The sequence below is a fragment of the Pseudomonas sp. GM84 genome (assembly GCF_000282535.1).
Taxonomy (GTDB): domain Bacteria; phylum Pseudomonadota; class Gammaproteobacteria; order Pseudomonadales; family Pseudomonadaceae; genus Aquipseudomonas.
The window spans coordinates 56978-107668 of sequence record NZ_AKJC01000070.1 but is presented as its reverse complement, the minus strand read 5'-3'; the positions used below and the strand labels follow the sequence as shown (position 1 = coordinate 107668).

Sequence of the window (50691 nt, the reverse complement as noted above, 5' to 3'; positions counted from 1 at the left end):
GCCCGCTCCCACAGACCCTGCGCTGTATTCAGTTCAGCAGGGGACCTGTGGGAGCGGGCTTGTCCCGCGAATGGGCTGCGAAGCAGCCCCAACGATCTCAATCCCTGACCTGATCCTTGACCCAGTCCAGCATCCCGCCCGGCACGATCAGTTCATGCCGCGCCCGCGAACACGCGGTATACAACCCCGCCAACATCCGCGCCCGTTCATTGCGGTTGCCCGCCGTAGTCGGCGCAACCATCAATTCCGGCGACACCATCACCCGCGCGAACTCCATGTTCTTCACATCCCGAACCCGCCCTAGGAACAGCTTCGGCGCCTTGTCCCAGCGATAACGGCTCTTGGCCTTGGCAAAGTGCTCAGGGGTATAGCCCTTGCGCAGCATGCCGGCCACGGCAGCAAAGGCCTTGTCGTCGCCCTTGTCCTGCTCCAGCGCCTGCCAGCTGGGATAGCGGAACAACATCGGGTGGCGCGCCCGGGTGCCGTAGCGGTACAGCTCGATGCAGTCCTCGACGAACAGCTCGAAGTCCTTGCGCGCGCTTTTCAGCAGCACGAACGGCACACCCTGGTGAGTCAGGCGCTGGAACCAGCCGAACAGCCCCCATTCGTCGTCGACGATCAGCGCCGTCGGCTGCTCGGGCACCGTCACCGCGTCGAAGAAGCTGACCCGCGTGTAATGCTCGGCACTGCCGCTGAACGCGGCCTGGATGGCGGCCGGGTGAGCCTGGATCAGCGGGTTGAGCACGTTGTCCATGGCCGGCCCTGCGCGCAACGAGTGGTCGATGTAGCGCTGGCGGATGAAGCTGCCGTGGTGCGGGCTCAGGCCATTGAGGTTCTGCAGCTCATCGCCCAGGGCGATGACTGACTGCGGGCTGCGGTCGAGCACGGCGAGCATCGGTGCGGACAGCTCGTGGGCTTCGTCGACGATGACGTGGGTGTAGCGGCTGTCGATCACCTCGGCGGTCAGCGACAACAGCTTGACCCGGTGGTAATCGCGTACCGGCAGCTGGATCTCGCGGGTCGAGGGGCGAATCAACTCTTGCCAGTACAGCCGGGCTTTTTCCAGCAGCACTTCCTGATCCAGCGGCGAGGTCCCCGGGCCGGCCCAGGGCAGGTGATGCAACTGCAGCTGGCTGTCGCCGCTGCGGCAGAAACTGCGCACGGCCTTGATGCACAAGGCCACCACGTCACGCGCGGCCAGCGGCCCGATGTCGGGAATGGCCAGCCATCTCACCACCTGCGCCTCCTGCGGGCGCCATGACAGCTTGGTACGGTACGGGTCGCGCAGGCGCCAGCCGTTGCTGGTGAGGTCACGGTTGAGGATCTCGTCGGCCAGCTGGCCGAAGGTCATCGCCGTGTAGGCGGCGGCGTCCTTGACCCGTGCCTGCAATGCCCGCAGCTGGCCTTCGGTGAGGGCCAGCAGCAAGGTACGCTGCGGATCGAGCAGGCGTGCGAACTGCTCGATCAGGAAGGTCTTGCCGGTGCCGGCGAAGCCCTGCACCGCCACCGACTCGTCAACGCCGGAAAGGAACTCGCGCAGCAGGCGGTTCTGCTGGTCACTGAGCAGCAGGTCGCTGGCCAGCGACGGCAGGTAGACCGGGTGCAGCGGCGTCACGCGCTGGCGGTAGCTGTCGGCGAACTGGAAGCTCCACTGGCCCTCGTCGTCCTGAAACTCGTCGACCGGGTATTCGACCTCTGGCGAAACCAGGCCGACGCCATTCTCGCCCAGCATGCCAAGCCCCATGGCGAAGGCTTCGCGGTCGAAATGCTGCGCCACCTGGCCCTGGAAACGGCCCGGCGCGGCCGCTTCGACTTCGTTGGCAATGCGCACGATTTCGGCGAATCGCCGCTCCTGCGCATCGGCCGACACACTGGCAGGCTGGCGCGGCAGGTTCTGCACGAACAGCACGGCGGCAGCCTCGAACAGGCTGGCGGTGTGGAAGAAATCGGTGGGCTCGCTGGCGAGGCGGTCGGCCTGGTCGCTGGGCAAAGGCAGGTAGAACATCGAAACCTCGGGTGATAACTGCCGCGCACCATAGCAACTTTCGCCTTGGGTCGACAGTCCAGGTGCCTGGCAGGACATTGGGCGGCTTACAGCAACCTCGAACGGTTCTCCCCGCCTCATCTCCCCTGCCCTACATCAGTAACTCCACCCGGGCGATAGCTTGGCCTCTCCAACCATCAGCAACGAGGCCTGTATGAGCGACTCAAGAAAGACAGCCGAGCACATGGGGCAAATAGCAGAATACCCACCCACAAAAACCGGCATGCGCGGCAACCATGAGGGCACCTTCAGCGTCGCCCACCCCATGGGCCGTGGCAAAAAAGAGTTCTTTACCGACAACCTGCGCATTGAAGAGCGCTACGACCTGATTGTCGTCGGTGCCGGTATCAGCGGGCTGTCGGCAGCCTGGTTCCACCTCCAGGCACAACCCGACGCGCAGATCTTGATCCTGGATCTGCATGATGACTTTGGCGGTCATGCCAAACGCAATGAGTTCGAGCATGATGGCCGGACACTGATCACGTATGGCGGTACCGAGTCCTTCCAGTCCCCCACGCATCTGTTCAGCGACGTAGCCAATGGCATGCTGAAGAAGCTGGGCGTCGTTCTTGATCGCTTCCACAGCGCATTCAACCGAGCGCTCTACCCTGCAATGGGATTGTCACGGGGCGTCTTCTTCGACCAGGCGACGTTTGGTGAAAACAGGCTGGTGGCAGGAGACCCCTCGACCCTGGTGGCCGACGATCTTGCCCCGGATCAGTTGAATGCCCGTGATTGGCAAGCGTTCATTGCCGACTTTCCGCTCCCGGAGGAAGACCGAAGCGCGCTGCTCAGGCTTCACCGGGAACCTGAGGACTATCTGGCCGGCAAAAGCCCCGAAGAAAAACAGGCTCACCTGGAAAAGATCAGCTACCTGGCCTTCCTGCGCGACCTAGTCGGCGTGAGCGAACTCGCCAGCCGCTATTTCCTGGCACGCAGCAACGATTTCATGGCATTGAGCATCGATGCAATTTCGGCCTATAGCGCTTACGAATTCGGTTTTCCCGGCTTTGCGGGCATGGCACTGCCAGCCCCGAGCGATGAGGCGAAGGCGGAAATGGAGGAGCCCTACATCTATCACTTCCCGGACGGTGTCGCGTCGCTGGCGCGTTTGCTCGTGCGCGACATGATCCCAGGCATTGCCCAGGGCGGCGGGATGGACGACATCGTAGGTGCCCGGTTCGACTACTCACAACTCGACAGCCCCACCGAGCAAGCGGTCAGGCTGCGCTTGAGCAGCACCGTGGTGAGCGTGACCAATCGCGACGAGGGGGTAGACGTCGGTTACAGCCGCAATGGCAAGCTGCATTGCGTGAACGCCAAACGCTGTGTACTGGCCTGCGACAACGTGATCATCCCTCGGATCCTGCGAGGTCTGGGGCGTGCCCAGTCAGCCGCCCTGCTCAGCAACGTGCGCTTTCCTTTGGTCTACGCCAAGGTCCTCGTTCGTAACTGGCAAAGTTTCGTGAACCTTGGCGTACACGAGATCTACGCCCCCAGCCTGCCCTACAGCCGTGTGAAACTCGCCTATCCCGTAGACCTCGGCGCCCATGAGCATGCGCGCGACCCGCAACAACCGATGGTCCTGCACATGGTTCACGTGCCCTGCAGCCCAGGCAGCGGGCTCGATGGCCGGGCGCAGGCGAAGGCAGGCCGGATGAAGTTGCAGGGCATGCGGCTAGCCATGATGGAGCAGCAGATACGCAGCCAGTTGCAGTGCATGCTGGCGCCCGGAGGTTTCGATCATGAGTCGGACATCATCGACATCACCATCAACCGATGGGCCCATGGCTATGCCTACACGTTCAACAGCCTGTTCGACAATGCCGAGGAAAGTCAGGCGACCCTGACGCTGGCGCGACGAAAGCTAGGCAATGTGGCCATCGCAGGCTCGGACTCGGCGTGGGAACCCTATGCGCATGCGGCAATCGACCAGGCCTGGCGAGCCATCAACGAGCTGCGATGATGCCGCTTTACTCACCGGCTGCGCCTGAGTGTCTCGCTCGGAAACTCCTTGAACAATTGCCTGTAACTCTCTGAAAACCTGCCCAAATGCCAGAACGACCAGCGCATGGCGACTTCCGCCACGGTCATCTCGCCGCCTCGTAGCAGGTCGCGCCGCGCACCGTTCAGCCGGCGCAATCGCAACCATTGCGCCGGTGGCATGCCGGTAAAGGCCTTGAAAGCTTCCTGTAGCTGGCGCAGGGAAACGCCGGCAACCGCCGCCAGTTCCACCAGGTTGAGGGTTTCCTCCGGGCAGTCCGCTGCCCATTCGCTGACCCGCTGCATGATCCCCCGCTCCACCCCGCGCCGTCCCAGGGCTCCGCCCTGTAGCCGCTGGCACGCGTTGTCGAGAATGAACAGGCAGTCTTCCAGCAGTTGCTCGGCCAGCGCCTGGCCCTCCAGCGGGCAATCCGCATCCCCCAGGCGCGTCAGGGTGGCACTGAGCCAACTGCCGAACAGCGCGTTCTGACCGCTGCCCAACGGCACCATGAACAACCCTTCGAGGCGCTGCGGGTCAAGCCCGTGGCGGGCCAGGAAGGCCTGATCGAACACCACCGCCACTTCCTGGTAGTTCTCCGGCGTGATCCAGATATTGCGGCTCTGCTCGTTGAGCAGGTAAAGGCTGTTCTCGCTGCGGTCGAAGCAGAACGCCAGGGCGCCGCTCGGGGCGCGGAAGAACTGCTCGACGCGGGTGTTCAGGCGCTCTTCGTACACCTCCACGCCATCGAGCCCCAGGCAGCGCAACTGGCCGCTGAAGTGGCCCGGCGACATCTGCCGGTACTGTTGCTGCCAACCAGGCGTAGCCCGCACCAGCTCGGTGACATCGGTGGTGTGAAAAGCCTGGACTTGCAAGGCATTGGGCGTATTCACGCTTGGTCCTAGTTGCACTCTTTTGGTGCATTCATTGCCGAATAAAGTGGATAGATCGCCTGTGGGGGCTGCGACCAAGATAGTCGCCAGCACGCCGTGTGGGAAGGTTCCTACACGCAAGTGCCATAAAAACCCAACCAAGAGGTCTGTATGAACGCCCCCTTCGATCAGCTGTCCACCTGGCTGAAAGAGCACCGCATCACCGAAGTCGAATGCGTGATCAGCGACCTGACCGGCATCGCCCGCGGCAAGATCGCGCCGACCGCCAAATTCCTCCACGAGCGCGGAATGCGCCTGCCCGAAAGCGTGCTGCTGCAAACCGTTACCGGCGACTATGTCGACGATGACATCTACTACAGCCTGCTCGACGCCGCCGACATCGACATGGTCTGCCGCCCCGACCCGACGGCGGTGTACCAGATTCCGTGGGCGATCGAGCCGACTGCCATCGTGATCCACGACACCTTCGACAAGCACGGCAACCCCATCGAACTGTCGCCGCGCAACGTGTTGAAGAAAGTCCTCAAGCTGTATGCCGACAAGGGCTGGCAGCCGATAGTCGCGCCCGAGATGGAGTTCTACCTGACCCAGCGTTGCGAAGACCCGGACCTGCCCCTGCAAGTACCGCTGGGCCGCTCGGGCCGCGCCGAAAGCGGGCGCCAGTCGTTCTCCATCGATGCGGCCAACGAATTCGACCCGCTGTTCGAGGACGTCTACGACTGGTGCGAACTGCAAGGCCTGGACCTGGACACGCTGATCCACGAAGACGGCCCGGCGCAGATGGAGATCAACTTCCGCCACGGCGACGCGCTGGACCTGGCCGACCAGATCACGGTGTTCAAGCGCACCATGCGCGAGGCCGCGCTCAAGCACAACGTGGCCGCCACCTTCATGGCCAAGCCGATCACCGACGAGCCCGGCAGTGCCATGCACCTGCACCAGAGCGTGGTCGACATCGCCACTGGCAAGCCGGTGTTCGCCAATGACGATGGCAGCATGAGCGAGTTGTTCCTGCACCACATTGGCGGCCTGCAGAAGTACATCCCCAAGCTGCTGCCGATGTTCGCGCCGAACGTCAACTCGTTCCGCCGCTTCCTGCCGGACACCTCGGCGCCGGTCAACGTCGAATGGGGCGAAGAGAACCGCACCGCCGGGCTGCGTGTGCCCACCTCCAGCCCCGACGCGATGCGGGTGGAGAACCGCCTTCCGGGCGCCGACGCCAACCCGTACCTGGCGATCGCCGCGAGCCTGTTGTGCGGCTACCTGGGCATGGTCGAGAAGCTGGAGCCGAGCGCACCGGTGCAAGGGCGCGCCTATGAGCGACGCAACCTGCGGCTGCCGATCACCATCGAGGATGCCCTGCAGCACATGGAGGACTGCGAGACCGTGCAGCGGTATCTGGGCAAGCAGTTCGTCCAGGGCTATGTGGCGGTCAAGCGTGCCGAGCATGAAAACTTCAAGCGCGTGATCAGTTCCTGGGAGCGTGAGTTCCTGCTGCTCAGCGTGTGATCCATGGGGGGCGCTGTGGGAGCGGGCTTGTCCCGCGAATGGGCCGGCCCAGACTACAGAGGAGTATGGCCAGGGCGTCGCCCTGGTTCGCGGGACAAGCCCGCTCCCACAAGCCCTTTCTAAATCAATCAGCTAAACGCTTTACCTGTGGGAGCCGGCTTGCCGGCGATTGGGCTGCAACGCAGCCCCAAAACACCGAATTCAAATAACAAGACCAACGAGGTGTCGACATGCGTCATCTGCAATCCCTGATACCCGCAGCATTCACCCTGCTGTTCGGCGCCGCCGCGCAGGCCACGCCCACCGTCAGCGTATGTGGTTTTCTAGACACCCAAATTTCTAGTCAAAGGAATTCCTTTATTTTCAATGCATAAGAGCCATTTCTGACTCAACAATTTGACACCTTGACATTGTCTACTATTCTGTGTTGGTCGCAAGCATGAGTGATCAATGCCATGCTAAAACATCGTTTTATAAGCCCTTCGGTAGTTCACTTCGAGTCCCCTGACCGAGACACGATCTGCGGATGGCGTTACGCGGCAGGCCGTATCCCCCAAGGAACCCCGCAACCATTTGTTCGATCGATTATCGCGGCTGTAGAGAAGCTTGGCTCACGGCTAAATAGCAATTCCATTCCTAAGTTAGTAATAGGGATGAATGCCATCCTTGACTCTCTCTCGTTGCACGAAGTGTTTTTGTCAGAAAACATAAACTGGAACGAAGTCCTCTTTATTCATTACTGCGAAACACTAAACGACAAGTCAACTCAGCAAAGAACGAGGCTCCAAGAGTGGGCTGCTTCCGAAAAAATTTATAAAGAGTTGGTGAGAGCTGGGGCTATACCCTCCGACACCTCAATCCCCTCTGGCACTGTTAGAGGCGGATGCTCAGAAGATGCTTTAGCGCCGATCGGATTTGAGAGAAAAATCCTAGAAACGCCAATGACTTTAAGTGATCTGCTGCCCAAAAAATCACTGATTGCAGAAGGTTTAGAGCTTGACGATGAGGAATTTATCGAAAAGCTGAAAAATAGACTTGAGTCAGGAACTCTTACTATTTTCGAACTTTTGAACGACTATTGGGATTCGATGTGCCGCTGCCATCAAACCGGCCAGGATTTAATGCAGAGAGTTCCTGTAGAAGAATTGACTCAGCGAATCAGCAGCGGAGATTTTTTTTATAAGGACATGCACCTTGCCCACCCTGACTCACCTGACGGGATCAGCTGGTTTCTACGCGCCACCCATTACTATGCTTTTGTAACATATAAGCTTGACCTCTTAAACTTCAATTCAATAAGCGGGCTTCCATTCTTCACTAAACTATTTGAGATCCCAGGAATTACCGACCGCATTTTTGAAAAGCTTGTTGATGTTTGCGGCGTAGATGCCCCGCCATTTAAAGCACGAAACAAGCAGCCAACTGAAATGATCTCGCGGCTACTGGGCTTGCTGTCAAAGCGTGACTGCGGAGTTGCCTGTTGCATATTAACCATTGAGAACCCTTCATTCACAGCGGATTCGATCACGAATGCTGACCTTTATAGCCAAAATGGTAAATTTTATGTAAAAGCTCGGACGCTACACCGTCGACTTGTATTTAGTGTCAGTAAGCCAAGAGCACGAAAGCGTAAAATATCACTGCTTTCCTCGGTGAGTGCTAAAGTAATAACGGATATTATAAGGAGCACCTCCGAAATCAGGGCGCGCCAAAAACACTATAACAAGGCTAACTGGAGAAAGCTTTTTTTATTGTCATCTCGAAAAAAGCTCGGCTCTATATCTCGCCTTTCCACCGCCATCGGAGCTGGAAGCGGCATAACTTTGTACAACCTCTTCAAAGACAAGCTTAAGTCTGAAAAAATTGACAAAGGGAGCTTTAACCTGAGCTCCCTTAGAACCACGCAAGCAATAATTTGCTTCTTGACGCACGGTAGTCTCAAAAGAGTTGCAGACCTGTTAAATAACACGATTCAAACCGTCAAGAAAGATTACATACCGATTTGGTTAATTATCTACTGGGGGAATAGAATTCTCCGCAGCCTTCAACAAAAATTCATAGTTGTAGCAACCGAAGGAAGCCCATGGCAGTTGGAGGCCAGTGACTTTCTAGACGCTGCGTCGCTCAGAAAATTTATTGACAAAACTCTCCGCGAATTAAAACACGGCGATGCGTTCAGTGAAATGATACGTGATCGGCTAGGCAAGTACTCCGACAACCCCAAAATGACAGAGCCCTTTATTAACTCCGAGCTTATTATCCCCATGAACAGCCAAGCACTGACCGTGCTCTACGCATACTCAGACGTAGTAAGTGAGAATAAATCCGAAAGCTCTGGGGTAGCATATCAAGATCGGGAAACTATATCTGACCCTCAGATTCGCTCCATTGCGAATCTTATTCGGCAATGTAATTACCTGGCAGATTCAGAGTTGAGCGAGGCTGAATACGCAATCCTGTCCAAGATCTCAGGAGACTCACTCATGCAATTTCAACGCATGCATCTTTTGGCAACAGAAAACGCCAAGGAGCTAAGTCTGATTTTTCGTAAAAGACTTCCAAAAATTGAACAGCGCGAAGGTTGCTAGTCGTGGCCAGTCGCCGAGGGTCGAGAAAGTCTTATCATCCAGAGGAAGCGCTGGAGATACTGCAGCAGCAAGCTAAAGTTCTGAGAGATCGTCGACTCGGAACTCAAGACATCTACTACTCTCCATGGCTTTTGGAAGGCAGTATCGGCAGTGAGACATGGGTCACTTCACTTCCAGGAAGCTCAGAGTCTTATACCCATAGTTTCGATCGTTCGTTGGCTGACAGCTCCAACTTACTGGACAAACACAATGAAATACTACTAACCTCGATCCAGAAATTTGCCATACTCCTGCGAAACGGCGACATAACAAATTCGCACATGACACATAAGAGATGGAACGCAATCTTGCTTTCCGATATCAATCTTGCAAGCTGGGTTACTCTGGAGCGAGAGCGCTTTCAACCAGAGCTTTATGGATTTAAACTAGTAACTGAAGACGACATTCAAGTTTTCTTTAAAGATTTTTCGCAAGGAGGATGGACTGAAGTACTGCAATGCAAGGAACGCATTATCGCCCACTTTTATGACAAAGTAGGCTGCAATATACCGCTGGAAACTCTACTTGCAAGTCGTGACGACTTACCTCACGCATTCGTTGACGATGTGTGCCACTGGCTATCAGATAACAATCTTTACTCATTATATGGCTACAAGCCGACATGTATTTCGAGAACATATCTAAACAGAGAAATAGGCTTACCAGGCACTGCAGGCAACCCACATCTTACAGCCTTCCTGCGTCAATTTGAGCCTTCTCTCGCCGGCTTGCACTTGACTCCATCAGTACATAACGGCATCCCATCTCACAGGGCAAAAAAGTTTTCAAGCAATATTTCTGAAAGCGATAAAAGGCCCAGCGAGAGAACATTCACTGAAACAGTCTGCGCCATATCAGAGCTATTTAAAGCTCATAGCTATCTGCCAGAGACCATCCCAGAAATATATTTAGATCGCAATAAGATCAAAAAGGAGTTTGCTCCTTCCTTCGCTCGAGGAAAGCACACTCCTCTTATCCCGCTGACCATCGGCATGCACGCTCTCAATCAAGCGTGTCGTTGGGTGATAGAATTTGGCCCTGCCATCGTCGAAGCAACCAATTTTTACACCCAGGCTTTCTTAGAAATCCCCAGCAGCGCCACCTCCCGTAGAGACACCATATTCAAGAACACAATTGACTCTTGGGAGTACTACGATACAGGCCTGGCACAACGTTGCCCGCTTACTTCTGCCCTTAACATCACCAGACTCTCACACCAGAGCAAATATATTTCCACCCCACAGGGCACTGACATGATACGCACACTGCAGGCATTTATTGGGGCCTGTATTGTTGTAATAGCAATTCTCAAGCCTATGAGAGACCGCGAGATAACAAAGCTACCTAGGAATTGTCTCGGGCTTTCATCTGCGGGTAGTGAATTGACCCATGAACAGCTAAAAAATGGTGTTTTCGGGATCAATCGCGAAATTACTCGTGCAATCCCTAGTATTGCTGCACGTGCAATACAACTACTCCAAGTTCTGGGCACTCAAACGAAGAAAATTTTTAACGATACTTCACCACATAGTGATGAGCTATTCTATTTTCCGCTCAGAGGTTTCACCAAACCTAATCAAGGTATTCGACACCGCATAGCAGATTGCCTTGACGAATTTTGCAACATGATTGAAATCCCTTTAGATAAAGAAGGGCGGCGATGGTATATCCGCATTCATGAAATGCGCAAATTTTTCATTTTGATTTCTCACAGACATGGAGGAGATCCCCTTAATCAACTACTCCGCCACCAGGCCGGTCACGCAGATCCGAGCTATCTTGAAAGCTACACTGCACCAGACGTTTATGATGACGACTATGTGCGGTACGAATCTGAGTGCATTGACGACAAGATTATTGATCTTGAGTGCGGAAACCTCGAAGGTAGCGAAAACCAAGGTTTGGTCGCTCTCTATCATGCCGCGTGCAAGAGCCTAGGAGTAACAAGCATCTCGTCTGTTCCACTTGATCAAGCTGTTAGGGTACTATCAGAAATGCGCCGGGATGGTAGGTACACCGTTATAACTTATTCCGTCCGTCTCGACACGTTTGATGGTACAATCGAGACAATGGACTTCGCGATCAAATATGGCGAAATCAAAGATGCGAAATTCTACGAAGAATAACGTACAGCATAGGATCCACTGGCTTAACTGCCTGATCTCAAACACGATCAAAGCATCAAAAGCCGAGCTTCCCTTCCTCAGCAGCATAAAAGAATTCTGCAAGCTTTCGATTGAACACCAGTTTTCGCCGATCTCATATAATACGCTGAAAGAAGCTGCTTCAAACCTACCATCAAACAGCAATTTTGTCGCTGGGAATGATGGATGGGAATACCTCAGGAAGTTATTTGAACAGGCCAAGCGCAATTCATTGCCAGCTCAAACCCCAGAAATTAAAAAACAACTACCCCCTTCAGACGAGATACTAGACAGAACCTTGCTAGACTCGCACATTTGCTCAATGGCTTACTTGGAACTTTATAATTTTCTCATCCAACTAGCCAAGCAAGACATACCTGAAAGCGCTCGCAGCCTTATAAATCATCAAATTAAGATTAGCGCCGCTAAATTCAAGGAAATAATATCCCACTCAGATAAATTCTCTTCGCCCAACAAAAAACTTCGAATCGTACAATCCGGAGATCAAAATGAAAATTGAACTCTACAGCGAGTACGATGAGGCCACCCTACCCTCAGCAGTCTCATTTAAAGGAAAGAAAGACTATAGCAGATCCTCTCGCACCATAAAAAATCTAGTACTAATCCGTTGGCCTGATGGCCGACCATGCCATCTAGTTAATCATTGGCTAATGGAAAAAGCTCTCGGAACCCTAGCAACAGAAACCACAAAGGTATATGCCAGCCAGATCACGCATCTAATTAGGTATTGTCATGCCTATAAAGTTGAATTTTTCGATTTCACAGATGACGATTTTTATGCGTTTAGCAATCACCTGGAAACATTAAAGAAGTCGAACAGCAAACACAGCGCGGAGTATATCGGCGGAAACCATGTGCGCGCCGTACAACAAAGAGCACTGCACTTCTTCCTTTGGATTGACAAAAACTACTCCTCACTATCCTCCACCTCATTAATTGGCGAATCCGAAAACTGCCAAATCATCATTGAAAGCCGAGTCAACCCTTACAATGGACGAAAAGAAGTCTGGCATCGGTATTTAAAACCACCAGAACCCCCAAAGGATGACAAAAACGTAATCACAGAAAAAATGATACAAGCGCTGTTCAATGCTATATTTATAGCGCACGATATCGACAACCTTCCTACTAGAGCTAAAACAAAGCAGGTGGCAGATCCAGTACTATTTATGATGCGAAACACTTTCTTATACGAGAGAAGAATCTTCACAATCAAAATCATGAAGCTGACAGGGCTTCGCCCTGAAGAACTAATAGACATCCCACTTGATTTAAACCAGGCAGTCACTACTACACGAATAATTTCGCTACCTACAAAAAAACAAGGAGTGCCCGCACCTATCCGTAAGTTTGAGATATCGACGATGGCTGCTCTTGACTTTCAGCGTTATTTAGATAGCAGAAAAACATTCGTTGATTTCTTGCTCGACAGAAGCTTAATAACGGTCGCTCCAAAATCCATACTGATAGGAGATAATGGTAGAAGCATAAAAAAATCCAGCATCACCAAAGAATTCAGCCGATTATGCATTACAGCAGGATTTTCTGACGTGAGATGCTGCTTGTCGATGTTTAGACATAGATTCATAACGAGAGCAATGCACTTATTATTACTAGAACGATTCACGAAAAATCCAGATCTCCGCACGCACTGGACTCATGGGCTTCGTGAAGACATCTGTAATATCGTAAAAAGGATGACTGGACACCGACAAACGAAGTCTCTTTATGAGTACTTTCACGAAGAGTACAGGTTGCTGATTAGCAATGAGCATTGGGGAGAGCATATGGATACGCTAAACCGGCTCTCTGAAGCACAAGACACCGCGACCGAACTCAAGCACCTTGCTCGACTCAAGGATGATCCGGAAGCATATGCTGAAGCGGAAAAAATCGATACTTTAGTTACCTCATTATACAATAGGCTATTGGGAGGCAAGCCAATCGAGGAAGATGACACATGAATTATCAAGTTTATCAAGCTCGACCAGCACGAGCACAGATTCGTTTCATATCATTTGAGTACTTTTGCTTACCCATGCCCCTCTACGTGCAGCGGCAATGGTGTATACATTGTCACAGTTCATCCTTTCAGCTCTGCTCAGATCAGACATCTGCGCCAACGACCTACTCAGTCTGGTTTTCGATGAAAGGTGTGAATCTCAGCGACATCATTAGGAGCAATGCTGAGATCTGCAGCCCAGGTGATGCCTCAAGAATATCTAACCCCATCTCCGTATACCGTCGATGGTGCAACTCGCATGCTCTCAACGCCGCACTATGCCCGTCAGCAGGCCGTACGCCGGGTTAGCTGCATAGTCCGCTGGATTAGTAGCTCTGAGGACAGTCAACTCGTCAAAATTTTCTTGGGCCTCGGCGGTGCGTCTGGCGATCATCGTCCGGATAATAACTGTGCGGTGCTAGGCCCGTTGTCCCAGTAGAGCTGCTTGGGATCTTCATAGGCCTGTAAATGAGGCCTATCGAAGCTGCCGAGATGCCGGTTCTCATCGAATGGGTATTTTCACTGTCATACTGGTGAAGTACGTTATCCCGGAGGAGGTACGCAGTACCATAATTACTGGTTAAGAGGATGTCTCGATGCTTTTCGTGTGGTGCATGGCCATGTAACTCAGACGTAGTATCGAACGAATGATGAGTGTAAACCATTTTCAGGGTCATGTTCGTGTGACGGCGAGAGCTACTCTGACTAGACAAAAAGGATGACTCCGACCATTCACCACGATTTTCCCAATCCGCCTGGACGACCTCAGAAACCGCTGCTAGTTTATTACTATGACGGTGTAGCCTGCATCGTGCGGTCGGCTCGCATAGGTACAACCTCCATCAGGCAGCATTACCCTCCTTCGTGCACGCATTTCGACAATAGTCAGCGGGCAGCCGACACCCTGACTCTATTGGAGACTTGCCATGCGCGTACCTGTCTTTCCAATTGACCTTGCTCCAAAATCCGGCCTACGGCGCCTTGCAAAGGCCTTGCAAAATAGATGGTGTGGCCCCAAACGGATCACACTGTCTTTTGCTCGAGAAGTCCTTTCCAAAGCCTTAGGTTACCGCAATTATCGCGATCTTCACGAAGCTTCGAAATCACCGCGGCCTGATGCGTCGCCCCTCCGAGTATCTGACGTCCGGCGGGAAATATTCTCAGCTATCGAAGCAACATTGAAACCCGAAGAGTGGCTTGCTACTGACCTTACTACATGGAGGAAACTCGTTACAGGGCTTCCCGTCAATGTTCTCACCGCGTTTCAGTCTTCACTCACGGTTCAGCCGCGTAAACGCCATGTAAGCCCCTCATGGTTCCTCATGGCTGCATTGGCTGAGCATGGCGCCTCCGGCGCCTTCCAGATGATCTCAAACCGACTAGCCGCCATCGCTCGCAGCGTCAGTAATTCGGGCAATCTGAGAGATGCGGCATTGCTATTATTCTTACTGTCTGGCATGCGGCCAGCTGAGATCTTATCTGTCAAAGCCGGTGATGTCATTACTTCAGATACCGGTGGTAGGTCAATCGAAATTAATGTCACTAAAGCTTCTAGCAACTCGACCCGAAGAGTCTCCATCCGATACCCTGATGCCATTCGCCGATATATCCGGACTTCCAGACTTTCACGAGACGATTTTCTTTTTCCTTCAAGCCACCATTCGAATGCTCCTATGACAGCGGACTCTCTCCGGAGAATATGCATGTCATGGGCGCATTATGCGGGCATCAAGCACGAAGATGTTTTACCATCAAAAATCAGAACATCCGTTATGCAAATGGAATTTTTTTACCTGCTCAATAACAGGCTTGACATAAGCGATAAATTAGGATGGCTCACCAAACATACCAGTAGTAACATCTTAAATTCTTACTTTAGATAACCTTCAATATCGATAAGTGGGGTGTCGTCTGCTCCACTTATCATTTTCGGTATTACTACACGGCATTTCCGAAGGCAAGCTAATCGGTTTATGAATTGACAGAGCAATAAAAATCGACCCTGACCTTCCATTTTACGCATCCGCGATCTACGCTTCTTTAGTATAAAGCCACCCACCAGCCAAGGCTAACGCACCGTCATCAAGTCTTCAGCACAATCTTGAGACAACATCATGCCTTCAGAACCACCTGTTTCTACAGAGCTGCGCACGATTTTTGTTATCAATATTTCACGCAGCCTTCCGGAACGGCAGAGACACTTTCATCCTGACGAAACGGAATGGTTTGTCAGCATCCACAGCGCTGAGGGTTTGACCACGCTTTTAGTTTCCTGCGGGATACAACATGCTCTGAAAATAGTTTACCCACATATAGAGCAACTTTCTCCTGCGCCTGATGTGGCGACAGAGAATGTCGGCGGCGTACTTTATTCTCAAGAAAGCCTAGGAGCAACCACTAAAGATAATATGCCAGAGCTAATAACTCACATATTTAATTTAGAGATTTCGAGAACATTAATTGCGAAAAATATAATCGCAGGGGAAGGTACTATTCAAGAATTAACTGAATACAGGCGCTGCGAAAAAGATTTGCAAAGTTTTTGCCAAGACCTCATTGAGGATATTGAATATGAACTCTATGTACGCTTCGAGCGAATGGTTAGCGCCTCCAATGACACTTGCTGAAGCATTGCTTTTTCTCAAGCAATGATAAACACAATCCAACGTAATACTGTTTAAATTGCATTTTGACGTGTAGCCCAGAGTAACGCCACCCACGCTCACTGCCTGCTCTGCCAACCCTGCTGGCACTCGCACATGTCGACCAATGGAATAACGGCTAGTCGATTCCAGTAGGCTTCCCTTTGCGAGTGATACCATTCATCGAAAAAATTTTTCTTATTATCTTGGCTTGTATAAGAAGCCCAACCGTAACAGTTCGAACACAACGTTCGTAACCTGTTGATTAACGATCGGTACAGTTGAAAAACCGGATGAATAAAATACATATATTGACAAACAACCCTGCAATTATTCTGAAGGAAGGATACAGGGTACCCGCCGCATCGCTTGCTTTTCAGGAAGCACCCTCTAGAATTTCTAAATTCCAAAACTCAAAGCCTGTCCTAACTAAATTGAGATCCGTCATTCGCGCCCTTGGCGTGCCCAATTAGCATACTCAGTCGAAGGACTATCGTGATGACTTTACTCGAACAAGCCGAGCCACGTAACTCATACCAGTACGTCGCTGAAGCAAATATTCTTCTTAATGAGCTGGGTGTTTTCAAAAGCACTACAGGCACCTGGGCGTTTACCGACATGAAAACGGCAAGCTCATGTTACATCCATCACTCCCGCGTGCCTGTGGCTGTGGCTGCCTATACAGCTATTGATCCTATCTTCGCCGCAGGTCGCATCCCAAACTACGCACTCGTAGATTTGATTATCAAAATTCCTTGCATGGACGCAGCTGAATGCACCGCGCTGGCTATTATCTGCGGTGCAGAGCCGCCGCTCTTTCCTTCGGCAGCCCAGCGAGGAGAGATTTTTGGAGACACCGCATGGAAAATTGTGAATGACTATGGCTTAGAGAGCTGTTTCACCCATGTCAGGCCCTATGGTGATGAAGGTCGTCACTACACAATGCGACCTCAGGGGTTCGACTATGACCACGATGAGCCTATTCCAGAACTATTGGAGGCCATGCGTAAGGCATACCGATCCATGCGGCCGGTACAGCAGATCATGGTTCTTACCCTGTTGCATCTTTACAGTGGAGAGCGCGACAAAACTTTTCTCATCGGCGGATGCCCCACTAAAATTTCTGCAATAAAGGCTCTTAAAACCCTTCGCCAGGATGGCGAGGCATTGAAGATTTGGGCACACCTTGTAAGTCATTACGCCGGGTGGTGATCTCTACGATCCAGAACGAACAGCTGACGCTGTTGATGAATTCGCGGCTCCCATGCTCTGCAAACTCAGCATAGAAGGCATGCCGACGATGCAGGCGGTCTCTTCGAGCCCGAATGAGCGACAAAGGCTCGGCCATGGAGCAGATACGACTCCACCAGACTCTCCCTGGACGACTTATAAGACCTCTGCTACGTTCTAATGACGGTGTAGCCTGCATCGTGCGGTCGGCTCGCATAGGTACAACCTCCATCAGGCAGCATTGCCCTCCTCCATGCACGCATTTCGACAATAGTCAGCGGGCAGCCGACACCCTGACGCTATTGGAGAGATGCCATGCGCGTTCCTATTTTTCCGACAGATCTTGCCCCAAAATCCGGTCTCAAGCGGCTTGCAAAGGCGTTGATGAGGAGATGGTGTGGCGCTAGTCCAATGTCTCTTTCGTTCGCTCGAGAACTGCTTTCAAAAGGCTTGGGATACCGGGATTATCACGAGCTTTACCAAGCCTCAAAAATGGCAAAGCGAGCAGAGAAGACCCCATCCGTCCTTGCAGTCCGCAAAGGTATTCTTTCAGCGATCCAAGCCACGTTGAACCCAAAGGAATGGCTTGCTCTCGACCATGAAAAGCTAGAGCTAGTCATCGCTACCTTGCCCGTCAACGTACTCACTGCCTTCAAGTCTCCGCTGGCCCCTCGCTCCCAACTGGGACGTGTGGAACAAGTTAAGAGAATATATGGGCATCTGAGCGGTTTCCGAGCGCCAAATACGCCGCTCCTGACTACCGAGCAGCTTTTCCAGATCGGTAGGAGCGTTATCGCTTCGGGCAACTTTAGGGATCAGGCGCTGCTAACATGCCTCATGTCCGGCTTGCGGCCAGCCGAGTTTCTCCCTACGAGAGTCAACCAGGTTCTCGTTTCTGGTTTCGGAGAAACGATGATCAAATTCCACCGGCACAAAACATCAGAGAAAAATCTGGCGAGCGTAGAAATCATCATTGAGCCGGATTCAATCCATCGGCATATCCGTGCGGCTAATCTTTTACAAGATGATTACCTATTTTCTCCTGACGGCAATCCGAAATCTCCAATGACTGCAGAAGATCTGCTGGAGATCTGTGCATCTTGGGCACGTATCGCAGGCATTGAGGCTAACGTGGTCATACCACCGCGTATTCGATCATCCGCTTTACGTTATCAATTCATTGCCCGAACCAAGAAGCAAACTGGTCATTGCACTGAGACATCGACTCTTGCTTATCTGAAATCACATTACATCAACCATCCACAAAACTAGCCCGATCATAAAGCAGTACAAAAGTACCCCTCTCATCTCGGGGTGGCGCTACTCATTGTCACTTAGCATGAGCGCAACAGCTTACCGCTGCTAACCCCTGCTGCATCCCTGTCGCCATCAGACAGCCAGACTGAAGCGAGCCCTGCATTTGCAGGGTTTCGCCTTTTCGGGTTGCGATGGCCATCACTGTTCCTGTTCCAGTCTTCTAAGCGCTCACACATTTCGATGACGATAGCTTCCAGGGGTTTCTTCGCGCTTCTGTTCTAGAAGAATCTCCCAATAACGCCAGTCTGGTATGGCCCATTAGCCAGGCAAACTCGCTTCATTGACCGCAAAGAAGCAAGGGCGCGACCCCGCAACCACCTCCTGGTTTGGGTGCCGTACAATTACCCTACGGCGCGATGACCAAATGTCTCAGTCTCGGACTGTTCGACGTCTGACAACCGTCCCTTTCAAAATTCTACTGTTGATTTTTCTTTTCCAAGAAATCTGGCCAGGTGATAGGTTCCGCTTTTTCATGGTGCTCTTCAAAAACGCGTACTCGTTCTCACCAAACAGGTAGCCATTATCCCAAGCGTACTCGATCAAATCCGCATTAGCATTTGCGCTCGGGTTGAGCGTGATCCGCTTCAAGCCATCAAACAGGTTGCCTGTGTCAATGCCTAGGAAGCGATCAATACACACGTTTCCTACGTAGGTCTTGTTGCCGTTCCTAGTATTCAGGATATAGCAGTGCTCCTTGATTTCTTTCCCGCACGGGCACTGATCAAATTCCTCACTAATCTCCACAGCATCGAGCTTCCACTCAAACCTAGCCTGGTCGAAACTCGAAGCGACTGAGAGATTCAGAATATGCGCCTTCAGACGCTCAAAGTTATGACCTTCCATCCTGACCTCCGAAGTCAAAAATCACAAAAACGCTGAATGTAGGATTACGACTTGGCGAGATGCTGACGTGCCGCGTCCAGCTTTTTGAGGTGATCTCTCAGCGGCTTCGAGTCCAGGTATGTACCCGTCATGATCGAACGGAGACGATCAACCGCCTCGAGAGTTTCGATCCGGTTTGGGTAACAAGGGATGTCGCTCCCGCCGTAGTAGGCATCCGTGTCAAATTCACGGGGCTTTTCCCCCCGATACTCGGCATCCATCCAGTTTTCCAACTCAGCCTGAAGCTCCGACAACTGTGTGCAAGCGGTGAAGGGCATCTTTGTTGCGTACAACCGCTTGAGTATCCAGCCCATTTCGTTATGGTCAGCGATGCTCATTTTTTGCGCCGGCCGCCAGATGGAGCCCCAACCCTCCATGCGGCGGTATTCGATTGCGTTCTTGCTGAAACCGTACGTGGTACCAGGGCGAGGTTTCCGCTTCTTCCCAGACTCAGCTCGCGCAGGACTTACAAACTGGCTGCTGAAGTTCGCTGATTGGAAATCCCAAGCAGTAGCCTCCTTTGCACCAAGGCGTTCGACCGTGACGATCACACGATTCAACAGCTCAGCATTGTGACCCAAGAAGTGCGGCACAGCGCTGCCCGGGTTGTACAAGCCCTCCCAGGCGGGGATTGCCAGCATGAATCCATGCGCGGTAGACCAGGCGTCACGCTTGGTTTGAAATTCCGGTTTGGCGACATGTCCATAGGGCTCGTCGAGCATCAGCCAGGCACCGGTGTCTGCACATATCCAGCGCGAGATGTGGTCTGCGGAAGGCAGCTGTTCTGCATTGTCCATCGCCGAGCGCTGGATCTTGGTGGTTGCCGGCTGGAGCCGCGCTGCTTCCATAAATTGCAGAGAAAGAGCTGCACGAGTCAGCAACTCCCTCGCTCTCTCCAAGCTTTCGGCGGTACTCCTCATTTCCACATGATCCATCGACTCAACGAAGAAACCCTGCAGGTTTTGAGCGTGGTGGCATTGATGCTTCGCCAGGAAATCAGCTATTGGCCTTGGGAGCTTAATCTCCAGAATCTCCAACCCAGCGGTACGCGGCTTGGTCGAAGTATCACGCCAGTAAGCAGAGAGATAAACGCTGTGGAGGACTGGAATTGTGAAGCCAGCATTCAGCGATTTACGTGCATGCTGATAGCCTTCAAAACCCGACTGCTTCGCAGACAGATCTAGAGCGACGTGGCGAGGGATGTCGGGGTTCTGGCTGGTGATACGAGTGGCCGTACGCTTGATACCCTTGAGGGTAGAAGGACGAACGCTTGGAATGGTGCTCATGTTGGTTTCTCCGCCCCTACTGCAACGCCACCCGCCTACGCCGCTACAGGGCCTCGAAATAACATGGCCTTGAGCATGAGAGAACCAACAGGTAGTGCCGTTTCCAGCTTTCAAAGACGGGTGTGATGCGCCTACCCTGCGCACCATAAATCTAGCAAATAGGGGAACGGAAGCGCAAGCCTCTCGGCCCAGCCGGCGTTTCACCGAGCAGTGATAGAGAAACTTGATGGCATGTTCAATCTCTGCACGTTGCCTGGCTTCGATGCCTCAGCCTGCTCAGCCATGTCAGCCGGTCATGAGGAATCCTCTGACTCGTTTTTTGCCTTCGCTCGGTTTACCTCCCAAGGCAAAGCAGGCTGACTGCGGATTTTTTTGAATTGACCCTTGGCAAACATGTAGGTCTGCAGTTCCTTGAAGCGTCGGCTCCTCCCGTACAGCTCATAGGTGATCAGAAATGCTATCAATGGTTTGTTGGCGGTCTGCCAGCGCTTGCGGATCTGTTCGATCGTGACCTTGAGATCGGTAACCCTGCTGTAGCCGATGAAGGTCTGAAACACCGCGGAATCAGTCTTTTTGAGCAGTTTGGTGAACTCATTGATTTCGGTGTGGGCCCGCGTCCACTCCCACTCCACGAACGAAAGCGTGTCCGTGTCGCTATACCGAATCACTGCGTCTGTAAGCCCCCTTGCTCAAACAGGGCTCGAGCTCCAAGCAGTGTGGCCCATTGCCTTACGACCAGGCCAAGATGGATTGTCCAGTCGGTGCGTCCCGCTAGAGCATGCGTCTCAGACACCGGAAAATCCCGGTATCACAGACAATTAAACAATGTGATGAAATCCCGTTCGACTTGCTTCATGTGTTCCCTGACTGACACGGACAACTCAGCATTTTTTCGGCTGATCTCATCCAAAATTGAGTGAATCGGCAGCCACCTAACACGGCGCGTAGTTTGAGCATGAGCCGATTAGAGCTATGGCCCAGATCCTGGTGAATGGCAGGGACGCTCCGCGCCTTGATTTCACCGGCACCAAAAACGACGAAGCCCGCACTAGGCGGGCTTTCGTTCGTCGATTTCAGTTGGGGTTATCAAGCCCCAATGTTAGCTGCAACTGATCCTTCAAATGGGCCACACGATACTCAAAAACGGGCTTCTTGTTGCGCCACTCCAGTAGCCCTCTTCCATGCTCGCTTGCCTCACGCCGACCTTCTTTCAACACCTTGCAAGCTGCGTCGAAACGCTCTTTGATCGATGAGTTATCACGCACAATCCTGTCGATGGTGATGTCGCACCAACGAGCCAGCTTACGATCGATCTCTCTGACAAATTCCACTGCCACCTTCGGATGCAACCAGGTGCCGTCAGCAGTGATCTGAGCAAGCTCCTGGGCATCCTCCACGCCGAGTGCCTGAGCAATATCTGCCAGGTACTCCTGCGTTTCAGGTGATCTCAACCAGCCATCTACGGAGGTCGAGTAAAGTTCCGCAATGTGACTAGCATTCAGCCACCCGCTCATGCTGAACACGATGGTTTTGTTTTGATAATCAATGTGGATCGAGTCTTTCATATCAGGGTTCCGCCATTTTCTATGGACGTGCCTATGCCTCACGAACGAGTGATCGCGATTGAGTAGGCATAGGTACGCTTAGGATCAAAAAATGCCGCAGGAACGCGGCGAGAGGGAAATCCAAGACACAAAAAACCGGCTAAAAAGCCGGCCTCTAAGTCTTGCTGATGCAGCTATTACATCATAGGGTTTATATTGATTTAAGCGCACCTTTTTGGCAAGCCCTTTTTGAGGCCGTTTCCACTCTTAGGTCTTGGTCATCCATCGTAGGCAGGAATGGCAGATGCGAAGGCTCGAACCCAACGAGTCCTTGGTAATCTCAGATTGGTCTTTGTTTGTGGGGCGGCGACAGGTTTTGCAGCTCATCGTTCGGCCACGGTTCGAGCGGATGACGAGATTGGCGGGCTCACAGTTCAGATAGTCGCCATCCTGCATGACCACTTTTTTTCCTAGAATGCGGCCTTTCTGAGCAATCACCTCAGCAAGGGTGAGGGGCTGTTCCTCTGATTCACCTGCATAGGTAATGCTGATTCTGGAGCGATGGCCACGCTCCATGAAGAGCCCTTCCACAATCTGCTCAAGCCAATGTTGATGAGATCCTTCCGCAGCAAATTCCCTTGCAAGGTTTTCCTTTTCGAATGGCTTCAAGCTGCTGAATAGCGCTGCAGGCGACTGCGAACGAATCAGGGACTTCCAACCCACACTGATTTCGATCGTGATACCAAGCCTGTCTTGAGGGGTCTCTCCTGGGGGTAGCGCTAGCCATTGCTTGGGACTTCGGAACCCATCGGAGCTCAGTTGCGATCTCCTATCTAAGTAGATCCAGGTGTTCCCGTAAGAAAAGTACCCGTACAGCATTAGCTCCAACAGACGCGTCGTGGGAGGCGCTAGGTACTCGACGCCGTGGTAAACGCCCTGCCTGCTGAAATGGTATGCATGGTGGGTTCGCCGCTTCGAATCGGTAGGAGTGAGGAACTGGCTCGCGGGCGGGTATTTGAAAATTTTGTCCAGGTGAGCGATGAACTGAGCCTCCGCCTCTACGGAGTCCAAGCGATGCCCCTCAAGCCCGAAGAGCTGCCACCAACGAACCGAAGCATCATGCTCCATGCGCTTCCGCAGCTCAATCGCGATCTGGCGATCTAAGTACTCCTCTTCTTCATTTGAGAGGGATCTGGCGTCCTTGGCCTTGGCACGCAGCCAAGCTCTGCTTTTTTCGTAGTCACTGTAAGACACTGGCACCTGACCTAGCGATGTCATGACGGGTAATGCTGCTGCATTTTGAACGGAGGAGATAGCTCCAGCTTGGCCGCTACGAGTAGCAGGCACGACTACACAGCGTTGCCCTGCCCTGCCAGCTCAGCATAGAAGGCCCAGCGACGGCACAGCCGGACTCATCGAGTCGGAAGCGTCGATGCCTATGACGAAGCGACACACAACCGCATGCCTCAGCTGATGACCGATCCATCGATAGCCATTATGGATCTGAACGCTACTCCGTAAGCCTCAAATCCCAGCCTCGGCCACTTAGACCTGTAGTCGAGAGAATCATGATGGTGCCCGTGAACAACCATTCGTGCCCCCATAGCCTGGGCGAGATCATCGATCTCTGAGTAGCCGTATGGGTGACAGCTGGGGGCCTCATGGCAGACCAAAATGTCCGCCTTCTCCATCGCGAGCGTGAAGTAGTCGTCCGGGTAGATAGCAGAAAGCGCGTGCTGCTTCTTCGTCGCGACGATATCTTCGTGCAAAGGTTTGAGCGCCAAGCGCTCGAGAAAGTCCCCATAATTTTGGATGCCGGTATCAGGGCTTCCAGGAAGCCAAATCTGGGATTCGAAAGTGCCACCGAGCCCTGCTATCCGATGCCCCGCTATCTCAACTACACGACCATGCAGGCTGCGGTCAGCGAAGCTGCTGCCATGCAGATTGTGCCAGTAGCTCCTTTGATCCGTGTCGTGATTGCCATGTATGTACCGGATCTCGGTAAGGCCAAGGATCGGACGCAGGATCGTGTCGAGTGGCAAGCTGCACTCAAGGTCGCCAAGGAAGACCACAGCCTCAGGACGATGAACCTTCACCAGCCTGATGACGTGATCGAAAAGTCCATGTACGTCGCCAAGAAACCAAATCACTCCTAGCCCCTGCTGTAACTCTGTGGTTGATTTGCGGTGAGCTGCCCTTTAAGCGCGTCCCGCCCTCCCCGTGCACCAATCCGTTCCTGGTGCCGACAATCCATCACTGCGCGGCTAGGCCAGCGCTGAGTATCATTTCCTCAGAGACTTCTCGTCGCGTCGGCTCACTCCGTAATAGGATTTGCCGTCCTTTGCCATGCGCCAAGGATCAGAAAATTCACGAGGATGAGGGAGCTCAGAGTCAGGGTCACTCGCAAGCTGCCGGCGTACAGCTGTACGATAACTACAGTGCCATGCTTGCTTGTCGGATCGCTCGCTTGTGGCTGAGGTAATGCCGCGTATCGGAGTTTTGCGTCGGCTTCTGCTCATATTGGGATCACGACTGGTGAAGCACGTTCGTACGTGCTTGCCCTGCTCTGCAGAACATTTGAGTCTAACAGGACTAGAGAGAATCGAATACGACAGTGCCCCTGGACTGGGATGTGAGGAGTCTTCGAGACTTCTTGAGGTGAAATCTGCTTCTCACGCGTCCTCAATCTTACGATGGATGGCGATTAGCTCTGGCATGAATTTCAGGCAATGGGCCGTGAAGAACTCCCGCGATTTGTTGATCCGATATCTGTCGAAAAGGCAATGCAGGGCCTGCTCGAGCTTCGAGTAGTTGGTGGTTTCCAGCTGACTGACGATCGTGAAGCGAAATGGCACTCCCGTCGTGTACAGCTGGGTAATTCGCTTGTCGACTGAACCAGTGGTAATCCCAATCTTGACTATCTCGACCTGGTCAGCCGTGTAGAGCCCTGTGGAGAGCACGTACAGGGTGCCGACATCGGCCTCGAGCTTGGCGAGGTCTTCCCCTTCGATGAAATCGTCCGCCTTAATCTCGACGTCGTTTGCGTCGGACAAAAGCGTCATCAGGTGAGGCTTCCTGCTCTTGTCTGCAGAAATGTCCGAAGCGCTTCTGCAAGCTAGGTAGATACGTGCCAGCACGGCATGATCCAGATCCTTGTAGTTGCCAGCTGCGACGTTTCTCAAATGGCTAGGTGTGCCAACGTGCTGGGGGTATTCCACTTTCACAATGTCTCGGATCTGCTGGGGTGTCAGCCCCTCAGGATTTTGGCGGAGAATCTGGCGAATAACATCTGTGAAGCTGAGTTCGTTCTGCATCATAACCTTAGCGATTTCGAGTGGTTCTTGTCTCACGGCAGCGCCTCGGTACCCTATTCGGAGATCTACTGCGGCTTTGTTTTGCATCCCTAGTGGCTAGGTTTTGTTGGCCCGCCAAGCGCGTGCAGTTGGTAGTCAGTGACTGCCTGAAAGCTGTGTTCAGCTAACAGCCGTAGGCGCTCAAGCTCAGCGCCACTGACACCGCCGGCTTGGGCTTGGTGATACCTCTCCATAGCCTCCACGGCATCCGAATACATCGGATGATCAGGAGGCAATACGCTGCTGAGATCCTTCTCCACCATGTTCACTCCGAGGGTCTGTGTAAGGGGCTTTCGGTGTCGATGACTACGCTCGATTCTTAAAACCGCGACCATCGAGGTGGGCTAGGTACCAGCTCAACGTGTTCGAATACCTACGTCTCAGTTTAATGTACCGACTCACCCAAGCCCCCGGCTTTATGAACCTGGTAGTCGATCACTGTGTGATAGAGATGGTCTGCCTCAACGCGCAGGCGTTCAATCTCAGCTGCAGGTCGCTTGTCCTCCACCGCATCGTTATAGGCTCGAATCGCTTCTAGAGCTTGCCTCAGTAGCGGCTCACCTGCTTCAGCCATACCTAAAAGGGTTCGCTTCAATCCAGACACCTCAGGAATTCTTCCGTTGCCTACAGTCCACGACTGCTGAGACTCGCCGCATCAGCAGCAGCCCCGACGCGAGCAATCGATGGATCAGTACCACAAGCATCACGGTGAAATTGATCTTACGAGTTCGGTGATTTGCCTCCAGTAGCGAAGCAGCAGGTACCCGCTGATTACAACGGCCTCAGGGAACGCGACGTAAGCCACAACGGGGTTCACGAATCTGTCATCGATGCCAAGCACGAGCAACACTCCGAGGCACAGGATGATGCACGGAAACATTACGACAGTGAACACTGTCATAGCCGCGCTCACCACGAATATCAATTCCATGACCGTCCTGAACACCAGGTGTCGCTCCTTAAATTTGTGCTATCGCTTGGAAGCAGATCTGGCCGTTACTGCCTCTACGGGATTTTACAGCGGCAGTAGCCCCTGCGGGGATTGGCGAGCTCGATTGAGCATCAGGGAGGATCGCGCAGAGAAGCGTATTCGAACCGATCCTATGAGCTAAGGATGTGTGCTGACGCGCCAGCCAACGCAGCGGGTGAGTGAGACAGAGCTTCTGCCGCATGGGTGGCGTTCAGCCTAGTCGTGCAAGACGGCTTGCCCGTATGCTTTCACCTAAACGGCCCGTTGTGCGATGCCGTCTGCCTAAGCCCCTTCTGCCTCGGCTTCGGCCTGGAACACCTCGATGAGCTTTTGGTTGTAGTCGTCGAGGTAAGTCTGAAGCCCTGCACGGTCAACCAGTCGCACGACCGCAGTAGCTGCAAGCTCCTTGGCTGACTTGGTGTAGTAGGAGTTGGTGACAACCATTGCCTCATCGCAGCCGTAGAAGGCTTTGGCTGAGATCGCCTGCTGCACTGCAGCATTGCCGACCGAACCGCTGTAGTTCTTGGCCTGGATCACCATCGTCTTACCAAATCGGGTCACGAACAGATCCGCGCCTTGATCAGCGGTCTTCTGAGTCTCTCGTACGTCGTATCCAATGGTCTGGAAAATTTCGACCAAGAACGCCTCGAACTGGAAGCCATCCATCGCGTCGACCAGATACATGGTGATGAAGCGATTCGGGTTGAAGTGCTCGAGCTGGCTCCCCAAACGCTCAACCAGGATGTCGAAGTAGATTTCTTCGCACAGACCTAACCCGGACTGAAATGTCTGAACAGGAAGCAGCGGAACGCCGGTTGTGGTGGCTGCCTGAGGGTTGAACTGCAGTCCCGGGGACGAAGCGTCGCTTTCCCACAGGTAGTAGTAGAAGAGCGCCAAGTCCGCACGGAAAGTCGTACCAGCTTCTTCGATCCATGACCTCAGCGAGCTTGCTAGGTCAGATTTGATATGGCGGCTAACCTCTCGGGAGAAGCCGGCATACACAGAGTTGAAAGCGGTCGTGAGCAGCAACTTGTCCAGTAAAGTGGGCAACTGCTCAAGCTCGTCAAAACCCCTGCGAATCAATACCTCTCTGAAAAGCTCACGCTCGGAATAGATGCCATTCATACGTGCGCCCGGCACTGCAGCCTCATCCCCGCCTGCGCCTACAGGATCGCGGGTGGTGTGAATGAAGTTGGTGAAATACGGCTGCTTCAGCTCTGAGTACTTTCTGAGAACGTTGTTGAGAAGGTCATTGAGCTGGGCCTGCTCCTTTTTCTTGCCCCAGATGTCTTTTAGGAAGCCCTTCGACTGATACTGGAAATCGGGGTAGAACGATGGATCAAGGGGCGTCAAACCTTGCTGAGCTTGCGGAGGTATTGAGGCAGCGTCAGCAGACCCGCATTGGGAGCAATAGGTCTCAAAGGTTGAGCGATGACAATGATTGCATTGATAGATCACGATTTACCGGCCCTATGTCATGTATGAAACATACCTAAGACTGACTAAGCCTGACGATCAGGATAGGCTTTGCGAAATCATAGATCACTTCACCGTAGTCCATAGCGCAGATCTCAAATCCTCAGCCAGATCATCGGAATACTTATACGGCACGGACTGAACTGTCACCACTCGCCAAAAAGAGGAGCCCGACTGAACAACTTGAACATTGAGACGCGCGCTATCACTGGAAACCATGCGACCCGATCCCTCCCACATTTGGCGCCCGTCCTTCTCAAAGAAGCGACCTCCATCTAGCACCATATCCTTAGTTGTATTATCTTTAAACCCAGAAATATAGTCACTCAAGCTATAGCCGGGAAAGTCCTGCACTGCAAAAACGATCAGGGCATACCCAGCCGCTTCAGAAAACAGGTACGTATGAGCTCCATCAATCGGTGTTTGCTTGGAAAGCTTCCACCTGGAATCTACGTTAATGCTAGCTAAAGTCCTCGGGTTCTCCCAAGAATAGGACTTCTGAGCATTGCGCATTACTGAATCTCGATCAGCATTCTTTTCGATCATATTAAGTGTTGCCACGACGCCGAAAAGACTCAAGAATGCCGCGCCAAAAACGACTTTCCTCAACCAGCCTGAAGGCTGAGATTGCACTGAGAAATCAGGTAACTCGTCATAGCTCGCCTGCCTGCCCTCGCCTAGTCGCTTTGACTGACTAGCCATTGTGAAAAGATTAACTAATGGTATACCTAGACCTAGCCCCTTCACCCACACCGAGAAGTTACGAAATAAATATTGAGTGAGGTTTAATTTTTTACCTTCAGATGTTTTAACCTTTATTCCCAGCAGGGCTTTGCCCGGTGTATTCCCAAGCAATCTATACAACAGGGCATCAAGAAAAAGTGCACCGGGCAAGCATAGAATTCCGAATATTTGGCTAGTACCCGGGCGATGAATCCATTCCACAAAATTAGCTGAGTATCGACTTAATAGATACGATGAGACTACAGCTACCAATAATGTCTCCCACCAGACATCAAATGTACGAGCAAAGAATCTCGACCAACGGTTGGCGCTCGGATAGTCTGCCTCGTTTGCTTTGTTTTTCGATGGAAGTGGTGGAGGTATAACCGCCATCAATGACCTTAGCTCTTCCACGTCACTCAGTGGCCGCCAGCTCTCCATACCTTCGCGCCACACGAAGGTTTTAGCTTCAATGCTACCGGCTTGGAGCAAGCGCTTCATTTCGGCTGTTTCTATCGGCCCATGCTTTTTATCCTTGATTGCATACCACCAGCCGCTCATTTTCTCCCCCATAAAAAATTTCCTAAGATAAATCAGAGGCTAGTATGGCTCAAAATTCACTGTTAGAGCGCTGACTGTTCTGACCGTAAACGGATGCTTCGCTCTCCTAGCAAACAAGCACATCCAATCGCGAGCTTAGCTTCGTGCGGCCATTCGCTCTGAATGCTGAATAGCTGGCTTAGGCAATTCCATACGAAGGCTTTCACGATATTGCTCCGCCGGCGCCTCATGGGTGACCTCGACGACAGCATCATAATTTTCTCTAATGACCTTCTCGATCTCAGCAATCTCAGCTCGGAAGAACTCTTTCCGCCCGTTGACCTTGTTGAGCCGGCCCGATGCGAAATGCTCGTGGAGCTTTGCTTCCAACGCAGGAGCGTTGTTCGAGAACACCATCGCATGCACGTCGAACCAGAACGGTACCGAGGCGTCGCCGAGCTCATCAACTCGATCCATAGGCTCAAGGCGACGGGTCATGCCGATCTTGTAAATCCCTTCTCCAAACGCGCCCAGGTTAGAGATCACATACACATATCCGGCTTTGGCGTTCTGCTCGCGATAGTCGATGAGCTTCTCTTCGCTCTCAAGCTCGGCGCGACCTGCCTCAACCTCGGCCAGCTTCACCAGCAGCGCTGAGCGCTCTTCCTCAGATTGCACTTGCTGCAGGCGAGCCTGAAGATCACGCATTGCGGTGGTGAAGTGTTTCCGCTCCTTCGCGATTTTCTCCCGGGCCGCGCGAATTTCCTGCTCAAGCTTTTGCTGCTCTCGAAGCTCCTCACGGGCGCGTTTGGCCTCCTCCTTCTCTTCTTGCTTTTTGATCTGAAATTCATGAGCGAGGTGCAGCTCATCGAGCTTCAGGTCGAGGTAGACCCCCGAAATCTCTACGCTCATGATCTTGCCTAGCCGATTGCAAGCCTCAAACGACTTGAGGATTCGCTTTTCGCCGAGCTCAACGTTGTCGAATTTCACGTTGGCCACGCAGGCATCAGCTTCGTTGTTGAACGAGCGAATCACCAGCTTGATCATGTCGTTCACAAGCTTGCGACCTTGGGCCTGGCTGTTGTTCACCGTCCAGTTCGTATTGCCGGTGGCTGCCTGCCCATTTTTGATCAGGACTTTTTGACGATCACGTACGTGATCCAGTCGAGCCTTGTACTCCAGGCTGGTTGTCAGCTTGAACTTAGGCTCATAGAGGGCGAAGCTTTCCAGGAGCACTGTCTCTTCCCAGACGAGTATCTGCTCCTGCAGATCAGTGGAACGCTGTGCGAGTGCAGCCAACTCTCTCTCTGAGCGTTGGGCTTGCTCGCGTACATCCGCTAGCCTCGCTTGCTCTTGCTCAATCAGCTTCTGGATATTCACTACGTCCATGGCGCCGATTTTCGTGACGAGCTCTTGCAGCTGAGAATGCTGCACTTGAAGTTCCGCAAGCTGGGCCTCAAGAGCTTCTGCACGCTGTCGGTGAGCTGGGCCTTTCAGATAGTCACTAAACGACATGGGTTCCTTCCTCGTTTTGAGTCGAATGCATAGACCGGAGAAGCACGAGGTAGGTATCTGAACGCTCTACAACGTTTAGCCGCGCACAGCCCAAACTGCACTAGGTCAATGCACCCCTTCCCTGCTGAGAATGAGCGTAACCGGAGTGAAGTCATAAAGCCATCATGAAGACAGCCAGGGTGTGGAGGTTTACGGGCGCGCTGTGCTGCTCACTCCAACCTGCTTTCTTGCCACTCGAATACGGTCGGCGCCACTGTTGAGGAATAGGAACGAAATGCAGGACAACAAAATTTCAGTACAGTCGGGGCAGTCCCCCGCTGGTAGCAGCACGACTTCAATCGAGCCCAGGCTTCGTTGGTGATGTGTGGGTCGTCCGAGGTTCATCACTGCTCCAAGTCTCTTCCAAGATGGTTCTGAACACTCCACTGAGCCCAGGGTACTTCCCCGCCCCTTGCAGCTCTTGGACGAGCGCAGATCCTCAGCCTCTTGAGCTGTCAGGATCAAGTCGCAGTAGTGCAGCCCTTCTGTAGCTCTTGTGAGCTGAAATTTTTGGTCGTGCCGCATGACAGCGCCTCCATGTGCGTTGGCGAATACTGTTCTGCCTAAAGGGGCCAGCCTGTTAGCCGCAGCCCTCGTGATCTCACAAAAAAAATTGGGGGCAGCTCTAAATTTGAGCACGAAAGCAAAGCTAGCCGGCCTGAAGGCCGAAGGAATCGACCTTTTTTACCAATGCTTGCACCAGAGTCAGGTAATCCGAACGTGAGGACAAGCATCCTGATCAAAAGATAGGCAGAATTTTCAGGAGTGGTAGAACGGCAACAGCGGTTGCGGTGGAGTAAAGCTTGATACGGCGGGTGAGCCCAGGGAGTGCTGCTTTTTGTTGATTACAATATATATACTCCGTCTCGCAAAAAAAATTTCAAGGGGTTGGTTTGAAATTTTTTTCATTCGCCGCCACAGCGCCACGCCCTTTCGCGCTCTGGAATGCCCATCTTGGCATATGATCCTGCTCAGCCGGCACACGAGGAAATCGCTCCCTCCCGCTCTGGCGGGCTGGTAAGACGCTGACGAGTGGGCAACCTAGAATGACGCCTCCCGCAGATCCATTCGCTTGAGCCCACGAATTTTGATGGCCACTCTTTCTCTCGATTCAAGGTTTGTTAGAAAAAGCGGAGCAGCCCGACATGGCCAATGTGTTTACGCCAGGATCACTTCAAGCAACGCAACAGAACGGCCGACCCAGCCCTAACCTCAGCACATAAAAAAACCTCCGCGAAGGGAGGTTTTTGAGCGATGGCGTCTTACTTAGAGACCCAGCTTTCTACTTCATCGGAACCATACTCAGCCTTCCACTCTTTCAATCCCTTATGGTTGCCACCCTTGGTCTCGATGACCTCACCTGAGTGTGGATTTTTATACTGCTTAACCTGGCGAGCACGACGCGGCGCTTTCTCGACGGCAGTGGGGGCTGCGCGGCGACCGGATTGTGGATCCAAGAGGTTGATGATGTCACGCAGGCTGAAGCCGTACTTGGCCAGCAAGTCGCGCAGTTTGGTCTCAAACTCGATTTCTCTCTTGAGCTCAGAAGACCCCTTCATTGCTTCCAGCTCAGCCAACTGAGCGGCCAATTTTTGTTCAAGCTGACGGAATTCTGCCAGACGCGACATTGATGTTTCCTCATTATTCGATGGAAGAGATTGTGTCACTTTAAAGCAATTGGTTGATGCCGACTAACAATTTTGAGGGCGGTTCTTAGCCATTTGTTCAAATTTTAAGAGGGCGGTAGGAACAGTCAGTGGGCTGGAGCCTTCGCTGCAGACACTGCGGCTGGAAACTTTATCGGAATACTGAGAAAACCAACCCAGCAGTACCCTACGTATGATTCAGGTTCGATCTCAGCTGCACTGCGGATACATGGACTGGTAGGAATGCCTCTTCCATGAAGAGATGGAACGCTTTCTACGAGTGCAAGGAAACACGAACGCCCTCCCCGTTTCTAAGTAGTGCGCTAGATCTCGTCAGAATACTACAGCTCCGGCATGCAATAGACCTGGGGTGCGAGTCAGATAATGAGACCTGGCAGCTCATTCAAGGTGGGTGCCAGGTCTTCTCAAAGTTGGGTACTTGAGGATGAGGAGTCTTCAGTGAGCCGCGCTGCCCACCTGAAGCTGATACCTCGCCTGAGTCAGCTCTGTCTCCGCCTTCTGCAGCTCAGCTATGACGCCCGTCCACATCAACACCAGCGTGGCAATCTTTTCGCGGGAGGCCGTCAATTCCTCGCCCATCACGGCCAGCTCGCTCTCCAGCAGCAGGCACTGCTGCTCGAGCAGCTCCTCGCGCGAGAAAAAAGCAAAGCGATCATCAAGGGTCTGGTCTGGCTTGTTCATAACGCTCATCACCGCGAGTAGTACAAATGTTCTCCTCACGAGCTTAGCGAGATATACTGGATGCATCAACAGTGTTTCGACGGAACGGTAGCTCCTCCTGAACGCAAGGCCAAGCCAGCCCACAGGCTTCGAGGCTGCGCGGAAATCCCACGTGGGCTTCACCGGAGACACGCTCAAGCGGAGAGATCGCATATGTCACTGAAATCGTCTTTCGCCATCGTCCTTCGGGCGCTACGGAGTCAGCGAAAAATCACGCAGCGGGACTTTGGTGACACGAGTCGGACATTCCTTTCAAAGCTCGAAGGCGGTAAGTCCAGCCTGACGCTAGATAAGCTCGAGCAGGTAAGTCAGCGGCTGGAGGTGAGCTCACTGACACTGCTGACACTGACCTTGAGCTTGGAATCTGGGAAATCCTCAGCGGAGCTTATCGATGATCTTCGCTTGGAAATTGAGAGCCTGGAGCTTGATGGTGGCTTACCACGCTTGGAAGAAGTCCCCCAACCTAGTGGCATCCGATTGGCATCGTAGATGCGACCCAGACGGTAGCTTCAGGCCTGCCTGAAACTGCTTGATGCAATCATGCCCCTGGGCGTGCCCCCTAATCGGGGACGGCTGTCGTGAACCGATCCCTGGCGTCGCCAGGGGTCGGCCCTAACGGGCTTCCATCCTCACGCCTCTGGCCCATCGGGCCGGCGCGCTCCGCTTGCTTCGTTGTTCACAAATGGAGGCCAAGCGTAGCACTAGCGTTGACAGTTTTTGGCCACTTGCGGCGCTCTAAGGAGCTATTGTGACCCAAACAGGACTGTCACGGCTGGCTGCTTTCGACCCGAGGCGGACTTTCGCGACTGGTACTCACAGCCCACCCAGCCGCTATAGTCACGCTGTTGCAACATGTTGAACAGGCTCAAAAAATCCATACTCCCGGTACCTGGTTCATGTCGTCCAGGCCAGTCTGCAATCTGTACATGCTCAGTTCGATGATGATAGGCCCGAAGCATGCCTATCACATCCTGCGTCAGGATCTGAGCATGGTAGAGATCCAGAATCAGACGAAGGTCTGGGAACGCTCAAGAGCGTCCTGCGCCTTGTGGAAATCCGAGAAGAAGTAACGTGGCGCAGCTTCTGTGCAGATAACCTCCAACAACGGAAAAAGACCGTGATCGAGCAGGTACTTGACCCCGTAATCCAAGTTTTCTCTGAAGACAGTGTTTGCCTGGCCATCCCCACTGAGGCCTTACATCAGGTGCACGTTGGCGCCACCGAGCGCTTTGGCATACTGCACTGCTACCTTCAGGCCATGGCGAAACTCGTCTTCTTTCCCGGAACGGCTGCAAGGCCCTTCGTCTCACCAGCGGGGGCTGCGAACTGAACAAGCTTCAATTTGTGCTCTTGAAGCAGATCGCCTAGCACCGAAGCGTCGTAGGCATAAGGGGAAGGAAACTCTACCGCCTTGAAGCCTACTTGGGAGGCTGCAGCGAAGCGCTGGAGAAAAGGAAGCTCAGTGAACTGAAAACCTAGGTGCGCGTTGAAGTTGAGCATGGGGCCGTTCCATCATTCGAAGACATCTGCCTGCTTGATTGCACCAAGGATGCATGGAACCATGGTAAGGGGCCGCCATGATCCTGAGAATTATCGAGTGGCGAACAAACCATTCTCCAAACGAGAATCATGACCAGCGAGACCGCCATTCTTTCCTAGGATCCGCCGTACCCTGTAGCAACCTGCGTACAGTCTATTTCGCTCCTACCCACCGGTTTTGTCCTTTCCGGCCGTTACTTACAGACGGGCTATCAGTTGCACATACCAAAGCAAGCCTCGACTGGTCAGAGAATAAATGGTCACTAAAACACCAAATCGAAAAAGCGAAGTGACCTGCTATCTGATCGCTGTCAAGTCAACAATTTGAGCACCATAACTATGTGAGGAATGCATGAATAATCCTTGGCTGACTATCCCCTTGTCGGACTATGAAGGGCACATGGCTTTGCCAGAGGTTGGGCAGGCTGAAATGCTCGCAGGCGAACTCAAGACCCTTTTGAGTATTCATTCGCCGAGATCGGTTGCACTCATCGGTTGCGCAGGTGGCAATGGCTTCGTTCAAGCAGCGGAAGCTAGACTGACCCGTTTGGTCGGAATCGACATTAATGAGAGTTACATTGAGGACTCGAGACGTCGCTATGCCGACATAATCCCTGGCTTGGAGCTCCATTGCGCTGACATCGCAGGTGATGTGCCAAAAATGGAAGCCGTGGATTTTGTGTATGCAGCACTCATATTTGAGTATGTTGATGTCACGGCGGCATTGAGGAATATTGCCATGCTCTGTCGCCCCAACGGGCTCTTGGCTGTTCTTCTGCAACTGCCCAAGCAGGGGGCTGAGGCTGTCACACCTTCGCCATTCACAAGCCTCAAGGAGCTGGGCTCGATCATGCGCCTAGTTCCTCCGGGGAAATTCAATGAGAGCGCGGTACACCAAGGCTTTTCATGCATGGCACAAAAGACCATTTCGCTTCAATCCGGCAAGCAATTTTCGTTACAGCTCTTTAGGCTGATCTCGACCCGGCCACAAGGTGACGAGACCAACGGTGCCGCGGGGAAACATGAAGCCGCATGAATCTATACATGTGATGGCCGGATCTCAGCAGAGCTCCGGCCCCTTCATGATCCCATTAGGGGTAATCAGTATAGTTAGGGCTTCGAAGCGAGTTGGTTCATAACTTGCCGGACGGCCTGGTCAGTTACGTCCACAATCTGGTCAATTTCCAACTCGCTAACAATGAATGCTGGCGCGAATCCGAGTATGTCGCGCTCAGGCATACCCCGTGCGATCAATCCTCGATCCCGGCAACCCTGCGCGATTCTGGCGCCGATGTGCAGAGCGGGATCAAATGCAGTCTTGTTAGCGGGATCAGGCGAAAACTCAATGGCTGCCAACAAGCCGACACCGCGGACTTCAGCCACGATTGGCAGCTCTGAGAACCGATCCTTCAACTGTGCTAGAAGGTAGGCCCCCCTCCTCTCCGCTTGAGCGACCAATCCGTCGCGCTCGATGATATCCAGCACGGCATTTGCCGCCGCAGCGCCAAGCGGATGTCCCGTATAGGTATAGCCATGCGGGAAACTACCGAAGCGGGCAGAGCCTTCCTCGAGCACCTGATACACCTTCTGGCTGATGATGCTAGCTGAGAGCGGGACGTAACCACAGGTAAGTCCCTTAGCTACGGTGATGAGGTCAGGCTCAATGCCATACAACTCCGATCCGAACATTCGTCCTGTACGACCAAAACCTGTGATCACCTCATCTGCGATCAACAGCACGTCGTATTTTTTCAGCACCGCCTGGATTTTTGTCCAGTACCCACTCGGCGCCGGGACGATGCCCCCAGTGCCCATAACAGGTTCGGCAATGAAGGCTCCCACCGTATCTGGATCTGCTTTCAGAATCAGCGCTTCAAGCTCCGCCGCGCGGCGATCCGAGAATTGTTCTTCTGTCTCGCCCGGTACCGCATCCATGTAGTGGTACGCAGCACCCGTGCGTAGCACGCCACTGATCGGCAGATCCATTTGGTTATGATAGAACGCCATGCCTGTTAGTGACCCAGACATCACAGAACAGCCGTGATAGCCACGATCGCGAGCGATGATTTTCTTCTTGCGAGGCAAGCCGCGAAGATTGTGGTAGTACCAGACTAGCTTGGCTTGGGTTTCGTTGGCGTCCGACCCTGAGAGGCCGTAGAAGACTTTTGACATTTCACCTGGGGCCATCTCCACCAGGCGGGCCGATAGCTTTGCGAGCTCATCGGTCGTATGACCCACATAGGAATGGTAGTAGGCGATCTTCTGCGCCTGCTTGGCGATTGCATCAGCGATCTCCGTTCGACCGTACCCTACGTTGACGCAGTACAGACCTGAGAAACCATCGAGGTATTGCTTCCCAGCGGCGTCTTTGATAAATACCCCAGCACCGCTTTCAATGATAGTAGGGCCGCCCCCTTCCCCGCTCGCAAACTCTTTCAGGTAAGTAGAAGGGTGTAATACCGACTTACGATCTAGATCTGCGATTTCCGCAAAATATCCCATTGTGAGCCTCTTCGAATTCACTAGCTGATGTGCCGCACCGGCGCTCACCGATAGTAGTGTTTATAAGCTCAGCAAGATAATTTGATTAGAGAATACCGCTATCAGTCGGATGAATTACTGATAGCGATACTTCGTTAGTGCACGAATGAGCCACGTACCAGCGGAGTTCAGCGCGCCAAAGAGCTGATATCAGCTGGTACGCTAGGCGTGCGCTGAGTCAGCCGTATTGCCGAACAGAAGGCGCCCACTAACGCTGCAGCGACCCCAATTGCAATTGCCACATACGGGCCGCGATCAGGAGAGAGATGATAGGCGAGCGATACACAGACGGCACCGAAAGACTGGCCCAGCAGCCGCGACAATGCCACGATAGCGCTCGCGCTACCAGTGCGATGGGCTGGCGCACTGGAGATCATCATCTTCAGATTTGGTGCCTGGTACATGCCAAAGCCGATCCCGCAGATCACCATGCGCCAGGCAATGTCGAAGAACTCCACATGCGCGGGCAAGAAGCAAAGACTAAGCATGCCTACGGCGAGGATGACCAATCCCGACGTGCACAAAGTTCCTGGGTTGAATCGATCAGACAGCGTTCCACTGACGATTGCCATGCAAGCAACCACCGCCGGCCAAGGCGTGATCAGCATCCCCGTCATGAATGGAGTTGCATTAAGGAACGTGTGGAACATGAACGGCAACGCGACAAAGGCTGTGCCTTGAGTCACGAACGCGCAGATCGAGGTCAACGAGGAAAGCGCGAAATTCCTCCGCTTGAACAGATCCACGGCTAGCATCGGTGCGGCATGGTTGCGCTGGTGGGACATCAACAGCGCAAAGCACAGAAGTGCACCCAACAGCTCCATCACTGCTCTCCAGCCAATCCCTACTCTGGCGAAACCTGTCAGACTCAAAATCAACAGCACGAACATGGCGGCGCAAAGTGCTGCTCCGAACACATCAAACCGCCCTTTAGACCTATCGCTTGTGGGTACATGCTGGCGTGTCAAGTACAGGCAGTAGAGCCCGACTGGAACGTTTACCAGGAATAAGCAGTGCCAATTGCTGATGGCCATGATACCCGCAGCGACGGTTGGCCCTGCGGTAAACGATAACCCGACCACGAGCGCATACATCCCCATCCCCTTGCCAAGCTGAGATGCGGGATAGCATCGCTTGATGAGCGCTGTTACCACGCTGCCGATCGCTGCGCCCCCTACCCCTTGAAGGCACCGAGCTGCGAGGAGCCATGTGAGGTCACTACACAGACCGGCAACCAGCGACGAGGCAGTGAACAACATCAGCCCGCCAACAAACATGCGCTTATGTCCAACGATTTCGCCTAAGGCAGCAAAAGGTAAGAGCAATGCGATTACTGAGATTTGGTACGCGGTTACCAGCCATATGGCCGTGCTTGCGGATACCCCAATTGCTTCAGAGATAGTGGGTAATGCGGTATTGATGAGAGAGAGGTCTAGGGTTACAACAGTGGCGGCCAAGCAGAGCGCCAGCATTGCCACTGTATTTATTCGTTCCGCTTTATTTTCTGGCTGCGGGGCGCCAACACGGATTTCGCTACTGGACATCTTCGAACCTTGCAATAATCATTTGCCATAGACAGGTACCCGTTATAAATTGTTGTTTGATTTATTATCCGAAAAAATGACTTCAGTCGTATAACTGATATTTCGTATAGTGCTATTCACGGAGCAAATAAGGCAAATCATGATGGATTTAGTTTGTGTCCCCGGCTTCATGCTGAACGATGACCTTTGGACAGATCTTTTCCCCCTCATTGCTACAGAGTTTGCCCCACAGTGTTTACCTTTACAGGGCAACTCCATCTCGCAGATGGCCCAGAACGTTTTAGCCTCCGCGCCGGAAAGCTTTGTGCTATGCGGGTTCTCCATGGGGGGGTATGTGGCCCGAGAGGTGGTCAGGCTTGCACCCGAGCGCGTGCAGGGCTTGATTGTGATCGCCAGTTCGACCGAGGCCGACAGCACCGAACAAAGGGCCCAAAAGGAAGCAGCGATTGCCTATGTCGAGCATCACGGATTCATGGGTCTAAGCCGATCCACCATCACCAAGGCACTAGGGCCAGCCTTCAAGCAAAATAAGATCGTGGTCAATCGCATCCAGGACATGAGCAAGGCTTTGGGAAGAGCGGTGTTTCTGGCGCAGTCACAGGCAACCCGACAGAGCGACCTCCATCTCTTGAGTGGCATCCGCATCCCTGCACTTGTGATTGCAGCCGAGCAAGACGAGCTGCGCTCAGTAGAGGAATCCACTGCGATGGCAAAGGCGATCGTGGGGGCGCAGTTCGAGGTTGTCACCGATAGCGGTCACATGATTCCCATGGAGCAGCCGTCCGCACTCGCAGGCGTAATCAATGCCTGGTTGCTGAAGTGCAAAGCATCGACCTCATCTCGCTAGGGGGGGGCGCATCGCTCTGCTCGGTCACTCGTCATTTCCTTGATCACCTCTCGGAGCCAGGCGTGGGCGGCCGTGTTCTTGTTTCGCTTGTGCCAGTACAGATCCCATGTAAACGGGGAAAGCCCCAAGGGTACCTCGCGAGTCACCAAACTGGTGCTATCGAACGTACGAGCGAGCCGCTCTGACACCACAGAGATGAGGTCAGTGCGAAGCAAAATGGCTGGCACAGCGAGCCAATGGGGGATCGTCATGCTGATACGGCGGGATTCCCCGAGATCAGCCAACACATTGTCCACAAAGCGGACGTCATGCTGACTCACGGCCACGTGAAGGTGCTCTGCCCCGAGAAAGTCATCCAGATTCAGGGAAGTCGAGGCCAGTCGATGATCATGGCGCATGACGCAGACCAGCCGATCCTCAAACAACGGTTCACAGATGATGTTCAACGAGTGCTTGAGTTGCGTGCTGATCGCGAAATCCAACTGATCGCTCTCCAAGCGAGCGATCGTCTGGTCAATCGGAATATGGATAATATCCATACGCATGCCGGCAGCATCGTTCGCAAGACGCGCAGATAGCTGCGGTAGCACTAGGTAGGTTATGAGGTCAGACATGCGCCCACTGAAGTGTGCGTCGCTTGAAGCCGGGTCAAACATTACATCCGAGCTCATGAGGCGCTCTGCCTCACGCAGGATGCGCGTAACGCCCTCGCTCAACTCCAGGGCTCGAGCAGTGGGCTCCATATTGCCCGCTACCCGAATGAAGAGATCGTCCTTGAATAGCAACCGCAACCGCGAGAGTGCACTGCTCATCGCGGGTTGGCTCATGGGCACCCTCATAGCAGCGCGCGTAACGTGCCGCTCTTTCATCAAGGTGTCAAAGATCACGAGCAGGTTGAGGTCGACCGACCGCAAATTCATCGTGCTCTCCACTGAGTAAAGGAAAAAAATCTCGCCCAGACTGATGTCAGGATAGACGAAACACTATGCCCCTCAGCCGCGCACACAATGTGATTAATGTGCAACTTGTCTATCCAAAGACGCCTTGATAACGCACGTGGCAATGATTTCCAGCGCGAGTGTCAGCTCGTCCAGCTCAGGATATGAGGGAGCCAGGCGCAACTGTGAATCATCCGGGTCAATTCCATAGGGGAAGCATGATCCTGGGCTCGAAAAAGTTAGCCCCACACCAGAGGCCAGCTCGACTACACGTTTGGCGGTACCCGCCTGCACTTGTAGGCTCACAAAGTATCCGCCGGCAGGTCGAGTCCAACTTGCGATGCCCAAGCCTCCCAAGCGCTCCTGAAAGACCTGGTCTACTCGATCAAATTTCGGCTTGAGCAACACCCGGTGTTGCTCCATCAAATACTCGATATTCTCGATCGATTTCAGGAAGCGTACCTGACGTACCTGATTGACCTTGTCAGGCCCAACACTGCGCAGCATCGCGGCTTTGACCCACCAGTCTATATTGGCCGGCGAGGCGCCAAACATCGCCATGCCGGCGCCGGGCAGTGTCATCTTCGACGTCGAGGCAAAAATCAGGGCTCGACTTGCATGGCCATGAACTTCGCAGCGGCTGTAGAGATCGGCCAGAGGCTGATCCACTTCTGCCAAGGGGTGCACTGCGTAAGCGTTGTCCCAAAAAATACGGAAATCAGCAGCGGCAGTTGGCATTGAGGCCAGTGCTTCGACCACCTCTGGGGAGTAAGTCGTGCCGGTAGGGTTGCTGTATTTCGGTACGCACCAGATCCCTTTGATCGAGGGGTCATTGGCCACCAGCGAGCGCACCCGCTCCATATCCGGGCCATCTTGAAGCATCGGCACGGAAATCATGCGGATACCGAAGTCCTCGCACATGGCGAAATGTCGATCGTAACCAGGAACGATACAGATGAAAGCAATGCCGTCTGGCTCTTGCGACCAAGGTACCTGGCTATCAGGTGTGCCACGGCGCCAGGCTTGAGCGAGGCACTCATACATCATGGCCAAGCTTGAGTTACCACCGACGACGATCTGACTTTCAGGAATGCCCACCATCGGCGCGAAAAGTCGTCGTGCTTCGAGCACCCCGATCTGACCACCGTAATTGCGGCTGTCTACGCCGTCGGCCGTCATGTAGTCATTGCCCAGCGAAAGCGACAGCAACGCCTGTGAGAGCTGGATCTGTGCAGGCGATGGTATGCCGCGAGCCATGTTGATAGTGAGTCCGAGGGACTTCAATCGCTGATACTCGGTATCCACCTCGAATTTGGATAGGCCTTTGTCACCACGAGCGTTGTTCACTGCAGACTCCACACGTTGCCTAGGATCCATGCTGCGCCTGCCTGCGCGAGCAAGCGAGCGGGGAAACCACTGAAAAGACCACTATACAGTTACGAACCAACCATCCATCCAATGGATTTTTTGTATACCGCTATTTGTTTGCTGGATAGCTCCCGCGAGCCGGTGAGGAGTTGCCATGACAGAGCGCTGACTTGAATGCTTCACGCATCACTATCCATTCAAGCGATTAAACCATATCAAAAAGCGATTTGAGCTAATCCGGAAACTTTGAAAACGTAATGCCACCCGCCAGCGCCACCTGTTCGCAACGAAGTACCGTTAGTTGCGAAACGCCGCGAGTGGACTGAATCAACGCATCGCAAGTTCGACCGTTTCATTGACAGACATCGCTCCTCATAAATCTAAAAAATTAGAAGGTTAAGTCTATGCAGCCTGAATATGTTCACCACCGTTCCTCCGTTAACACGCTGCCGGAAAAGCGCCAGGACGCCCAAACCGCGGTCGACAACCTGAAGCACTGGCAGCCTGCCGTGGCTGAGGTGAAGCAGTGGCCAGGCTACGAAGTTTTGCCGCTCTGGTCGCTGCCCCATCAAGCCGCACAATTGGGTGTAGGGAGCATTTTCTACAAAGACGAAAGCCAGCGCTTTGGTCGTAAGCTTGGCAGCTTCAAAGCACTGGGCGCACCTTACACAGTGTTCATGCTCCTCGCGGATGCAGTAGAGCGTGCAACGGGTAATCGTCCCAGCGCTGCGCAGCTGCGGTCTGGTGAATTCAAAGCCATCACTGAGCGAGTCACCGTTTGCGTAGCAACTGACGGGAACCAGGGACGCGGCCTCGCCCATGCCGCCGCCACCTTCCATTGCCGCTGTGTAGTCTACATTCACGGTCATGTAAGCCCTGGCCGAAAGGAAGCCATGGAAGCCTATGGGGCAATCGTGATCCGCATCGACGGCGAGTACGAAGCCTCAGTCAAGCGCGCCAAAGAAGACGGACGCATGAACGGCTGGCATTTCGTAAGCAGTACCTCGTGGGACGACTTCCGTGAACCGCTGCCACGCCATGTGATGAATGCATACATGGTGATGGTTGAAGAAGCTATGGATGCGGTGCCTGACCTTTCCAAGATCACTCACGTGTTTATGCAAGGCGGTGTGGGTAGCATCGCAGCTGCCGTATTCATGGGCATCGCGCTGCGCCTGGGTGAGCAAAACCTACCCCGCATGATCATGGTCGAGCCGCGAGAAGCTGACTGCCTATACCAGAGCGCTGCCAAAGGGGTAGCAACCCCCTCCTCCGGAACCTTGCGTACCATCATGGCTGGCCTGGCATGTCGTGAAGTCTCGCCTGCCGCCTGGAAGCTGCTGGAGTGGCTCTGCACTGACTACGTGGCCATCCCGGACAGTTGGGCTGTGGATGCGATGAAGGCCCTGGCCAATGGGTCTGGTGATACGCCAATTGTCTGCGGTGAGTCTGCTGCCGGTGGCTATGCAGTGGTACTGAAAGCCACCCAAGACCCAGAGCTCAAAGACAAGCTTGGCCTTGACGCGAACAGCCAGGTACTACTGTTCGGCTGTGAGGGTGCCACTGACCCCGAAATCTACCAGCAACTGGTAGGCATTGATGCCTCCGAAGTTTTCGAGCGGCAGAAGCAAACTTCCTTGTAACAGCCGCGCGATAGCCAAAACTTTTGCAAGTACAGTGACAAGGAACAGCTATGCAAGAAAGTGATCGCGAGAAAAAATTTGTCCAACTGGCAGCCGAGTTTGAGCTGGATCTCAGCGAGCCACCAGCCTCCGGCGGCTTGTACGCACCGGCGGTGATCGAAGATCACGTCGCTTACCTCAGCGGGCAGATCCCCAAGATCGGTGACATTGTGCTGTTCACCGGCAAAGTGGGGGACGACCTCACCCTCGAGCAAGCGAAGCGGGCTTCAGCAATTTGCGCCCTTCGCGCTGTTTCGGTGCTCAAGCATACGATGGGTTCGCTGGACGCCGTGCGTAAGGTGTTACGGATGAACGTCTATGTCCAAGCTGGTGAGGGTTTTGCGGAGCACACCCAAGTCGCCGATGGCGCGTCTAAGATCTTTCACGAAATCTTCGGTAATGCCGCTGGCCATGCTCGCACTGCAGTCGGCGTTCCTGGTCTACCTCGCAACGCTGCCGTGGAGGTCGACATCCAGGTCGCACTTCTACCCTGACACATAAAACAATACGTGGCGGCTCCCCGATTGGCGCATGCAGCGCTACGAGGAAGCCGCTCCCATAGCTTGGTCTTTTTCAGAGACTCAGACTATCCGGTGATACCCGTGCAAACCCTACAAAACTCCGTCATCGTAGACGCGGACACACTCCGCACCCTCTTTTCCGAAGCCATGTCCGACATGTACCGGGAGGAAGTTCAGCAATACTCCACTCTCTTGGAGATTGTTGCCGACTCTAATAGCAAAACCCTGGCCTCCAATGAATCGCTTCGTGAAGCGATGACTCGCACCAATGACCTGAATCGTCTCGCCCAGGAATATCATGGTGCTATCCGCCTTGGTACGGCGAGCGAGCTGGCAACCATGTGCCGAATGTTTGCGGTACTTGGCATGCAACCGGTTGATTATTACGACCTGAGCGTCGCGGGTGTTCCTGTACACGCGACCGCGTTCCGTCCAGTGACCAAGCAGGCCTTGGGCGTGAACCCTTTCCGGATCTTCACCTCGCTACTGCGCCTGGAGCTAGTCGACAATCCCGCCCTGCGCCAGCAAGCGCAAGAAATTCTGGACGCACGCAATATCTTCACTGCCCAAGCCTTGGAGCTGCTTGAGTTGGCCGAGCGTGAAGGTGGGTTGAGTCTGGCCCAAGGCAAGGCGTTCGTCGCCGCATTGCTGGAAACCTTCCGCTGGCACAGCGAGGCCACCGTGGACGTACAGACGTATGAGCGCCTCCATGATGCACACCGCCTGGTCGCAGATGTGGTCTGTTTCCGCGGCCCTCACATCAACCACCTCACTCCCAGGACGCTCGACATCGATTTTGCGCAGGCCGAAATGCCCAAGCGTGGTGTGCAAGCGAAACTGCTGATCGAGGGCCCACCACGTCGTTCGGCTCCAATCCTGCTGCGCCAGACCAGCTTCAAGGCTCTCGAGGAGTCAGTTCGATTTCAAGGCTCATCCAGTATTGGTGCCCATACCGCCCGCTTTGGCGAAATCGAGCAGCGCGGCATCGCCTTGACGCCTGCTGGCATGGCTTTGTACGACCGACTGCTCAGCGAAGCGCGTCAAGCCATCGGTGCCGAGCCCGAAGAGTACGAGCAGAATCTCGCCGCGGTCTTTGCGCAATTCCCCGACACACAGGAGGAGCTTCGCCAGGCGGGTTTGGCATACTTCCGTTACTCCGCTGCGGAGGGTTACGGCACCTCAGACACTGCTCATGGATCCCTAGACCAGCTAGTCCAACAAGGCTTGATTCTGGCTGATCCAATCATTTATGAGGACTTCCTGCCGGTGAGCGCCGCAGGCATCTTTCAATCGAACCTGGGTGGTACGGAGCAAAAAGAGTACGTCTCCAACGCAGCCAAGGGCGTCTTTGAACAAGCCTTGGGCAGGCAGGTGCTCGACAAATTCAGCCTGTATGAGGAAATCCAACACTCCTCTTTGACCGCGCTCGGGCTACAGGCTTAGGCGTCGGTAGCGCCTTTGAGATAGAGGTCGGCGTGAAGTACGTCGACCGTCGCTGGTTCGCCAGGAACAGGCACCTCTCAGCAGCGGATGCGCATTATTGAGCAAATGGATGGCGGTATAGGTAATAGGGATTGTACGTAAGGCAATGGCGAGAGGATGCTAAAGCCGAAAGCGGCGTGCTGCCAAAAATAATAACTTGAGTTGGCGTCAGTAAATTCCAGCTCCGAACTTGATCCTGCCATCATCATTAATAAAGGTTGCTCAAATGGTCGGTCATTGCCTCGCGCGGAAAAATTCTAAAGTAGTTATCTATCGATTGCCGATGCGTTAGACCTGTCACCCTCCCTACCTTGCAATGTGGGGATGCCAAACATAAACACATTGTCGCCTAGTGTTGCGCTAGCTGCATAAGCACGCCTACTACCCTTGCGGGCAGCGTAAAACAACAAGATTTGGCATTCAACTAGATGGCGCTTAACGCCACCGATAGAAGGCAAACTATGAACAAGCTCATCGTTCGATTCATCATGGTCGCCATGGTACTAGGTATAGTACTTGGGGCGATGTTACACCACTCAATTACTGACCAAGCCGTGCTGACCGAAGTAACCGGTTACCTGTCTATCGGCACCGATATCTTCATGCGGCTTATCAAAATGGTCATTGGCCCTCTGGTTTTTGCCACACTTGTGCCAGGCCTAGCGCGCATCGGTGACGCCGGAGACATCGGCAGGGTCGGAGCCAAAGCGATGCTTTGGTTTATCAGCGCGTCTTTCATCTCGCTGTTGCTCGGTCTTGTGATGGCAAACCTCCTGCAACCAGGCGCAGGGTTGAATCTGCCCTTACCGGCGGTTGACGCACAGAGTGGCCTCAACACCGCCGTCTTCTCCCTGAAAGACTTCATCACTCACCTAGTTCCGCGCTCCATTGCGGAGTCGATGGCTCAGAATGAGGTGCTGCAGATCGTCGTGTTCTCGATTTTCTGCGGGATCGCATTGTCCGCGATTGGCCCGAAAGGCGAGCCACTCGTGGCGGTCGTGGAGTCGATTGGACACATGATGCTCAAGATCACCGAATTCGTCATGTGGTTGGCTCCTATCGCTGTCTTCACCGCGATTGCGAACATCATCGCAATCAAGGGATTGGGCATCGTTGTGACTTTCGCCAAATTCATCGGTTGTTTCTATCTCGGGATCGTCACCCTCTGGCTGATCCTGATTTTCGCGGGCTACTTGGTTTTGGGCCGTGACATCTTCAAGCTCATCCGCAGCGTTAAGGGCCCTTTCCTGTTGTCCTTCTTCACCGCAAGCTCGGAGGCCTCATTTCCCCAGCTGCTGGTGTGCCTGGACAAGTTTGGCGTCAAACGCAAAATTTCTGGCTTCGTCTTGCCGCTCGGCTATTCGTTCAACCTCGATGGCACCATGGTGTACTGCACATTCACCGTGCTGTTTATCGCGCAGGCGTATGGGATCGACATGTCGATCACCACGCAAATTGGCATGTTGCTCATGCTGATGATCACTTCCAAAGGGATTGCAGGGGTACCGCGCGCCTCGCTGATTGTGATTGCTGCCACGCTGACTCATTTCGGGCTACCAGAGGAAGGGATTTTACTGGTAATGGCCATCGATACCTTCCTGGACATGGGGCGCTCAGCCACAAACTCAGTCGGCAACTCAATCGCTTGTGCAGTGGTAGCGAAATGGGAAGGCGCCCTGGATCGTCAAATCGATCGTGACGGCGCGCCGGATGAGTTTGTACAGCCGGAATTGACCAAGGCGACTGGTCGTTCGCCGGAAGCTGTCTAGCAGCTCAGAAGCGCGCATACGCAGCGCCGCCATCCTAGGCGGCGTTTTCATTTGAATGCGTTGCTGCCCGCCATTCCTCATATGGCGAGCTGGCGGGCCCCACAGCACGCTGGGTCGGGTATGAACGGCCTCTGCAATGGCAGGGTACAACTACGCGGAGGGCAAAAGCGCTGTGCATGTGAATGCTTGGGTACAGCCCCTCTACCAGGCCATCATCGAGAATGAAAGGTACGGCAATGAGGGCTTTCGGGCATTGAAGTGAGTGCTTATTGCGCACTAACAAAAACGCGACCTTTCGGTCGCGTTCTTCTTTGTTCTCCTGCCTTACACCATCAGATCAGCCAGGGACTGCATGTCCTTCACCCAGATGTCCGGCTGGTGCGGGGTGCCCCCGAACGGACGGTTGCGACGATCGATGAAGGCGCTGCGCATGCCGGCGGCTTTAGCGCCCAGGCAGTCGAAGGCGTGGTTCGCAACGAACAGGACTTCATCCATTTCGACGCCCATGATCTCCGCCGCTTTGGTGTAGGTGGCGACATGCGGTTTGAACGAATTCGCTTCAGCGACGGAGATGACATTGTCGAACGGGATCTTGTGGTACTGCTTAGCGCTTTCCAGCATGTCGCGGTCACCGTTGGAGAGCACAACGATCTTGTACTTGGTTTGCAGCTTGGCCAGGGCGTCCGGGACATCCGGGAACGGCTTCAACTTCTCGATGCAGGAAACCAAGTACTCAACTTCTTCCCGGGTGTGCTCGATGCCAGCCCGCTCCAGGGTGTAGGCAACCGCCCGGTGACCGATCTCGCGATAAGGCGTGTGCTCTTTGTGCAGCAGCGCATCAATCATCGAGTTTTCAAAGTGGGTTCGACGCCACCAAGTCACGAACGAGCCTGGCTTACCTTCCCAACCTTTATCCCGGAGGAATGGAGTGGCGATTTCAGTCAGACCGCCTTGCATGTCAACAACAGTGCCGTATTGATCGAACATGACCACTTTGACTTCTTTTTTGATTTGATCGACGTTGGACATCTGCACATTCCTCTTATTTATGTTGAGTCGAGAGCGGTGTGTCTCACCACGCTTTTAGGGTAAAGAACTGCCTTTCATTTTTGAAATGGATAAAACACATTCACACATTCAGGTAAAAAATGATCCGGTCAGTCTTCTGCTGCCAAGTCGCAATTGCGCTTATCCTTCACGAAGATCAAACCCACAACGAAGCTGAGTGCGGCTACCACCACGGGGTACCAAAGCCCTGCATATATGTTTCCGTTTTGCGCCACTAAAGCGAAACAGAAGGTCGGTAGCAAACCTCCGAACCACCCATTCCCCAGGTGATACGGAAGCGACATGGCGGAATATCGAATACGTGTGGGGAACATCTCGACCATGATGGCCCCCATCGGGCCGAGGGCGAGCGCGCCGTAGAACATCAAGACCACCAGCAGCAAAAGCACCATTGGCTTGTTGACGTTTTCCGGATTGGCAGTCAGCGGGTACCCCGCCTGCTGCAGAGCGACAGACACTTGTTGGCGAAACTGTTGCTCCGCGGCTTTAGCGGCAGCCTCTGGTTGCGCCTTAAGTGCCGGCGCTTCTAGGGCTACCTCGCCTATTTTCAAAATCGCTGATGGGGTAGTCTGATCCTTCACCGTTGAGTAGCTAGCACCGCTAGTGGCAAGTGCACGCCTGGCAACATCACAGGAGGCTGTGAAGGATGACGTGCCAGTCGGGTTGAACTGGAAAGAGCAGTCGGCCGGATTGAGCGTCAGCACTATGGGTGATGATGACTGAGCGTTTGCCAACGCAGGATTGGCGTAGTAAGTCATGGCTTTAAAGATCGGAAAGATCGTCAACGCGGCTAAGAGGCAGCCCCCGAGAATAAGCGGTTTACGCCCTATCTTGTCAGAAAGCTTGCCAATCAGAATGTACATGGGCGCGGTGATGAGGAGGGACAGAGCTACCAGCGTGTTAGTGGTCGCGATATCCACCTTTAGCGTCTGGGTCAGAAAGAACATCGCGTAGAACAAGGCTGTGAACCACACTACTGCTTGACCAGCCAGTAAGCCAAACAGTGCGGTCAGCACAAGGCGGAGGTTCTTCCATTTGCCAAAAGCTTCGGCCAACGGGGCCTTCGATATTTTACCCTCAGACTTGATTCGCTTGAATTCGGGAGACTCATGCATGGACGATCGGATGTAGACGGATATCACAAGCAACACCGCTGAGAACAGGAACGGTATCCTCCAGCCCCAGGTATCGAATGCGGGCCCTGTCCATTGTCGTGTCGCAACAATCACGAGCAGGGAAAGCAACAGCCCTAGGGTGGATGTCAGCTGAATGTACGAAGTGAATTCACCGCGGCGACCGTTTGGGGAATGCTCTGCTACGTAGGTTGCTGCCGCACCGTATTCCCCCCCTAGCGCCAGACCCTGCAGCATGCGAAGCATGATCAAGATAATGGGGGCCGCGATCCCCATGGTCGCATAGCTTGGCAATAAGCCAACCGCTACGGTGGAGCCACCCATGATGAGAATTGTCAGCATGAAGGTGTACTTGCGTCCAACCAGGTCACCGAGTCGGCCGAACACCAACGCTCCGATGGGCCTCACCACAAATCCTGCTGCGAAAGCCAACAGGGCAAAAATGAAGGCCGAGGTGTGATCCAAGCCGCTGAAAAACTGTCCGGCTATCACTGCCGCGAGGGCGCCATAAAGAAAAAATTCATACCACTCAAAAACGGCGCCAAGTGATGCAGCGATAATGACTCGCCATTCGCTTCGGGTTATGCCGGGCGCGCCGACATCCACTACTTGGTTGTGCATGGTGCCACCTTCTTGTTGTTTTAACGTGACTATTCAGCTCCCCGCTGTGCTGCTTAAGCACTTTCAGAGAGCGTTCAAGTCAACCGTAATCCCCCCTATTGAATTTCAGAAATGGATAATGTGTATGCGAGTATTCGCAGGGATGATGGTGGCGGTACGCCTTAGCTGGACAGCTCAGGCGCCGTGAGGTTGGTGAGCGAGACGCTCTGAAAGGGTTTACTTATCGCTGCAGGAAAACTTGATTAGCTCACGCAGCCACCGGTGAGCCGCACTCCCTTCATTACGCTTGTGCCAGTAAATATCCCAGGAAAAGGGCTCAGATTCGAACGGCAGCTTTTTGCTGACCAGTCCCGGCGACGCGAACTTGTCCACGAGTTTACCTGAGATGACTGCCAGCAAATCACTTCGCTCCAGCACGGCGGGAACAAGTAGCCAATGAGGGACTTTCGCAACCACGTTGCGAGTGAAGCCATGATCAGCCAGTACGTTGTCGACGAATCGGATATCGGTTGG

Annotated in this window: 40 protein-coding genes and 1 pseudogene (1 of these 41 running past the window's edge); 17 read left to right on the top strand and 24 right to left on the bottom strand. The window is 53.5% G+C overall.

The annotated features are described in order from the left end of the window. Positions 1 to 97 precede the first annotated feature (97 nt). A complete protein-coding gene (locus tag PMI38_RS04315; protein ID WP_008091123.1) occupies positions 98 to 2005 on the bottom strand; it encodes an AAA family ATPase in 1908 nt (635 codons plus the stop codon). A gap of 193 nt (positions 2006 to 2198) precedes the next feature. Between PMI38_RS04315 and PMI38_RS04310 the strand changes: the two genes are divergently transcribed. Continuing rightward, on the top strand, positions 2199 to 4010 hold the full coding sequence (locus PMI38_RS04310; RefSeq protein WP_008091122.1) for an NAD(P)/FAD-dependent oxidoreductase: 1812 nt from the start codon (positions 2199 to 2201) through the stop codon (positions 4008 to 4010). An 11-nt stretch (positions 4011 to 4021) separates the two neighbouring features. Here PMI38_RS04310 and PMI38_RS04305 read toward each other — a convergent pair whose 3' ends face one another. Next, complete coding sequence (locus PMI38_RS04305; RefSeq protein WP_008091121.1) at positions 4022 to 4918, bottom strand: helix-turn-helix domain-containing protein; 897 nt, start codon at positions 4916 to 4918, stop codon at positions 4022 to 4024. Between the two features lie 150 nt (positions 4919 to 5068). Here PMI38_RS04305 and PMI38_RS04300 point away from each other — a divergent pair, with 150 nt between their 5' ends. The 10 genes from PMI38_RS04300 (at position 5069) to PMI38_RS27010 (ending at position 18365) form a co-directional block, all read left to right on the top strand. Then, on the top strand, positions 5069 to 6427 hold the full coding sequence (locus PMI38_RS04300; RefSeq protein WP_008091118.1) for a glutamine synthetase family protein: 1359 nt from the start codon (positions 5069 to 5071) through the stop codon (positions 6425 to 6427). 230 nt (positions 6428 to 6657) lie between these two features. Continuing rightward, the gene (locus PMI38_RS27040; protein WP_008091116.1) at positions 6658 to 6801 is read left to right on the top strand and encodes a hypothetical protein; all 144 of its coding nucleotides are present in this window, start codon (positions 6658 to 6660) and stop codon (positions 6799 to 6801) included. Positions 6802 to 6882: 81 nt separating this feature from the next. After that, positions 6883 to 9015 (top strand): hypothetical protein, encoded by a 2133-nt coding sequence (locus PMI38_RS27035; protein ID WP_008091114.1) that lies wholly within the window; start codon positions 6883 to 6885, stop codon positions 9013 to 9015. Between the two features lie 347 nt (positions 9016 to 9362). Further along, entirely contained in the window at positions 9363 to 11180 is a 1818-nt protein-coding gene (locus PMI38_RS27030; protein ID WP_157214847.1) for a hypothetical protein, read from the top strand. Continuing rightward, complete coding sequence (locus PMI38_RS27025; RefSeq protein WP_162130458.1) at positions 11158 to 11718, top strand: hypothetical protein; 561 nt, start codon at positions 11158 to 11160, stop codon at positions 11716 to 11718. Before PMI38_RS27030 ends, PMI38_RS27025 begins: the two co-directional genes overlap by 23 nt. Beyond that, a complete protein-coding gene (locus PMI38_RS27020) occupies positions 11708 to 13183 on the top strand; it encodes a site-specific integrase (RefSeq protein ID WP_008091111.1) in 1476 nt (491 codons plus the stop codon). The genes PMI38_RS27025 and PMI38_RS27020 overlap by 11 nt, the downstream gene beginning before the upstream one ends. A 964-nt stretch (positions 13184 to 14147) precedes the next feature. After that, the gene (locus PMI38_RS26385; protein WP_008091109.1) at positions 14148 to 15104 is read left to right on the top strand and encodes a site-specific integrase; all 957 of its coding nucleotides are present in this window, start codon (positions 14148 to 14150) and stop codon (positions 15102 to 15104) included. Between the two features lie 231 nt (positions 15105 to 15335). Then, the gene (locus tag PMI38_RS27015) at positions 15336 to 15848 is read left to right on the top strand and encodes a hypothetical protein (protein WP_157214845.1); all 513 of its coding nucleotides are present in this window, start codon (positions 15336 to 15338) and stop codon (positions 15846 to 15848) included. Positions 15849 to 16361: 513 nt separating this feature from the next. Then, a complete protein-coding gene (locus PMI38_RS04280) occupies positions 16362 to 17075 on the top strand; it encodes a hypothetical protein (RefSeq protein ID WP_008091108.1) in 714 nt (237 codons plus the stop codon). A gap of 333 nt (positions 17076 to 17408) precedes the next feature. Beyond that, positions 17409 to 18365: a hypothetical protein gene (locus PMI38_RS27010; protein WP_008091107.1), complete on the top strand. Its 957-nt coding sequence runs from the start codon at positions 17409 to 17411 to the stop codon at positions 18363 to 18365. A gap of 414 nt (positions 18366 to 18779) precedes the next feature. On the opposite strand, the gene PMI38_RS04275 is transcribed toward PMI38_RS27010, so the two are convergent. The 15 genes and pseudogenes from PMI38_RS04275 to PMI38_RS04195 all read right to left on the bottom strand — a co-directional run bounded on the left by PMI38_RS04275 (position 18780) and on the right by PMI38_RS04195 (position 34625). Beyond that, the gene (locus tag PMI38_RS04275) at positions 18780 to 19253 is read right to left on the bottom strand and encodes a hypothetical protein (RefSeq protein ID WP_008091106.1); all 474 of its coding nucleotides are present in this window, start codon (positions 19251 to 19253) and stop codon (positions 18780 to 18782) included. A 44-nt stretch (positions 19254 to 19297) separates the two neighbouring features. Then, positions 19298 to 20578, bottom strand: a complete 1281-nt coding sequence (locus tag PMI38_RS04270) for a DUF5623 domain-containing protein (protein WP_008091105.1) — start codon at positions 20576 to 20578, stop codon at positions 19298 to 19300. 293 nt (positions 20579 to 20871) lie between these two features. Continuing rightward, the gene (locus PMI38_RS27460; protein ID WP_238540163.1) at positions 20872 to 21210 is read right to left on the bottom strand and encodes a hypothetical protein; all 339 of its coding nucleotides are present in this window, start codon (positions 21208 to 21210) and stop codon (positions 20872 to 20874) included. A 441-nt stretch (positions 21211 to 21651) separates the two neighbouring features. Next, the gene (locus PMI38_RS04260; RefSeq protein ID WP_008091103.1) at positions 21652 to 22143 is read right to left on the bottom strand and encodes a KilA-N domain-containing protein; all 492 of its coding nucleotides are present in this window, start codon (positions 22141 to 22143) and stop codon (positions 21652 to 21654) included. A gap of 246 nt (positions 22144 to 22389) precedes the next feature. Continuing rightward, complete coding sequence (locus PMI38_RS04255) at positions 22390 to 23376, bottom strand: hypothetical protein (RefSeq protein WP_162130457.1); 987 nt, start codon at positions 23374 to 23376, stop codon at positions 22390 to 22392. A 212-nt stretch (positions 23377 to 23588) separates the two neighbouring features. Further along, positions 23589 to 24218: a metallophosphoesterase family protein gene (locus tag PMI38_RS04250; RefSeq protein WP_238540165.1), complete on the bottom strand. Its 630-nt coding sequence runs from the start codon at positions 24216 to 24218 to the stop codon at positions 23589 to 23591. Positions 24219 to 24794: 576 nt separating this feature from the next. After that, positions 24795 to 25436 carry a GIY-YIG nuclease family protein gene (locus PMI38_RS27455; protein ID WP_008091100.1) on the bottom strand — a complete coding sequence of 214 codons (642 nt, stop codon included), beginning with the start codon at positions 25434 to 25436 and terminating at the stop codon, positions 24795 to 24797. A gap of 89 nt (positions 25437 to 25525) precedes the next feature. After that, the gene (locus PMI38_RS27450; protein WP_008091099.1) at positions 25526 to 25738 is read right to left on the bottom strand and encodes a hypothetical protein; all 213 of its coding nucleotides are present in this window, start codon (positions 25736 to 25738) and stop codon (positions 25526 to 25528) included. A gap of 122 nt (positions 25739 to 25860) precedes the next feature. Next, positions 25861 to 26070 (bottom strand): hypothetical protein, encoded by a 210-nt coding sequence (locus PMI38_RS04235; RefSeq protein ID WP_043272987.1) that lies wholly within the window; start codon positions 26068 to 26070, stop codon positions 25861 to 25863. A gap of 657 nt (positions 26071 to 26727) precedes the next feature. Next, positions 26728 to 27903 (bottom strand): restriction endonuclease, encoded by a 1176-nt coding sequence (locus PMI38_RS04225; protein ID WP_008091097.1) that lies wholly within the window; start codon positions 27901 to 27903, stop codon positions 26728 to 26730. 84 nt (positions 27904 to 27987) lie between these two features. Beyond that, positions 27988 to 29217, bottom strand: coding sequence for an RDD family protein (locus tag PMI38_RS26380; protein ID WP_008091096.1), 1230 nt, complete (start codon positions 29215 to 29217; stop codon positions 27988 to 27990). 123 nt (positions 29218 to 29340) lie between these two features. Further along, on the bottom strand, positions 29341 to 30699 hold the full coding sequence (locus tag PMI38_RS04215) for a DUF4041 domain-containing protein (protein ID WP_008091095.1): 1359 nt from the start codon (positions 30697 to 30699) through the stop codon (positions 29341 to 29343). A gap of 1301 nt (positions 30700 to 32000) precedes the next feature. Next, positions 32001 to 32366: a histone-like nucleoid-structuring protein, MvaT/MvaU family gene (locus PMI38_RS04210; RefSeq protein WP_008091094.1), complete on the bottom strand. Its 366-nt coding sequence runs from the start codon at positions 32364 to 32366 to the stop codon at positions 32001 to 32003. Positions 32367 to 32840: 474 nt separating this feature from the next. Next, the gene (locus PMI38_RS04205; RefSeq protein ID WP_043273024.1) at positions 32841 to 33086 is read right to left on the bottom strand and encodes a hypothetical protein; all 246 of its coding nucleotides are present in this window, start codon (positions 33084 to 33086) and stop codon (positions 32841 to 32843) included. A gap of 782 nt (positions 33087 to 33868) precedes the next feature. Further along, a pseudogene (locus PMI38_RS04195) lies at positions 33869 to 34625 on the bottom strand (hydroxypyruvate isomerase family protein). Between the two features lie 391 nt (positions 34626 to 35016). Here PMI38_RS04195 and PMI38_RS04190 point away from each other — a divergent pair. Further along, entirely contained in the window at positions 35017 to 35700 is a 684-nt protein-coding gene (locus tag PMI38_RS04190) for a class I SAM-dependent methyltransferase (protein ID WP_008091089.1), read from the top strand. A gap of 74 nt (positions 35701 to 35774) precedes the next feature. On the opposite strand, the gene PMI38_RS04185 is transcribed toward PMI38_RS04190, so the two are convergent. Then, a complete protein-coding gene (locus PMI38_RS04185; protein ID WP_008091087.1) occupies positions 35775 to 37166 on the bottom strand; it encodes an aminotransferase in 1392 nt (463 codons plus the stop codon). Between the two features lie 167 nt (positions 37167 to 37333). Continuing rightward, positions 37334 to 38749 carry an MFS transporter gene (locus tag PMI38_RS04180; protein ID WP_008091085.1) on the bottom strand — a complete coding sequence of 472 codons (1416 nt, stop codon included), beginning with the start codon at positions 38747 to 38749 and terminating at the stop codon, positions 37334 to 37336. Between the two features lie 139 nt (positions 38750 to 38888). On the opposite strand from PMI38_RS04180, the gene PMI38_RS04175 reads away from it, so the two are divergent. Next, positions 38889 to 39596 (top strand): alpha/beta fold hydrolase, encoded by a 708-nt coding sequence (locus PMI38_RS04175; RefSeq protein ID WP_008091083.1) that lies wholly within the window; start codon positions 38889 to 38891, stop codon positions 39594 to 39596. Here PMI38_RS04175 and PMI38_RS04170 read toward each other — a convergent pair. Both PMI38_RS04170 and PMI38_RS04165 read right to left on the bottom strand, forming a co-directional pair. Then, positions 39593 to 40516, bottom strand: a complete 924-nt coding sequence (locus PMI38_RS04170; RefSeq protein WP_008091082.1) for a LysR family transcriptional regulator — start codon at positions 40514 to 40516, stop codon at positions 39593 to 39595. The two genes, PMI38_RS04175 and PMI38_RS04170, sit on opposite strands and share 4 nt — an antisense overlap. Positions 40517 to 40609: 93 nt before the next feature. Continuing rightward, positions 40610 to 41881, bottom strand: coding sequence for an aminotransferase class I/II-fold pyridoxal phosphate-dependent enzyme (locus PMI38_RS04165; protein ID WP_008091080.1), 1272 nt, complete (start codon positions 41879 to 41881; stop codon positions 40610 to 40612). Positions 41882 to 42306: 425 nt separating this feature from the next. Between PMI38_RS04165 and PMI38_RS04160 the strand changes: the two genes are divergently transcribed. From PMI38_RS04160 to PMI38_RS04145, 4 genes are all read left to right on the top strand, one after another. Then, positions 42307 to 43545, top strand: coding sequence for a diaminopropionate ammonia-lyase (locus PMI38_RS04160; RefSeq protein WP_008091079.1), 1239 nt, complete (start codon positions 42307 to 42309; stop codon positions 43543 to 43545). A 50-nt stretch (positions 43546 to 43595) separates the two neighbouring features. Then, positions 43596 to 44078, top strand: a complete 483-nt coding sequence (locus tag PMI38_RS04155) for a RidA family protein (protein WP_008091077.1) — start codon at positions 43596 to 43598, stop codon at positions 44076 to 44078. Between the two features lie 108 nt (positions 44079 to 44186). Continuing rightward, positions 44187 to 45548 (top strand): 2-oxoadipate dioxygenase/decarboxylase HglS, encoded by a 1362-nt coding sequence (gene hglS, locus PMI38_RS04150; protein ID WP_008091075.1) that lies wholly within the window; start codon positions 44187 to 44189, stop codon positions 45546 to 45548. A 500-nt stretch (positions 45549 to 46048) separates the two neighbouring features. Further along, the gene (locus tag PMI38_RS04145; protein ID WP_008091073.1) at positions 46049 to 47356 is read left to right on the top strand and encodes a dicarboxylate/amino acid:cation symporter; all 1308 of its coding nucleotides are present in this window, start codon (positions 46049 to 46051) and stop codon (positions 47354 to 47356) included. Between the two features lie 324 nt (positions 47357 to 47680). Here the strand turns inward: PMI38_RS04145 and PMI38_RS04140 are convergent, their stop codons facing one another. The 3 genes from PMI38_RS04140 to PMI38_RS04130 form a co-directional block, all read right to left on the bottom strand. Continuing rightward, entirely contained in the window at positions 47681 to 48385 is a 705-nt protein-coding gene (locus tag PMI38_RS04140; protein ID WP_008091069.1) for a haloacid dehalogenase type II, read from the bottom strand. 128 nt (positions 48386 to 48513) lie between these two features. Beyond that, positions 48514 to 50178 (bottom strand): MFS transporter, encoded by a 1665-nt coding sequence (locus tag PMI38_RS04135; protein WP_008091067.1) that lies wholly within the window; start codon positions 50176 to 50178, stop codon positions 48514 to 48516. A 216-nt stretch (positions 50179 to 50394) separates the two neighbouring features. Beyond that, positions 50395 to 50691, bottom strand: partial view of a LysR family transcriptional regulator gene (locus PMI38_RS04130; RefSeq protein ID WP_008091065.1) — the 3' end only. 606 nt of this gene lie beyond the right edge of the window; only the last 297 of its 903 coding nucleotides appear in the window; its start codon lies off the right edge, out of view — the gene reads right to left on this strand; its stop codon occupies positions 50395 to 50397.

What these genes read in the sequence shown, in the direction of transcription:
- PMI38_RS04300 (WP_008091118.1), top strand. Translation starts at nt 5,069, where the DNA reads ATGAACGCCCCCTTCGATCAGCTGTCCACCTGGCTGAAAGAGCACCGC.
- PMI38_RS04215 (WP_008091095.1), bottom strand. Translation starts at nt 30,699, where the DNA reads ATGTCGTTTAGTGACTATCTGAAAGGCCCAGCTCACCGACAGCGTGCA.
- PMI38_RS04140 (WP_008091069.1), bottom strand. Translation starts at nt 48,385, where the DNA reads ATGTCCAACGTCGATCAAATCAAAAAAGAAGTCAAAGTGGTCATGTTC.
- PMI38_RS04190 (WP_008091089.1), top strand. Translation starts at nt 35,017, where the DNA reads ATGAATAATCCTTGGCTGACTATCCCCTTGTCGGACTATGAAGGGCAC.
- PMI38_RS04175 (WP_008091083.1), top strand. Translation starts at nt 38,889, where the DNA reads ATGATGGATTTAGTTTGTGTCCCCGGCTTCATGCTGAACGATGACCTT.
- PMI38_RS04180 (WP_008091085.1), bottom strand. Translation starts at nt 38,749, where the DNA reads ATGTCCAGTAGCGAAATCCGTGTTGGCGCCCCGCAGCCAGAAAATAAA.
- PMI38_RS04160 (WP_008091079.1), top strand. Translation starts at nt 42,307, where the DNA reads ATGCAGCCTGAATATGTTCACCACCGTTCCTCCGTTAACACGCTGCCG.
- PMI38_RS27015 (WP_157214845.1), top strand. Translation starts at nt 15,336, where the DNA reads ATGCCTTCAGAACCACCTGTTTCTACAGAGCTGCGCACGATTTTTGTT.
- PMI38_RS04275 (WP_008091106.1), bottom strand. Translation starts at nt 19,253, where the DNA reads ATGGAAGGTCATAACTTTGAGCGTCTGAAGGCGCATATTCTGAATCTC.
- PMI38_RS04170 (WP_008091082.1), bottom strand. Translation starts at nt 40,516, where the DNA reads ATGAATTTGCGGTCGGTCGACCTCAACCTGCTCGTGATCTTTGACACC.
- PMI38_RS27020 (WP_008091111.1), top strand. Translation starts at nt 11,708, where the DNA reads ATGAAAATTGAACTCTACAGCGAGTACGATGAGGCCACCCTACCCTCA.
- PMI38_RS26380 (WP_008091096.1), bottom strand. Translation starts at nt 29,217, where the DNA reads ATGGGGGAGAAAATGAGCGGCTGGTGGTATGCAATCAAGGATAAAAAG.
- PMI38_RS27455 (WP_008091100.1), bottom strand. Translation starts at nt 25,436, where the DNA reads ATGCAGAACGAACTCAGCTTCACAGATGTTATTCGCCAGATTCTCCGC.
- PMI38_RS27010 (WP_008091107.1), top strand. Translation starts at nt 17,409, where the DNA reads ATGCGCGTTCCTATTTTTCCGACAGATCTTGCCCCAAAATCCGGTCTC.
- PMI38_RS27035 (WP_008091114.1), top strand. Translation starts at nt 6,883, where the DNA reads ATGCTAAAACATCGTTTTATAAGCCCTTCGGTAGTTCACTTCGAGTCC.
- PMI38_RS04145 (WP_008091073.1), top strand. Translation starts at nt 46,049, where the DNA reads ATGAACAAGCTCATCGTTCGATTCATCATGGTCGCCATGGTACTAGGT.
- PMI38_RS04315 (WP_008091123.1), bottom strand. Translation starts at nt 2,005, where the DNA reads ATGTTCTACCTGCCTTTGCCCAGCGACCAGGCCGACCGCCTCGCCAGC.
- PMI38_RS26385 (WP_008091109.1), top strand. Translation starts at nt 14,148, where the DNA reads ATGCGCGTACCTGTCTTTCCAATTGACCTTGCTCCAAAATCCGGCCTA.
- PMI38_RS04210 (WP_008091094.1), bottom strand. Translation starts at nt 32,366, where the DNA reads ATGTCGCGTCTGGCAGAATTCCGTCAGCTTGAACAAAAATTGGCCGCT.
- PMI38_RS27025 (WP_162130458.1), top strand. Translation starts at nt 11,158, where the DNA reads ATGCGAAATTCTACGAAGAATAACGTACAGCATAGGATCCACTGGCTT.
- PMI38_RS04260 (WP_008091103.1), bottom strand. Translation starts at nt 22,143, where the DNA reads ATGAAAGACTCGATCCACATTGATTATCAAAACAAAACCATCGTGTTC.
- PMI38_RS04310 (WP_008091122.1), top strand. Translation starts at nt 2,199, where the DNA reads ATGAGCGACTCAAGAAAGACAGCCGAGCACATGGGGCAAATAGCAGAA.
- PMI38_RS04270 (WP_008091105.1), bottom strand. Translation starts at nt 20,578, where the DNA reads ATGAGCACCATTCCAAGCGTTCGTCCTTCTACCCTCAAGGGTATCAAG.
- PMI38_RS04185 (WP_008091087.1), bottom strand. Translation starts at nt 37,166, where the DNA reads ATGGGATATTTTGCGGAAATCGCAGATCTAGATCGTAAGTCGGTATTA.
- PMI38_RS04155 (WP_008091077.1), top strand. Translation starts at nt 43,596, where the DNA reads ATGCAAGAAAGTGATCGCGAGAAAAAATTTGTCCAACTGGCAGCCGAG.
- PMI38_RS27450 (WP_008091099.1), bottom strand. Translation starts at nt 25,738, where the DNA reads ATGGTGGAGAAGGATCTCAGCAGCGTATTGCCTCCTGATCATCCGATG.
- PMI38_RS04205 (WP_043273024.1), bottom strand. Translation starts at nt 33,086, where the DNA reads ATGAACAAGCCAGACCAGACCCTTGATGATCGCTTTGCTTTTTTCTCG.
- PMI38_RS04135 (WP_008091067.1), bottom strand. Translation starts at nt 50,178, where the DNA reads ATGCACAACCAAGTAGTGGATGTCGGCGCGCCCGGCATAACCCGAAGC.
- PMI38_RS27040 (WP_008091116.1), top strand. Translation starts at nt 6,658, where the DNA reads ATGCGTCATCTGCAATCCCTGATACCCGCAGCATTCACCCTGCTGTTC.
- PMI38_RS04280 (WP_008091108.1), top strand. Translation starts at nt 16,362, where the DNA reads ATGACTTTACTCGAACAAGCCGAGCCACGTAACTCATACCAGTACGTC.